At 72.3% G+C, this 56,941-nt stretch carries 48 protein-coding genes and 1 tRNA gene (2 of these 49 cut by a window edge); 21 read left to right on the top strand and 28 right to left on the bottom strand.

Annotated elements, in window-relative coordinates; translation table 11 throughout:
- Window positions 1–1,472: the 5' portion of a peptidoglycan recognition protein gene (locus tag IG64_RS06405; RefSeq protein WP_037852934.1), read on the bottom strand. The gene continues 37 nt to the left of window position 1, outside the view; 1,472 of the gene's 1,509 nt are visible here — the first part of the coding sequence; it begins with the start codon at window positions 1,470–1,472; the stop codon falls past the left edge of the window.
- 131 nt (window positions 1,473–1,603) lie between these two features.
- Here IG64_RS06405 and IG64_RS06400 point away from each other — a divergent pair, with 131 nt between their 5' ends.
- The 3 genes from IG64_RS06400 (at window position 1,604) to IG64_RS06390 (ending at window position 6,492) form a co-directional block, all read left to right on the top strand.
- Window positions 1,604–2,359: a TIGR03089 family protein gene (locus IG64_RS06400; RefSeq protein ID WP_037852932.1), complete on the top strand. Its 756-nt coding sequence runs from the start codon at window positions 1,604–1,606 to the stop codon at window positions 2,357–2,359.
- A gap of 617 nt (window positions 2,360–2,976) precedes the next feature.
- Window positions 2,977–4,737: an LCP family protein gene (locus IG64_RS06395; RefSeq protein WP_078883824.1), complete on the top strand. Its 1,761-nt coding sequence runs from the start codon at window positions 2,977–2,979 to the stop codon at window positions 4,735–4,737.
- Between the two features lie 138 nt (window positions 4,738–4,875).
- Complete coding sequence (locus IG64_RS06390) at window positions 4,876–6,492, top strand: LCP family protein (RefSeq protein ID WP_037853000.1); 1,617 nt, start codon at window positions 4,876–4,878, stop codon at window positions 6,490–6,492.
- 72 nt (window positions 6,493–6,564) lie between these two features.
- Here IG64_RS06390 and IG64_RS06385 read toward each other — a convergent pair whose 3' ends face one another.
- Window positions 6,565–7,593 (bottom strand): glycosyltransferase family 2 protein, encoded by a 1,029-nt coding sequence (locus IG64_RS06385; protein WP_037852928.1) that lies wholly within the window; start codon window positions 7,591–7,593, stop codon window positions 6,565–6,567.
- A 127-nt stretch (window positions 7,594–7,720) separates the two neighbouring features.
- Here IG64_RS06385 and IG64_RS06380 point away from each other — a divergent pair, with 127 nt between their 5' ends.
- Window positions 7,721–9,226, top strand: a complete 1,506-nt coding sequence (locus tag IG64_RS06380) for an LCP family protein (protein WP_078883823.1) — start codon at window positions 7,721–7,723, stop codon at window positions 9,224–9,226.
- Window positions 9,227–9,510: 284 nt separating this feature from the next.
- On the opposite strand, the gene IG64_RS06375 is transcribed toward IG64_RS06380, so the two are convergent.
- On the bottom strand, window positions 9,511–10,068 hold the full coding sequence (locus IG64_RS06375; protein ID WP_037852924.1) for an acyl-CoA thioesterase: 558 nt from the start codon (window positions 10,066–10,068) through the stop codon (window positions 9,511–9,513).
- A 119-nt stretch (window positions 10,069–10,187) separates the two neighbouring features.
- On the opposite strand from IG64_RS06375, the gene IG64_RS06370 reads away from it, so the two are divergent.
- Window positions 10,188–11,519, top strand: coding sequence for an LCP family protein (locus tag IG64_RS06370; RefSeq protein ID WP_078883822.1), 1,332 nt, complete (start codon window positions 10,188–10,190; stop codon window positions 11,517–11,519).
- A 149-nt stretch (window positions 11,520–11,668) separates the two neighbouring features.
- On the opposite strand, the gene IG64_RS06365 is transcribed toward IG64_RS06370, so the two are convergent.
- Both IG64_RS06365 and IG64_RS06360 read right to left on the bottom strand, forming a co-directional pair.
- Window positions 11,669–12,037: a four-helix bundle copper-binding protein gene (locus IG64_RS06365; protein ID WP_037852920.1), complete on the bottom strand. Its 369-nt coding sequence runs from the start codon at window positions 12,035–12,037 to the stop codon at window positions 11,669–11,671.
- A gap of 656 nt (window positions 12,038–12,693) precedes the next feature.
- Entirely contained in the window at window positions 12,694–13,851 is a 1,158-nt protein-coding gene (locus IG64_RS06360) for an acyl-CoA dehydrogenase (protein ID WP_037852918.1), read from the bottom strand.
- A gap of 252 nt (window positions 13,852–14,103) precedes the next feature.
- Here IG64_RS06360 and IG64_RS06355 point away from each other — a divergent pair, with 252 nt between their 5' ends.
- On the top strand, window positions 14,104–15,447 hold the full coding sequence (locus tag IG64_RS06355) for a UDP-glucose dehydrogenase family protein (RefSeq protein ID WP_037852915.1): 1,344 nt from the start codon (window positions 14,104–14,106) through the stop codon (window positions 15,445–15,447).
- A 92-nt stretch (window positions 15,448–15,539) separates the two neighbouring features.
- Here IG64_RS06355 and IG64_RS06350 read toward each other — a convergent pair whose 3' ends face one another.
- Complete coding sequence (locus IG64_RS06350) at window positions 15,540–16,046, bottom strand: CGNR zinc finger domain-containing protein (RefSeq protein ID WP_037852913.1); 507 nt, start codon at window positions 16,044–16,046, stop codon at window positions 15,540–15,542.
- Window positions 16,047–16,172: 126 nt separating this feature from the next.
- Here IG64_RS06350 and IG64_RS06345 point away from each other — a divergent pair, with 126 nt between their 5' ends.
- Complete coding sequence (locus IG64_RS06345) at window positions 16,173–16,529, top strand: VOC family protein (protein WP_037852910.1); 357 nt, start codon at window positions 16,173–16,175, stop codon at window positions 16,527–16,529.
- A 304-nt stretch (window positions 16,530–16,833) separates the two neighbouring features.
- Here IG64_RS06345 and IG64_RS06340 read toward each other — a convergent pair whose 3' ends face one another.
- Genes IG64_RS06340 through IG64_RS06330 form a run of 3 tightly spaced genes read right to left on the bottom strand, consistent with a single transcriptional unit; the run spans window position 16,834 to window position 19,681 of the window.
- Entirely contained in the window at window positions 16,834–18,012 is a 1,179-nt protein-coding gene (locus tag IG64_RS06340; RefSeq protein WP_107474177.1) for a dipeptidase, read from the bottom strand.
- 5 nt (window positions 18,013–18,017) lie between these two features.
- Complete coding sequence (gene purE, locus IG64_RS06335; RefSeq protein ID WP_199811520.1) at window positions 18,018–18,545, bottom strand: 5-(carboxyamino)imidazole ribonucleotide mutase; 528 nt, start codon at window positions 18,543–18,545, stop codon at window positions 18,018–18,020.
- Window positions 18,542–19,681, bottom strand: a complete 1,140-nt coding sequence (locus IG64_RS06330; RefSeq protein ID WP_037852905.1) for a 5-(carboxyamino)imidazole ribonucleotide synthase — start codon at window positions 19,679–19,681, stop codon at window positions 18,542–18,544. The genes purE and IG64_RS06330 overlap by 4 nt, the downstream gene beginning before the upstream one ends.
- A 209-nt stretch (window positions 19,682–19,890) precedes the next feature.
- Here IG64_RS06330 and IG64_RS06325 point away from each other — a divergent pair, with 209 nt between their 5' ends.
- The gene (locus tag IG64_RS06325; protein WP_051812423.1) at window positions 19,891–20,448 is read left to right on the top strand and encodes a GtrA family protein; all 558 of its coding nucleotides are present in this window, start codon (window positions 19,891–19,893) and stop codon (window positions 20,446–20,448) included.
- Between the two features lie 325 nt (window positions 20,449–20,773).
- Here the strand turns inward: IG64_RS06325 and IG64_RS06320 are convergent, their stop codons facing one another.
- Together IG64_RS06320 and IG64_RS06315 are read right to left on the bottom strand one after the other, a co-directional pair.
- Complete coding sequence (locus tag IG64_RS06320; protein ID WP_037852903.1) at window positions 20,774–22,045, bottom strand: ATP-binding protein; 1,272 nt, start codon at window positions 22,043–22,045, stop codon at window positions 20,774–20,776.
- Between the two features lie 49 nt (window positions 22,046–22,094).
- The gene (locus IG64_RS06315; RefSeq protein WP_018566970.1) at window positions 22,095–22,772 is read right to left on the bottom strand and encodes a response regulator transcription factor; all 678 of its coding nucleotides are present in this window, start codon (window positions 22,770–22,772) and stop codon (window positions 22,095–22,097) included.
- A 550-nt stretch (window positions 22,773–23,322) separates the two neighbouring features.
- On the opposite strand from IG64_RS06315, the gene IG64_RS06310 reads away from it, so the two are divergent.
- Complete coding sequence (locus IG64_RS06310) at window positions 23,323–24,819, top strand: oligopeptide:H+ symporter (RefSeq protein ID WP_037852901.1); 1,497 nt, start codon at window positions 23,323–23,325, stop codon at window positions 24,817–24,819.
- A gap of 416 nt (window positions 24,820–25,235) precedes the next feature.
- On the opposite strand, the gene IG64_RS06305 is transcribed toward IG64_RS06310, so the two are convergent.
- Both IG64_RS06305 and IG64_RS06300 read right to left on the bottom strand, forming a co-directional pair.
- Window positions 25,236–25,787, bottom strand: coding sequence for an ATP-binding protein (locus IG64_RS06305; protein ID WP_037852898.1), 552 nt, complete (start codon window positions 25,785–25,787; stop codon window positions 25,236–25,238).
- Window positions 25,788–26,053: 266 nt separating this feature from the next.
- Window positions 26,054–26,494, bottom strand: coding sequence for an STAS domain-containing protein (locus tag IG64_RS06300; RefSeq protein ID WP_037852897.1), 441 nt, complete (start codon window positions 26,492–26,494; stop codon window positions 26,054–26,056).
- Between the two features lie 240 nt (window positions 26,495–26,734).
- Here IG64_RS06300 and IG64_RS06295 point away from each other — a divergent pair, with 240 nt between their 5' ends.
- On the top strand, window positions 26,735–27,697 hold the full coding sequence (locus IG64_RS06295; protein ID WP_037852895.1) for an RNA polymerase sigma factor SigF: 963 nt from the start codon (window positions 26,735–26,737) through the stop codon (window positions 27,695–27,697).
- Window positions 27,698–27,737: 40 nt separating this feature from the next.
- Here the strand turns inward: IG64_RS06295 and hutI are convergent, their stop codons facing one another.
- From hutI to hutU, 4 genes are all read right to left on the bottom strand, one after another.
- A complete protein-coding gene (hutI, locus tag IG64_RS06290) occupies window positions 27,738–28,943 on the bottom strand; it encodes an imidazolonepropionase (protein ID WP_037852893.1) in 1,206 nt (401 codons plus the stop codon).
- 26 nt (window positions 28,944–28,969) lie between these two features.
- Window positions 28,970–30,319: a formimidoylglutamate deiminase gene (locus IG64_RS06285; protein ID WP_037852891.1), complete on the bottom strand. Its 1,350-nt coding sequence runs from the start codon at window positions 30,317–30,319 to the stop codon at window positions 28,970–28,972.
- A complete protein-coding gene (locus IG64_RS06280; protein WP_234438410.1) occupies window positions 30,316–31,518 on the bottom strand; it encodes an allantoate amidohydrolase in 1,203 nt (400 codons plus the stop codon). The genes IG64_RS06285 and IG64_RS06280 overlap by 4 nt, the downstream gene beginning before the upstream one ends.
- A 170-nt stretch (window positions 31,519–31,688) precedes the next feature.
- Entirely contained in the window at window positions 31,689–33,353 is a 1,665-nt protein-coding gene (gene hutU, locus IG64_RS06275; RefSeq protein ID WP_037852889.1) for a urocanate hydratase, read from the bottom strand.
- Between the two features lie 585 nt (window positions 33,354–33,938).
- Here hutU and IG64_RS06270 point away from each other — a divergent pair.
- Genes IG64_RS06270 through IG64_RS06255 form a run of 4 tightly spaced genes read left to right on the top strand, consistent with a single transcriptional unit; the run spans window position 33,939 to window position 36,316 of the window.
- Window positions 33,939–34,334, top strand: a complete 396-nt coding sequence (locus IG64_RS06270; RefSeq protein WP_037852888.1) for a hypothetical protein — start codon at window positions 33,939–33,941, stop codon at window positions 34,332–34,334.
- Window positions 34,331–35,278, top strand: coding sequence for a hypothetical protein (locus IG64_RS06265; RefSeq protein WP_037852887.1), 948 nt, complete (start codon window positions 34,331–34,333; stop codon window positions 35,276–35,278). The genes IG64_RS06270 and IG64_RS06265 overlap by 4 nt, the downstream gene beginning before the upstream one ends.
- Before the next feature lie 13 nt (window positions 35,279–35,291).
- The gene (locus IG64_RS41970; protein ID WP_037852886.1) at window positions 35,292–35,918 is read left to right on the top strand and encodes a roadblock/LC7 domain-containing protein; all 627 of its coding nucleotides are present in this window, start codon (window positions 35,292–35,294) and stop codon (window positions 35,916–35,918) included.
- A 23-nt stretch (window positions 35,919–35,941) separates the two neighbouring features.
- Entirely contained in the window at window positions 35,942–36,316 is a 375-nt protein-coding gene (locus tag IG64_RS06255) for a hypothetical protein (protein ID WP_037852885.1), read from the top strand.
- A 136-nt stretch (window positions 36,317–36,452) separates the two neighbouring features.
- Here IG64_RS06255 and IG64_RS06250 read toward each other — a convergent pair whose 3' ends face one another.
- Both IG64_RS06250 and IG64_RS06245 read right to left on the bottom strand, forming a co-directional pair.
- On the bottom strand, window positions 36,453–36,974 hold the full coding sequence (locus IG64_RS06250) for a hypothetical protein (RefSeq protein ID WP_234438409.1): 522 nt from the start codon (window positions 36,972–36,974) through the stop codon (window positions 36,453–36,455).
- 429 nt (window positions 36,975–37,403) lie between these two features.
- Window positions 37,404–38,246: a MurR/RpiR family transcriptional regulator gene (locus IG64_RS06245; protein ID WP_037852881.1), complete on the bottom strand. Its 843-nt coding sequence runs from the start codon at window positions 38,244–38,246 to the stop codon at window positions 37,404–37,406.
- 370 nt (window positions 38,247–38,616) lie between these two features.
- Between IG64_RS06245 and IG64_RS06240 the strand changes: the two genes are divergently transcribed.
- Entirely contained in the window at window positions 38,617–39,042 is a 426-nt protein-coding gene (locus IG64_RS06240; RefSeq protein WP_037852878.1) for a hypothetical protein, read from the top strand.
- A gap of 646 nt (window positions 39,043–39,688) precedes the next feature.
- Here IG64_RS06240 and IG64_RS06235 read toward each other — a convergent pair.
- Window positions 39,689–41,080, bottom strand: coding sequence for a cystathionine beta-synthase (locus IG64_RS06235; protein ID WP_037852876.1), 1,392 nt, complete (start codon window positions 41,078–41,080; stop codon window positions 39,689–39,691).
- A 159-nt stretch (window positions 41,081–41,239) separates the two neighbouring features.
- Here IG64_RS06235 and IG64_RS06230 point away from each other — a divergent pair, with 159 nt between their 5' ends.
- The 3 genes from IG64_RS06230 to IG64_RS06220 all read left to right on the top strand — a co-directional run bounded on the left by IG64_RS06230 (window position 41,240) and on the right by IG64_RS06220 (window position 44,864).
- Window positions 41,240–42,265, top strand: coding sequence for an SGNH/GDSL hydrolase family protein (locus IG64_RS06230; protein WP_199811519.1), 1,026 nt, complete (start codon window positions 41,240–41,242; stop codon window positions 42,263–42,265).
- 233 nt (window positions 42,266–42,498) lie between these two features.
- Window positions 42,499–43,719: an acetyl-CoA C-acetyltransferase gene (locus tag IG64_RS06225; RefSeq protein WP_037852874.1), complete on the top strand. Its 1,221-nt coding sequence runs from the start codon at window positions 42,499–42,501 to the stop codon at window positions 43,717–43,719.
- Window positions 43,720–44,033: 314 nt separating this feature from the next.
- Window positions 44,034–44,864, top strand: coding sequence for a hypothetical protein (locus IG64_RS06220; RefSeq protein WP_037852871.1), 831 nt, complete (start codon window positions 44,034–44,036; stop codon window positions 44,862–44,864).
- 35 nt (window positions 44,865–44,899) lie between these two features.
- On the opposite strand, the gene IG64_RS06215 is transcribed toward IG64_RS06220, so the two are convergent.
- The gene (locus IG64_RS06215) at window positions 44,900–45,211 is read right to left on the bottom strand and encodes a hypothetical protein (RefSeq protein WP_234438407.1); all 312 of its coding nucleotides are present in this window, start codon (window positions 45,209–45,211) and stop codon (window positions 44,900–44,902) included.
- A 98-nt stretch (window positions 45,212–45,309) separates the two neighbouring features.
- Between IG64_RS06215 and IG64_RS06210 the strand changes: the two genes are divergently transcribed.
- Window positions 45,310–45,537, top strand: coding sequence for a DUF4287 domain-containing protein (locus tag IG64_RS06210; protein WP_037852866.1), 228 nt, complete (start codon window positions 45,310–45,312; stop codon window positions 45,535–45,537).
- 110 nt (window positions 45,538–45,647) lie between these two features.
- Here the strand turns inward: IG64_RS06210 and IG64_RS06205 are convergent, their stop codons facing one another.
- The 3 genes from IG64_RS06205 to IG64_RS06195 all read right to left on the bottom strand — a co-directional run bounded on the left by IG64_RS06205 (window position 45,648) and on the right by IG64_RS06195 (window position 48,403).
- The gene (locus IG64_RS06205) at window positions 45,648–46,574 is read right to left on the bottom strand and encodes a Bax inhibitor-1/YccA family membrane protein (RefSeq protein WP_037852864.1); all 927 of its coding nucleotides are present in this window, start codon (window positions 46,572–46,574) and stop codon (window positions 45,648–45,650) included.
- 227 nt (window positions 46,575–46,801) lie between these two features.
- Complete coding sequence (locus tag IG64_RS06200) at window positions 46,802–47,977, bottom strand: 4-hydroxybenzoate 3-monooxygenase (protein WP_037852862.1); 1,176 nt, start codon at window positions 47,975–47,977, stop codon at window positions 46,802–46,804.
- A 343-nt stretch (window positions 47,978–48,320) separates the two neighbouring features.
- Window positions 48,321–48,403: transfer RNA gene (locus IG64_RS06195), tRNA-Leu, on the bottom strand.
- A 415-nt stretch (window positions 48,404–48,818) separates the two neighbouring features.
- Between IG64_RS06195 and IG64_RS06190 the strand changes: the two genes are divergently transcribed.
- Entirely contained in the window at window positions 48,819–49,589 is a 771-nt protein-coding gene (locus IG64_RS06190) for an ABC transporter ATP-binding protein (RefSeq protein ID WP_037852858.1), read from the top strand.
- A gap of 70 nt (window positions 49,590–49,659) precedes the next feature.
- On the top strand, window positions 49,660–52,188 hold the full coding sequence (locus IG64_RS06185; protein ID WP_037852857.1) for an ABC transporter permease: 2,529 nt from the start codon (window positions 49,660–49,662) through the stop codon (window positions 52,186–52,188).
- A gap of 66 nt (window positions 52,189–52,254) precedes the next feature.
- On the opposite strand, the gene IG64_RS06180 is transcribed toward IG64_RS06185, so the two are convergent.
- The 4 genes from IG64_RS06180 to IG64_RS06165 form a co-directional block, all read right to left on the bottom strand.
- The gene (locus IG64_RS06180) at window positions 52,255–53,565 is read right to left on the bottom strand and encodes an SAM-dependent methyltransferase (RefSeq protein WP_037852856.1); all 1,311 of its coding nucleotides are present in this window, start codon (window positions 53,563–53,565) and stop codon (window positions 52,255–52,257) included.
- Window positions 53,566–53,945: 380 nt separating this feature from the next.
- On the bottom strand, window positions 53,946–55,328 hold the full coding sequence (locus tag IG64_RS06175) for an NAD(P)/FAD-dependent oxidoreductase (protein WP_078883819.1): 1,383 nt from the start codon (window positions 55,326–55,328) through the stop codon (window positions 53,946–53,948).
- 494 nt (window positions 55,329–55,822) lie between these two features.
- Window positions 55,823–56,764 carry a Ppx/GppA phosphatase family protein gene (locus tag IG64_RS06170; RefSeq protein ID WP_037852854.1) on the bottom strand — a complete coding sequence of 314 codons (942 nt, stop codon included), beginning with the start codon at window positions 56,762–56,764 and terminating at the stop codon, window positions 55,823–55,825.
- On the bottom strand, window positions 56,761–56,941 hold the end of the coding sequence (locus IG64_RS06165) for a DUF501 domain-containing protein (protein ID WP_037852853.1). Its footprint extends 359 nt past the window's final position; the window shows 181 of its 540 coding nt (coding positions 360–540); its start codon lies off the right edge, out of view; it ends in the stop codon at window positions 56,761–56,763. Before IG64_RS06165 ends, IG64_RS06170 begins: the two co-directional genes overlap by 4 nt.

The following is a 56,941-nucleotide window of genomic DNA, read 5'->3' as shown; positions in this document are numbered from 1 at the left end:
GTGCCGAGCTTGCCGTAGAGCTTCCGTCCGGGGCAGTCGGTGGCGAAGCCGTCCCGGTGGCCGGAGATCACGTTCAGATGTACGTTCTTTCCCTTTTGATAGAGGTTGCCACCGCCGGACTTCAGGTATGTCTTTCCGCGCGGATTCATGCCGTAGAGGCCCAGCTTCCAGGCGGCGAGCTTGGCGACGGCCTTGACGGCGGCCGAGGAGGGCTTGGACTTGCTGTAGGTGCCGATGACGGCGATCCCCACGCTGTTGCTGTTGAAGCCCATCGTGTGAGCGCCCAGCACCGGCTTCGCCACGCCCCCGGCGCGGCCCTCGTAGACGGTGCCGCACTTGTCGACCAGGAAGTTGTAGCCGATGTCCCGCCAGCCCATGCTCTTGACGTGGTAGCGGTAGATGCTGCGGATGACCGAGGGGGTCTGCGAGCAGCGGTACTTGTTGCCGGTCGCGGTGTGGTGGACGAACGCCGCCTTCACCTTCTTCGTGTAGACGAACCCCCGGGAGCGCAGCGACTCGTCCGCGCCCCAGCCGCGGCGGGTGACGATGCGCGGGCGCGCGCCGATGTGCGGCTCGGCCCGCTGGGCGTCGGTCAGTTCGCCGCCGCGCAGCTCCAGCAGTTCGCGTTCGGTGCCCGCGCGGTCCAGCGCCGGGATCTCGGTGGCGCCGAGGGCGGCGAGCCCGGTGTTGGCGGCGGAGGCGGCGGTCGCCGCCTCGGTCGGCTCGCCGGTGCGCGGCTGGTCGGCCTGGGAGTCCGCCGCGGACGTGTCGCCGGGGTCGACGAGTTCCAGGCGCAGGCCCGAGGGCAGCGGGGCGGGCGGATCGGCCGGGGCGCCGGCCTCCCGGTCTCCGGTGTCCGCGCGGACGCGCACGTCGACGCCGTCGCTGTCGCCCACCCACAGCGGGGCGGTGCCGCCGCGGACGTGGCCGGCGGCGCGCTCGGCGGTGCCGGGGTCGGCGCCGTGGTCGGCGTTGTGGGTGTCGACGTCCTGCCAGTCGGACCAGGCGCCGGTGGCGGCGGAGCGGGTGCGGATCTGGACGGTGCCGTGGAGTTCGGTGCCGGGGTTGTCCCAGACGACGCCGACCAGGGAGAAGTGGCGGACGTCCGCGCGGTACAGGCCCTGTTCGGGGGCGGCGGCGAGGGCCGCGCCACGGGCCCGGCCGCGGACGCGGCCCTCGGTGCGCGGGGCGAGGGGCAGGGACTGGGTGCTGCCGGGGACGGCCGCCGGCACGGTCGCCGGAACGGAGGCCGGGGCGGCGGCCGGGGCGGCGGCCGGGGCCTGGGCGGGAACGGCGGCCGGGGCGGCGGCCGGGGCGAGGTGTGCCGCCGCCCGCGGCACCGCCGCTCCCGCCGCCGTGGCCGTCGCGGCGGCCGCGGGCAGTCCGGGCGCGAGAGCGAGGCCGGCCACGCAGGTGACACCGATCGAGGACGCAAGGAATCCGTATCGACGCATGCCCCTGATCTTGGACATAGTCAGACATATATGTCCATCTACGAACTGACGGTGCGTCGGGTGTCGTTCCCCCGAACCGGTGGCCCCACGGGCCACCGGATGCCGCCGTCCCCGGGTGCGGGCGCGCGCCGCCGCGTACGCTTGCGCGGGTGAACGCCACCGAACGCACCCCTGCCGACCTGCTGCGTTCCGCGCTCGCCGCGGACCCGGGACGCCCCCTGGTGACCTTCTACGACGACGCGACGGGCGAACGCGTCGAATTGTCCGTGGCCACCTTCGGCAATTGGGTGGCCAAGACGGCGAACCTCCTCCAGGGGGACCTCGCCGCGGGGCCCGGCGACCGGGTCGCGCTGCTGCTGCCCGCGCACTGGCAGACGGCGGTGTGGCTGCTGGCGTGCGCGTCGGTGGGCGTGATCGCGGACGCCGGCGGGGACCCGGCGGCCGCCGATGTCGTCGTCAGCGGGCCGGACACGCTGGAGGCGGCGCGTGCCTGCACGGGCGAGCGGGTCGCGCTGGCGCTGAGGCCGCTGGGCGGGCGGTTCCCGCAGCCGCCCGCGGGTTTCGCCGACTACGCCGTCGAGGTGCCGGGACAGGGCGACCGGTTCGCGCCGTTCGCGCCCGTGGACCCGGAGGCGCCCGCGCTGATCGTGGCCGGTGCGGAGTACACGGCGGCCGAGGTCGTGGAACGGGCCCGCGCGGACGCGCCCGGACTGGACCTGACGGGACCGGGTTCCCGGCTGCTGTCGGGACTGCCGTACGACACCTGGGCGGGGCTGAGCGCGGGCCTGTACGCACCGCTCGCGGCCGGTGGATCCGTCGTCCTGTGCCGGAACCTGGACCGGCTGGACGAGGCCGGCCTGGCCAAGCGCATCGAGAGCGAACGGATCACGGCGACCGCGCGGTGACCTGCGTTCCGCGGGCGCGCGCGTCCGCGTGACCGTCCGTCAGCCGTGAAGACGTGAACCACCGGACGACCGGCCCGAGTTGGGCGCCACGGATCCAAGGCCCGGAAGCCGCCCGGGGCCGGCCGGCGGAGGCGGCCGGGGAGATCTCACGGGATTGCGACGCGAAGTGCGGTAATTCCGCTGCGCGGATTGCCCTTCCGGGCCGGCCGGCGTTCCCGCTTTCCCGGCCGGAGATCCCCGGCCGGGGAATCGGCTCCGCAGCCGTACGACTACGTTCAGTGCTTTTCCGCGGGCGCGCCGGGGGCGCGACCGGCCCGGTCCGCGCCCCCGGCGTGACGCCCTCACCCGCCCCTGTCCTCACCGGAATAGCGCCGCTCAGGAACCTTGCGGGTAAAACTGCGGCCAAGGGCGAACTTTTGTCCAGGGAAATGGGCGGATTGCCCAGTTGTAGGGGCGTGGAATTCGTCACCGACGTCGCTCAGGCCTCAACAGGCCGGATAGTGTGAGCGATCCGGTGCTACCGGCCGCGAGGTCACCCTGGGGTCGTGCACTGTGAACCAGACCTGAGCGCCTGGGGGGAAGGCGCCGCGTGGCCCCGACGGAGGGTTCGGACAACCGTGGACGCGCAAGGCCGTGGGCGGGCGGACAACATCGATCCCGCAGACCAGTGGGTACTCAATCCGGCCACTGGTGAATACGAACTGCGACTGAATCCTTCCCCTCCGCAGTCGGCGGTCCCGGGCCCGCGCAGATCCTCCGCCCCCGGGGCGCAGGGCGCCGCCGCGGGCCGGCGCGGTGTCCCGGCGGGCAAGGAGCAGGCGCACGAGACGGCCCCGGCGCCCACCGTGCCCGGTCCGCGCCGCCGCCGCGGCGCACCCGCCCAGGAGCCGCAGCCGCCCGGCCGGCGGGGACGCCGCCCGGAGAAGAAGAAGTCCAGGACCAAGAAGGTCCTGATGTGGACCGGCGGCACCATGGCGTTCGTCCTGGTCGGGGTCGGCACCGCGGGTTACCTGATCTTCAAGCACCTCGAGGGCAACGTCACCACCACCGACGTGGGCAGCGCGGCCAAGGACGGCTTCAGCAAGGACGAGGCCTTCAACATCCTCGTCATCGGCACCGACAAGCGGACCGGCGCGGGCAACGAGGGCTACGGCGACAAGGGCAGCGTCGGCCACGCGGACACCAACATCCTGCTGCACGTCGCCAAGGACCGTACGAACGCGACAGCGCTGAGCATCCCCCGCGACCTGATCGTCAACATCCCCGACTGCCCGACCAAGCAGCCCGACGGCAGCACCAAGGTCATCCCGGGCTCGTCGAAGGTCCGGTTCAACGAGAGCCTCGGCCAGGACGGCCGCGACCCGGGCTGCACGATGCGCACGGTCAAGGAGATCACCGGCATCTCCCCGGACCACTTCATGATGGCCGACTTCAACGCGGTGAAGACCCTGACGTCGGCGGTGGGCGGCGTCGAGGTGTGCCTCAAGCACGCCGTCAACGACAAGGACTCGCACCTGAACCTGCCCGCCGGTTCGTCCAAGATCGAGGGCGAGCAGGCGCTGGCGTTCGTCCGCACCCGGCACAGCTTCGGCAACCACGGGGACCTGGACCGGATCAAGGTGCAGCAGCAGTTCCTCAGTTCGCTGATGCGCAAGATGGCCTCCAGCGACACCCTCACCAACCCGGTCAAGCTGTACGACCTGGCCGACGCGGCCACCAAGTCGCTGACCGTCGACACCGGCATCGGCAAGGCGAGCACGCTCAAGGACGTGGCGCTGGAGCTGAGGAAGGTGCCGACGAAGAACATCACCTTCCTGACCGTGCCGGTGCTGGACAACCCCGACGACGGCCCGGTGCACAAGACGGTCATCGTCAATCAGAGCCAGGCCCCCCAGGTCTTCGACGCCATCGGCAGCGACGTCTCCTTCACCGAGGTGAAGAAAAAGCAGCAGCAGGCGAAGGACGCGCAGGCGGCCCGGCTCAAGGGGACCCGGTCGGCCGCCGCCGAGGTGCGGGTGCGCATCCTCAACGGCGGGGCCAAGGCCGGCGCCGCACAGGAGACCCTCACCTGGCTCCAGAACCAGCAGGGCGTGCTCAAGTCGGAGAACGGCAGCAACGCGCCCGAGAAGCTGGCCAGGACCACGCTGGAGTACGCGCCCGACCAGGCCGCCCAGGCCCGTGAACTGGCCGCGCTCATGGGGCTGCCGGGATCCGCGCTGAAGCCGGGCGAGAGCGTGACCAACTCCCAGGGCCTGCCCGCGATGACGCTGACCCTGGGCAAGGACTACAAGGGCGCCGGAGTGTCACTCACCGCACCCCAGAAGGCACCCACGGTGGAGGGGCAGCACACGGCGGACAAGGTTCAGTGCGCCAGTTGAGCGCACCGTGTGACCTGACGGGCCTGTCGTACGTCTAACACGGCGTACGACAGGCCTGTTCGATGACATGAGGGCGGGGAGGATGGGGAGTTGACGCAGAGCGGTCTGCGCGGGGAGGGGCCCGCGGTCGAGGACACGATGCCTCTGGCGCAGCACGAGAAGAGCGCCGGAGGCGGACACAGCCGTCGGGGCGGAAGCGGACACGGACGGGGCAACGGCGGCCGGGGCACCGGCGGCAGAGGACCCAGACGGCGCGTGCTGCGCTGGTCGGCCACGGTGCTCGCGGTGGTCATACTGGGCACGGCCGGCGCCGGATACCTCTATTACGAGCATCTCAACGGCAACATACGCAAGGGCGAGCGCGACAGCGGCGACTCCAAGGCCCAGAAGACGAAGGCCAACGCCGACGGCCAGACGCCCGTGAACATCCTGCTGATCGGCTCCGACAGCCGCAACTCCGACGCCAACGTCGCGCTCGGCGGCAGCCGGGAGAACCGCGGCAGCCCGCCGCTGGGCGACGTGCAGATGCTGATCCACCTGGCCGCGGACCGCAAGAGCGCCGAGGTCGTGAGCATCCCGCGCGACACCCGCGTGGACATCCCCAAGTGCAGGGACCCGAAGACCGGCAAGGAGTATCCGCCGGTCAACACCATCATCAACGAGTCCCTCGCGCGCGGCGGAGCCGGCTGCACGCTGGCCACCTGGCAGAACCTCACCGGTGTGTACATCGACCACTGGATGACGATCGACTTCGCGGGCGTGGTGAAGATGGCGGACGCCATCGGCGGCGTGGACGTCTGCGTGAAGCAGAACGTGTGGGACCGCTCGACAGCCGCCGCGCACGGCGGCTCCGGTCTGAAACTGACGGCCGGTACCCACAAGGTCAAGGGCGTGCAGGCCCTCCAGTGGCTGCGCACCCGGCACGCCTGGGGCAGTGACCTGCTGCGGGCCCGGGCCCAGCACATGTACCTGAACTCGATGATCCGCACGCTCAAGAGCCAGAGCATCTTCACCGACACCGGCCGGCTGCTGAACCTGACCGAGGCGGCCACGAAGTCGCTGGGGGTGTCCGAGGAGATCGGTACCCCCAAGAAGCTGTACGACCTGAGCATGCAGCTCAAGACGGTCCCCACCGACCGCATCACGATGACGACGATGCCCAACGTCCAGGACCCGCAGAACCGCGACCACGTCGTCCCCGACGGCGCCAACGCCCAGAAGGTCTGGAAGCTGATCCGGGACGACGTGGCCTTCGACTCCCACGGCAAGCCCGAGGACGCGAAGAAGAACGCCGGCAAGAGCGGTGACAAGACCCCGCCCGCCACACAGCCGGCCCACCCGGACGGCCAGATCGGCGTCGCGGTGCAGAACGGCACCGGCACCTCCACCCTCGCCGCCGTCCCGCACCGGGCGACCGCCATCAGCCAGGAGCTGGCGCAGAAAGGCTTCGGCAAGGCGGCCGCGGACAGCTCGGTGACCCCGTCCGCGTCCGAGACGGTCGTGCGCTACCCGAGTGCCGAGCTGAAGGGCGACGCCGAGCGGGTCGCCACCGCTCTCGGCATCCCGACGACGTCGGTGGAGAAGTCGACGGACGTCTCCGGTGTCACCGTCGTCGTGGGCGCGGACTGGCGCCAGGGCAGCAGCTACCCGAAGCAGAAGGCCCCCAAGGCCGGCGACATCCCGGAGAACTCCGACGCCATCAACGGCGCTGACACCACGCAGTGCATGGACGTGTACGCGCCCTACCGGTGGTAGGAGCGGGTCCATATGCGCAGGGGCCCCTCACCGCGGCGCGGTGAGGGGCCCCTCGCATGGCGGGACGGCTGTTCAGCCGGTGGTGACGACCGCGGGCCGCCGGGAGGCGATGACTCGCTTCGCCAGGGACTTCGGGCTGGTCAGGAAGCCCCAGCCCCACGACATGTGCATGGTGGCCAGGGCCACCGGTATGCGCAGGCGTGCCGCAAGGGGCAGGCCCTTCCCGGCCGGCAGCGAACCGGCGACGATGGCCGCCAGGTAGCCGCCGGGGACGACGAGGGCCCAGGGGGTCACCGCGGCGCCCACCACGATCCCGGCGGCGATGGCGCACACGGCGGTCGGCGGGGCGAGGTAGCGCAGGTTGATGGAGCCCTCGTGATAGCGGGCGACGACGTGCCGCCAGCGGCCGTAGTCCTTGTACTGCTTGGCGAGCGCCTTCACGTTCGGCCGGGGCCGGTAGGAGACCCGCAGGTCGGGCGAGAACCAGATCAGGCCGCCCGCCTCACGGATGCGGAAGTTCAGCTCCCAGTCCTGGGCGCGGATGAACTCCTCGTTGTAGCCGCCCTGTTGCTCCAGCGCCTCGCGGCGGAACACGCCCAGGTACACCGTCTCGGCCGGGCCGGCCTGACCGCCGGTGTGGAAGGCCGCGTTGCCGACACCGATCTTCGACGTCATGGCGGCGGCGACCGCGTGCTCCCACGCGTTCTCGCCCTCGGCGTGCATGATGCCGCCCACGTTCTGCGCGCCGGTCTCCTCCAGGAGCCGCACCGCCGTGGCGATGTAGTCCGGCGAGAGCATCCCGTGGCCGTCGACGCGGACCACGATCGGGTGGCGGGAGGCCTTGATCGCGGCGTTGAGCGCGGCGGGGGTGCGGCCGGTGGGGTTCGGGACCGTGTGCACGCGCGGGTCGTCGCGGACGAGCTGGGCGGCGATCTCGTCCGTGCGGTCCGTGGACGGACCCAGGGCGATCACGACCTCCATCTCGCCGTCGTACTCCTGCGCGAGGATCGCTTCGACGGCCCCGCGCAGATGCCGCTCCTCGTTGAGGACGGGCATGATCACAGAAACGGCGGGGAACCGCACGTCGGAGTTGGCGTTCATCGGTGCTCACGTTACCGCGAACGGGGGACACCGGTGCGCGCCGCGGGGTCCGCCTGGCCGGGCAGCAGATCGTATGGGCCTACGGTGCTCACGGTGTCCACCCACGCCCTATGCGGAGGTGTCCCCCATGTCCACCACGTCGCCCCGGCCGCCCCGGCCGCCCGCTCCCCCGCGGCGCGGAGCGCGGCAGCCCGCCGCCGCACCTTCGCGGGCGGCCCGCTCGCCGTACGCGCCCCTGCCGCGCCGCAGGCCGCGCTGGGCCATGCGGGCGGCGACCACGGTCTCCGTGGTGGTCCTCGCCTCCGCCGGGATCGGGCACGCGGTGGTTTCCAGCCTGGACGCCGACATCACCCGGATCGACCCGTTCAAGGACATGAAGAACCGGCCTCCGACGGGCCACGGCATGAACGTCCTGCTGGTCGGCACCGACGGCCGCGACAAGATCAGCGAGCAGGAGCGGCAGCGCTACCGGCTCGGCGGCCAGCCCTGCCACTGCACCGACACGATGATGATCGTGCACCTCTCCCAGGACCGGGAGCGGGCCAGCGTCGTCAGCCTGCCCCGGGACTCCTACGTCGACCTGCCCGCCCACCTCGACCGGAACACCGGCAAGCAGCACCCGCCGCACCCCGTCAAGCTGAACGCGGCGTACGCGGAGGGCGGCCCGGGCCTCACGGTGCGCACGGTCGAGAGCATGACCCACCTGAAGATCGACCACTACCTCGAGGTGGACTTCACCACCTTCATGCGGACCGTGGACGTCCTCGGCGGTGTCGAGATCTGCACCGCGCTGCCGATGAAGGACACCTACACCGGCCTGGACCTGCCCGCGGGCGTCCACACGCTCACCGGCGGCCAGGCGCTGCAGTACGTCCGCTCCCGGCACGTCGACGGGGCCAGCGACTTCGGCAGGATGAAGCGCCAGCAGCTCTTCCTGGCCGCGCTGATCGACCGGGCGACCTCCTCCCGGGTGCTGCTGAACCCCATGAAGTTCCGGGACGTGACCCGGGCCGTGCTCGGCTCGGTCCGCGCCGACCAGGGCTTCCACACCGACGAGCTGCTCGACCTCGGGCGGGCGATGCGCAACTTCTCGCCGTCCTCGTCCGAGTTCACCACCGTCCCCGTCGCCCAGACGTCCTTCCCGGTCAAGGGGCTCGGCTCCACCGTGAAGTGGGACCGGGCGCAGGCGGACCGGCTCTTCCGCGCACTGCGCGACGACCGTCCGCTGGCCGTGCGCAGACCGGCCCGCACGCCGGACGGCACCGCGGCCGTGGAGGTCCCTCCGCAGCGCATCCGGGTCCAGGTGGAGAACGGCACCGGGACGGCCGGACTCGCCCGGCGGGTGGACACCGCGCTGGCCGGGGCCGGGTTCAGCACCACCAAGGCGCCCGTCGACGCGAAGGAACGCGGGGTCGAGCGGACCGTCGTGCTCTACGACCCCCGCTGGGACCGCTCGGCCCGGTCGCTCGCCGCGGCGTTGCCGGGCAGCGAGCTGCGGCCCGTGCCGGGGCAGGGCGCCACGCTGCGGGTGATCGCCGGGAGCGGCTTCCGCGAGGTGCGGAAGGTGCGCGTGCGGACCACGGTCCAGGACGCCAACGAGGTGGTGCGGGGCGACCAGGTGGCGTGCGACTGAGACGCGCGGGGCCGGGACGGAACCTGCTGGACCGGCGGGGCGCCGGGACCGGGACGGAACCTGCCAGACCGGCGAGGCGCCGGGTCAGGGCAGAGCTGCCGGGACCTCGTCCGCCGCCGAGGCGGGACGCCGGGACCTGTGACACCGGCTGGGGCCGGGAACCGGCGCGGGGCCTGCGGGGCCGGGAACCGGTGCGGGGTCTCCGGTACCGCGGCGGGGCCCGCGGAACCGGCCGCGGCGGTGCCTCGGGAACCGGCCGGGCGCGTCAGGGCCGGGGCGGTGCCTCAGTCCTCGATGCCCTCCGCCGCCCGCTGCTCCCGCAGCTCCTTGATCGCGCGACGGCGGGCCAGGCGGTGGGTGCGGCGGATCTGGGCTTCCTGGTAGCGCCGCTTGTCCCGCTCGGTCTCGGGCAGCACCGGCGGCACCGCGCGGGGCTTGCCGTCCGCGTCCACGGCGGCGAAGACGAGGTAGGCGGAGCCGACCTGGGTGGCCGGGGCGGACTCGTTCCAGCGTTCGGCCAGCACCCGGACGCCCACCTCCATGGAGGTCCGGCCGGTCCAGTTGACCTGGGCCTTCACATGGACCAGGTCCCCGACGCGGACCGGTTCGAGGAACGCCATCTCGTCCATGGAGGCGGTGACGGCGGGCCCGCCGCTGTGCCGCCCGGCCACCGCACCCGCGGCGTCGTCGACCAGCTTCATGATCACCCCGCCGTGCACCGTGCCCAGCAGGTTGGTGTCGCTGTGGGTCATGATGTGGCTGAGGGTGGTCCGGGACGCCGAGGTCGGCTTGCCCGGTATCTCCGGAGTTCCGGATTCCGCGACGGTGGCCTGATCTGTCATGGGCTCCACCTTATGCCGCGTCGTCATCCGGGGAATTTGTGTCAGCTTGGCAACAGCCGTGACCTTATTTTCCGACGGCCCTTGTAAGGCACACCCCGCGGCCCGGCACACTGGGCCACATGAATGATTGGCCCGAGGGGTGGTCCGACGACAACCGCGGACCCGGTTACGGACGCGGCAGCGCCGGCGCGCAGCCGGAGGGCGCGCGGGTGATGCGCCAGGTGCGGCGCGGCGGTCCGGCGGTTCCGCCCGGGCAGCGCGGGCGCGGCGGCCCCGGCGGCCAGGGTCCCACGGCGCCGCCGTACGGCGTCCCGCAGCAGCCGTCGTACGTCGACGGCGGTGAGGGCCCCGGCTACGACGACGGCCAGGACTACGACAGCGGCTACAACACCGGACATGTCTACGGCAGGCCGGGCGGCGGTCCCGGCGGGCCGACCGGTCCGGGCGCGGGCCGCACCCGCGGGCCGCGGCCCGCGCCGAACTGGCGCCGCCGCATCAAGTGGACCGCGATCACGCTCGTCACCCTTCTCGTGGTCACCTCGGTGGGCACCTACTTCTGGGCCGACTCCAAGCTCAACCGCGAGGTCGACCTGTCGAAGGTCATCGACCGGCCGGAGGCCGGCAAGGGCACGAACTACCTGATCGTCGGCTCGGACAGCCGCGACGGCCTCTCCGCCGCGGACAAGAAGAAGCTGCACACCGGCTCCGCCGAGGGCAAGCGCACCGACTCCATGATGATCCTGCACGTCGGGGACAACGGGGACACGCTGATCTCGCTGCCGCGTGACTCCAACGTCACGATCCCGCAGTTCCGCGGCTCGGAGTCCGGCAAGATCAAGGGGCCCCTCGGGCAGAACAAGCTCAACGCGGCCTACGCCTACGACGGCCCGACCCTGCTGGTGCGCACCATCGAGTACAACACCGGTCTGCACATCGACCACTACGTGGAGATAGGCTTCGCCGGCTTCGCCAACATCGTGGACTCGGTCGGCGGCGTCGAGATGACCATCGACAAGCCCTTCAAGGACAAGTGGTCCGGCGCCGACTTCAAGGCCGGCAAGCAGACGCTGAACGGCGAGCAGGCCCTGGCCTTCGTCCGCACCCGGCACGCCTTCGCCGCCTCCGACCTGCAGCGCACCAAGAACCAGCAGAAGTTCCTCTCCGCGCTGGCCCACGAGGTCGCCACCCCGACGACGGTCCTCAACCCGTTCAAGTTCTACCCGACGATGGGCGCGGGCCTGGACTCCCTCATCGTCGACAAGGACATGAGCCTGTGGGACCTGGCGTCCATGTTCTGGGCGATGAAGGGCGTCAGCGGCGGTGACGGCACCTCCATGAACATGCCCGTCGCCGGTTTCATCGGCGGAAACGTCCGCTGGGACGAGGCGAAGGTCAAGACCCTGGTGGACGAGCTGAAGAACGACCAGAAGGTGACCGTCTCCAGCAACTGAGCCGGACCGCCGAGCCACCTGGCACTTCCGGCCGGCCGGACGCCTGACCGGCCGGACACGCCCGGCCTGACACGTCCGGCCGGACGGCGCCGGCAGCGGGGCCCCGCGGCACATGCCCGCGGGGCCCCGTCGCCGTACCGGGGGACGGATCACATCCGCGCGCTCGCCATCGACCGGCACATCTCCGCGCAGCGGCGACACGCCTCCGCGCAGCGCATCATCGTCTGGTCGTCGGGCATGGACATGCACGCCTCGGCGCACATGTCGCAGGCCTTGGCGCACATCGCGCACATCTCGGACGACATGGGCGAGCGGCGCATCATCATGTCCGCGCACATCCGGGTCGTCTCGGAGCAGTCCATGAGCGCGCGCATGATCTGCATCTGCGCCTGGCCGCCCATCTGCATGCAGGAGCTCATGGCCTCCTCGCAGATGTTGTGGCAGGTCATGCAGGCGTCGACGCAGTCCTGCATCTCCTTGCTCATGGCGGTCATGGCTCCGGGCTGGGTGTGGGTCATGGCTTCTCCTGGAGGCCGGAGGGGCCCCGGGGCGGGCCCCGTGCCCTTCCGTCGTACGCCCGCCCACCCCGGTCCGCCATTCGACGGAGGCTCAGGTTCCGCTGCCTCCGTTCGAGTGGTGCGCCGATCGGGACGTGTGACTCCGCCCGCTGTCCGCGAGCCGTCCATCACCTGGGGCACCGTCCCGTCCGGGCCGAGCACGCCGGCAGAACGAAGATCCTCACCGGCCGGCTCGTCACCACCCGCAGGACCGGACGCACCCGGCAGCAAGAAAGGAGAAGGTCGGCGATCCGATCGCGGTCGCCTGACGTACTGAGGGAGCGCTGCCACCACGTCTTCGAAGGAGCCGGGCAGCGCGGCCGGGCTGCCATCGCGGCGATGTCGACGACCGGCGCCGACGACCCGGCAGAGGCGTCGGAGGTCGCCTGATCCGGGTACGACAGCAGCCCCCGGCGTGATGCCGGGGGCTGTGTCGTTCGTACAGGCCAGTGGCTGTTTTCGGGCCGGCACCTGCCCAGGACTCCCCCGGCACGACGCCCGGGAAAGGCCCTGATCGGGCCGCAACGGGCAGAGAGCCGAGGGTGTCCCGCCGAGGCCGTCGAGACCGCCGAAACAGCCGAGACCGCCGAAACAGCCTCTGCCCTGCGAAATCCCTGTCAGGGAAGGTTCCTTGCCATCACGATCCGCTGCACTTGGTTCGTGCCCTCGTAAATCTGGGTGATCTTCGCGTCGCGCATCATGCGCTCCACCGGGTAGTCGCGGGTGTAGCCGTAGCCGCCGAGGAGCTGGACGGCGTCCGTGGTGACCTCCATGGCGATGTCCGAGGCGAAGCACTTCGCGGCGGCGCCCTGGTAGGTGAGGTCGGCGTCACCCCGCTCGGAGGCGGCGGCGGCCTGGTAGGTCAGGGCGCGGGCGGCGGAGACCTTCATGGCCATGTCGGCGAGCATGAACTGGATGCCCTGGAAGTCGGCGATCGGCTTGCCGAACTGCTTGCGCTCCTTGACGTAGCCCTTGGCGTAGTCGAGGGCGCCCTGGGCGATGCCGAGGGCCTGGGCGGCGATGGTGATGCGGGTGTGGTCGAGGGTCTTCATCGCGGTGGCGAAGCCGGTGCCCTCGGCGCCGATCATGCGGTCGGCGGGGATGCGCACGTTGTCGAGGTAGACCTCGCGGGTCGGGGAGCCCTTGATGCCGAGCTTCTTCTCCGGGGCGCCGAAGGAGACGCCCGGGTCGGACTTCTCGACGACGAAGGCGGAGATCCCCTTGGAGCGCTTCTCCGGGTCGGTGACGGCCATCACCGTGTAGAACTCGGACACGCCCGCGTTGGTGATCCAGCGCTTGACGCCGTTGAGGACCCAGTGGTCGCCGTCGCGGACGGCCCTGGTCTTCATGCCGGCCGCATCCGAGCCGGCGTCCGGCTCGGAGAGGCAGTACGAGAACATCGCGTCGCCCTTGGCGAGCGGGCCCAGGTACTTCTTCTTCAGCTCCTCGGAGCCGGAGAGGATCACCGGGAGCGAGCCCAGCTTGTTCACGGCGGGGATCAGGGAGGAGGAGGCGCAGACGCGGGCCACCTCCTCGATGACGATGACGGTCGCGAGGGCGTCCGCGCCCCCGCCGCCGTAGCTCTCCGGCACGTGCACGGCGTGCAGGTCGTTCGCGACCAGCGCGTCGAGGGCCTCCTGCGGGAAGCGGGCCTCCTCGTCCACCTGGGCGGCGTACGGCGCGATCTTCGCCTCGGCCAGCGAGCGGACGGCGTCGCGGAGCATGTCGTGCTCCTCGGACGGGCGGTACAGGTCGAAGTCAGCCGATCCGGCCAAGGTCTCTCACGCTCCAAAGACGACCAGTGATGACAGGTGATGACGGGTGTGTCAGGTGATGACGAGCGGTGGTGCCGTGTTGCGGTGCTGCTAACTACCGTTAAGTAACTCGAATTTTAGGGGCCTGCTCACGTGAGCGGTACGTGAGCTTGGCGACAGCGGGTGACAGGTGGGACATTGCCCGGCACGGGCTACGCGCACGCCCCCGATATGCTCGGGCAGCGCATTGCCATCATCCCTCCTGGAGCATCCATGAGCCTGAAGATCACCGTGATCGGCACCGGCTATCTCGGCGCGACCCACGCCGCGGCCATGGCCGAGATGGGCTTCGAGGTGCTGGGCCTGGACGTCGTCCCGGAGAAGATCGAGATGCTGCGGCGGGGCGAGGTCCCCATGTACGAGCCCGGTCTCGAGGACCTGCTGCGCCGGCACGTGGCCGGACTGGAGGGCTCCACCGGGCGGCTGCGCTTCACCCAGGACTGGGCGGAGGTGGGTGCCTTCGGCGACGTCCACTTCCTCTGCGTGAACACCCCGCAGAAGCACGGCGAGTACGCCTGCGACATGTCCTACGTCGACTCGGCGGTCGCCTCGCTCGCCCCGCACCTGACCGGGCCCGCCCTCGTCGTCGGCAAGTCCACGGTGCCCGTCGGCTCCGCGGACCGGCTGGCCCGGACGCTCGCCGCCCTGGCGCCCGCGGGCGAGGACGCCGAGCTGGCCTGGAACCCCGAGTTCCTGCGGGAGGGCTTCGCCGTCCGCGACACGCTGCACCCGGACCGGATCGTGGTCGGCGTACGCAGCGAGCGGGCCGAGAAGCTGCTGCGGGAGGTGTACGCGGCGCCGGTCGCCGAGGGCTCCCCCTTCGTCGTCACCGACTTCCCCACCGCCGAACTGGTGAAGACCTCCGCGAACTCCTTCCTGGCCACGAAGATCTCCTTCATCAACGCCATGGCGGAGGTGTGCGAGGCCGCGGACGGCGACGTCGCCAAGCTCGCCGAGGCGATCGGCTACGACGACCGGATCGGCCGGAAGTTCCTGCGCGCCGGGATCGGCTTCGGCGGCGGCTGCCTGCCCAAGGACATCCGCGCCTTCATGGCGCGCGCCGGTGAGCTGGGCGCCGACCAGGCGCTGACGTTCCTGCGCGAGATCGACTCGATCAACATGCGCCAGCGCGGGCGGATGGTCGAGCTGACCCGGCAGGCGCTGGGCGGTGGGCCGTTCCTCGGCAAGCGGATCGCGGTGCTGGGCGCCACGTTCAAGCCCGACTCGGACGACGTACGCGACTCCCCCGCGCTCAACGTGGCCGGGCAGATCCACCTCCAGGGCGGTCAGGTGACCGTCTACGACCCCAAGGGCATGGACAACGCGCGCCGCCTCTTCCCGACGCTCGGCTACGCCGGCTCGGCGCTGGAGGCGGTGCGGGGCGCCGACGCGGTCCTGCACCTCACCGAGTGGCAGGAGTTCCGCGAGCTGGACCCGGCGGAGCTGGGCGAGGCCGCGGCGGCCCGGCTGGTCCTCGACGGGCGCAACGCGCTCGACGGGGAGCTGTGGCGGCGTGCCGGGTGGACGTACCGGGCGATGGGACGCCCGACGGCGTAGCGCGGCGGGCCCGTACGGGCGACGCCGGTTCGGCCGAGGCTCAGTCGGCCGAACCGGCGTCTTCCCGCATTCTTGCACCACCGGGCCGGTGATCAGGGCTCCCTGGCGCGGTACCGGCGCATCTTCGCGCGCGCCCCGCACACCTGCATCGAGCACCAGCGGCGACGGCCGGCCGGGCTGCGGTCGTAGTACGCCCAGTGGCAGGTTCCTGCCTCGCAGGCCTTCAGGCGGGTCCAGGTGCCCGCGACCAGCGCCTCGGCGACGGCGGCGGCGACCCGGGAGAGCAGCGGCCCGCCGTCGGCGGGGGCGAGGGCGGCGCTGCCGTCCCGGTCGTCGACGGCGACCAGCAGCGGGGCCCGCGCCAGCAGGGCGCCCAGCGGCGTCACCGGGCGGTGCGGGGGGTGGCCTGCGTGCGCGAGGAGCGCCGCCCGCAGGGACTCCCGCAGCTCACGCGCCTGCGGCAGTTCCGCCTCGCCGATCCCGAGGCGGGCGCGGCCGTCCGCCGTGTCGAGCGAGTCGGCGGCCGCCTCGATGTCCAGAGTGTTGACCAGGGACTCGACCAGCGCCAGGCCGCCGGGTGCGGGCGATCTGTCACTCATGTCAGCGACGGTACCTCGCGGGACGATTGCGGCGTTACCCGCGACCGGGAAGCATGCGGTAACGGTTACTGGTTACCCGCCTCTACGGGTAACCACAGGGGTGACCCCGAACACTGGGAGGAAGTCATGGCTCTCGCCGAGCTGGGTGTCGTCGTACTGGACTGTCCCGACCCGCGCGCGCTCGCCGGTTTCTACGCCGAGGTACTGGGCGGGACCGTCGAGGGCGAGGGCGACTGGGTGGACCTGAAGGTGCCGGGCGGTGTGGCGCTCGCCTTCCAGAAGGCACCCGGGTTCGTGCCGCCGAAGTGGCCCTCCGCCGACGCCTCGCAGCAGTTCCACCTGGACCTGGACGTCGAGGACCTGGACGCGGCCGAGAAGGGCGTCCTCGCGCTCGGCGCCAAGCCGCTGGCCAACCAGGGCGCCAAGAATTTCCGGGTCTACGCCGACCCGGCCGGGCACCCGTTCTGCCTCTGCTCCGACTGACCGGCTCCGGTCGGCCGCTGTGGTGGCAGGGGGCTGTCTGAGGATCTCCCCTTGTTCTGGGAGCCGCGGACAAAAGCGGGTGCCGGTCAGCGGGCGGTGTCCGGTGCGTGCGCTCACAAGGCGCCGGAAGGTCCTGGTGGCTGAGCTGCCAGGACCTTCCGGCAACGCGGCGCCGGCGCGTGCCGGGCGCCGCCCGCCGGGGCCCGCTCCTGTCCGGAGCTCCTGCGGTCGCGCCGCCCCTCTCTCACGCGTCACCGGTGCCGCGAAGCAGTGCCGCCCAGGCACCGCTTCCCGGTACCTCTCCTCAGCCGTCCAGTTCCGCGATCGTCGCGTTCGACGGTGCCCGACCGGCCTGGAGGTCGCGGGCCACGTCCTCGGCCGCGCCCAGCACGCGCACCGCGTTCTGCCAGGTCAGCTTGGCCAGGTCGGTCTTCGACCAGCCCCGGTCGAGCAGCTCGGCGACCAGACGGGGGTAGCCGGAGACGTCGTCCAGGCCGTCCGGGGTGAAGGCCGTGCCGTCGTAGTCGCCGCCGATGCCGAGGTGGTCGACACCGGCCACCTCGCGCATGTGGTCGAGGTGGTCGGCCACCGTGGCCACGGTGGCGACAGGGCGCGGGTTCGACTCCTCGAAGGCCCGGTGGACCTTCATGCCCTCCTCGGTGGTGTCGAGGTGGTGCAGGCCGTGCGCGCGCATGTTCTCGTCCGCGGCGGCCGTCCAGTCGACGGCGGCCTGGAGCACGAACTTCGGCACGAACGTCACCATGGCCATGCCGCCGTTGGCGGGCAGGCGTTCGAGCACGTCGTCCGGGATGTTGCGCGGGTGGTCGCAGACCGCCCGGGCGGAGGAGTGCGAGAAGATCACCGGGGCCGCCGAGGTGTCCAGCGCGTGCCGCATGGTGGTCGCGGCCACGTGGGACAGGTCGACCAGCATGCCCAGGCGGTTCATCTCGCGGACCACCTCGCGGCCGAACGCCGACAGGCCGCCCACGCCGGGCTCGTCCGTCGCCGAGTCCGCCCACGCCACGTTGTCGTTGTGGGTGAGCGTCATGTAGCGCACGCCCAGCGCGTACAGGCTCCTGAGCGTGCCCAGGGAGTCCGCGATCGAATGGCCGCCCTCGGCGCCCATCAGGGAGGCGATACGGCCCTGCCCGCGGGCCGCCTCCATGTCGGCGGCGGTCAGGGCCGGGGCCAGGTCCGCCGGGTAGCGGGCGATCAGCTGCCGTACGCAGTCGATCTGCTCCAGCGTCGCCGGTACGGCGTCGGGCAGGTCCGAGCGGACGTACACCGACCAGTACTGCGCGCCGACGCCGCCGGCGCGCAGGCGGGGGATGTCGGTGTGCAGGTGGGCGTCCTGGCGGCCGGCGATGTCGCGGGCGCCGAGGTCGTAGCGGACCTGTTCGCGCAGCGCCCAGGGCAGGTCGTTGTGGCCGTCGACGACCGGGAACTCGCGCAGGAGCTCCCGGGCCTCCTCCGGTCGGCTCACCGTGCTCACTTCCCCGTGCCGAAGCCGAAGCCGGCCGAGCCCTCGACCTTGGCGCGCAGCCGCTTGCCCTTCTCGGTGGCCTGGTCGTTGAGGTCCTGCTGGAACTCGCGCATCCGGGCCAGCAGGTCCTCGTCGTGCGCGGCGAGGATGCGCGCCGCGAGCAGGCCCGCGTTGCGCGCGCCGCCGACCGACACCGTGGCGACCGGCACCCCGGCCGGCATCTGCACGATCGACAGCAGCGAGTCCATGCCGTCCAGGTACTTCAGCGGCACCGGCACGCCGATCACCGGCAGCGGGGTCACGGAGGCGAGCATGCCGGGCAGGTGGGCGGCGCCGCCCGCGCCCGCGATGATCGCCTTGAGCCCGCGTTCGGCGGCCTGCTCGCCGTAGGAGATCATCTCGCGCGGCATCCGGTGCGCGGAGACGACGTCGACCTCGTAGGCGATCTCGAACTCGTCGAGCGCCTTCGCGGCGGCCTCCATGACGGGCCAGTCGGAGTCCGACCCCATGACGATGCCAACAACTGGGCTCATTCGGTGATCGTGCCTCTCAGGTAGCCGGCTGCGTGACGGGCGCGCTCCAGCACGTCGTCCAGGTCCTCGCCGTAGGTGTTGACGTGTCCGACCTTCCGGCCGGGCTTCACGTCCTTGCCGTACATGTGGATCTTGAGCTGCGGGTCGCGGGCCATGCAGTGCAGGTACGCCGAGTACATGTCCGGGTAGTCGCCGCCGAGGACGTTGACCATGACCGTCCACGGCGCGCGCGGGCGCGGGTCGCCCAGCGGCAGGTCCAGGACCGCGCGGACGTGGTTGGCGAACTGCGAGGTGACCGCGCCGTCCATCGACCAGTGGCCGGAGTTGTGCGGGCGCATCGCCAGCTCGTTGACGAGGATGCGGCCGTCGCGGGTCTGGAACAGCTCGACGGCGAGGTGGCCGACGACGCCCAGCTCCTTGGCGATGCGCAGGGCCATCTCCTCGGCCCGCAGCGCCAGGTCCTCGTCCAGGCCGGGTGCCGGGGCGATCACGGTGTCGCAGACGCCGCCGACCTGCCGGGACTCCACCACCGGGTAGGCCACGGCCTGGCCGTGCGGTGAGCGCACGACGTTGGCGGCCAGCTCGCGGACGAAGTCGACCTTCTCCTCGGCGAGGACCGGAACGCCGGCGCGGAAGGGGTCGGCGGCCTCCTCGACGGAGTCCACCACCCACACGCCCTTGCCGTCGTACCCGCCGCGGACGGTCTTGAGGACGACGGGGAAGCCGTCCCCTTCGGCCGCGAAGGCCGCCACGTCGGCCGGATCGGTCACGATCCGGTGCCGGGGGCAGGGCACGCCGAGCGCGTCGAGCCGCGCGCGCATCACCCCCTTGTCCTGGGCGTGCACCAGCGCGTCGGGCCCGGGCCGGACGGGGATGCCGTCCGCCTCCAGGGCGCGCAGGTGTTCGGTGGGTACGTGTTCGTGATCGAAGGTGATCACGTCGCAGCCCCGCGCGAAGGCACGCAGCGTCTCCAGATCGCGGTAGTCGCCGATGACGACATCGCTCACGACCTGGGCCGCCGAGTCCTGGGGGGTGTCACTGAGAAGCTTGAACCTGATGCCCAGCGGGATGCCCGCCTCGTGTGTCATACGAGCGAGCTGGCCACCGCCGACCATGCCGACTACCGGGAACGTCACGCCCCTAGGGTATCGGCCGCGCCGCAGCGGCCGGATTCCGCGCCCGACGACGGCCCGCGCGGGCCGTCGTCCACCAGCCGGCCCGGCACGTTCCGCGCCGGCGGCGCGACCCGTTTCTCCGCCCTGGCCCGGTGCGCGGGCGGCACCCGCCCGCGCTGGATAGCATGGGCGGGCTGACGACACCGACCCGGACGGGGGCCTGCACGACCATGGGACGTGGTTCCTCGGGGCACCGATCGGCGCCACCGGCGCCCCCGAACCCGCTGCTGGGGCGCGTCGGACGGCTGTGGCGGGAGGTCGCCAAGTTCGGCGCGGTGGGCGGGGCGGGGCTGCTGGTCAACCTGCTCGTGTTCAACCTGGTGCGGCACACGACCGGCCTCCAGGTGGTGCGGGCGAGTGTCATCGCCACCATCGTGTCGATCGTCTTCAACTACATCGGCTTCCGCTACTTCACCTACCGGGACCGCGACAAGGGCGGGCGCACCAAGGAACTGACCCTGTTCCTGCTGTTCAGCGCGATCGGCCTGGTGATCGAGAACGGCGTCCTCTACCTGGCCACGTACGGCTTCGGCTGGGACAGCCCGCTGCAGAGCAACGTCTTCAAGTTCCTCGGCATCGGCATCGCGACCCTGTTCCGCTTCTGGTCGTACCGCTCGTGGGTCTTCCGCGCCCTGCCGGCGGCCGGTGAGGCGGCCCCGCGCACGAGCCGGACGCAGGCGGGTCACCGGGCGGAGACGAAGAAGACCCGCACCGACGCCTTCCGCTGAGCCCGACCGCCGCCCTCCGCTGAGCCCGACCGCCGCCCTCCGCTGAGCCCGACCGCCGCCTTCCGCTGAGTCCGACCGCCTCGACACGGCCGACGGCAGGCCGCGCGGGCCGCCGCCGCGCCGGGCGCCGCCGCCGCTCCGGGGGCGCGTCAGGTCCCTGGCGTCACCTGCCCGTCGCCGCCCGGAGGGCGGCCCCGCGGCGTCCGGTGCGTGCTCCCGGCGTGCCGGGCGGAAGTCGACGTACTGGGGCGTACTCGGGCTCCCTCCGGTGCGGCGAGAGGGCGTGCCAGGCCTCGCGGGGCAGCCGGGAACGTGACGACAGGGCCTAGCGCACCGTCGGCTCGTCCTCCGCCGACCTCTTCGGCGGGGGCGTGCGGGAGAGGAACAGGCCGAAGACCGGGGGCTGGGCCTGGAGCAGTTCGAGGCGGCCGCCGTCGGCCTCGGCCAGGTCACGGGCGACGGCGAGACCGATGCCGGTGGAGTTGCGGCCGCTGATGGTGCGCTCGAAGATGCGGGCGCCCAGGTCGGCGGGGACGCCGGGGCCCTCGTCGGTGACCTCGACGACCGCCTGGTTGCCGGTCACGCGGGTGCGCAGCGCCACCGTGCCGCCGCCGTGCATGAGGGAGTTCTCGATCAGTGCCGCCAGCACCTGCGCGACCGCGCCCGGCGTGCCCACGGCCCGCAGGTGCCGTTTGCCGGAGCTGACGATCGCCCGGCCCGCGCTGCGGTAGGCGGGACGCCACTCGGCGATCTGCTGCTGGATGACCTCGTCCAGGTCGAAGGAGACGGCGGAGCCGGTGCGCGGGTCGCGGGAGTTCGTCAGCAGCCGCTCCACCACGTCCGTCAGCCGCTCGACCTGGGTCAGCGCGACGTTCGCCTCCTCCTTCACCGTGTCCGGGTCGTCGGTGAGGGTGATCTCCTCCAGCCGCATGGACAGCGCGGTCAGCGGGGTGCGCAGCTGGTGGGAGGCGTCGGCGGCCAGGCGCCGCTCGGCGGTCAGCATCCGGGCGATGCGTTCGGCGGAGCCGTCCAGCACATCGGCCACCCGGTCCAGCTCGGGGACGCCGTAGCGCTTGTGCCGGGGCCGCGGATCACCGGAGCCGAGCCGCTCCGCGGTCTCCGCGAGGTCGGTCAGCGGGGAGGCGAGCCGGTTGGCCTGGCGGATGGCGAGCAGCACCGCGGCCACCACCGCGAGCAGCGCCACCAGCCCGATGATCAGCAGTGTCCGGCCGACCTCGCGGGTGACGGAGGAACGCGGCTCCTCCATCCGCACGGTCTCGCCCTGCTCGCCCGTGGCGGTGGAGTGGATGACGTCACCGGAGGGCTTGGTCCCGACCTCGATCGGCGGGTGCCCGGGGAGGCCGATCACCGCGTACTGGCCCGCGGCCACCTGTTCGGCCAGGATCCCGGCGTTGACGGTCTCGTCCCCGAGCAGTCTGCTGTCGACGATGCTGGCCAGCCGCAGCGCCTCGGAGTCGACCCGCTCCTGCGCGCTGTTGCTGATCGTGCGGGTCTCCACGATCACCAGGGAGACGCCGAAGACGGCGATCACGACGAGCACCACGGCGAGCGTGGACTGGATCAGTCGGCGGCGCATGACCTCTTACCTGACGGTGCCCGGACCCGGGGGGACCCGCACGGCGGACTCAGCTCTTCTCGAAGCGGAAGCCCACGCCCCGCACGGTGGCGATGTAGCGGGGGTTGGCCGCGTCGTCGCCGAGCTTCTTGCGCAGCCAGGAGATGTGCATGTCGAGGGTCTTGGTCGACGACCACCAGGTGGTGTCCCAGACCTCGCGCATCAGCTGGTCGCGGGTGACGACCCGGCCCGCGTCCCGCACCAGCACCCGCAGCAGGTCGAACTCCTTGGCGGTGAGCTGGAGTTCCTCGTCACCCATCCAGGCGCGGTGCGACTCCACGTCGATGCGCACGCCGTGGGTGGCGGGCGGCTGCTGCGGCTCGGCGGCGCCGCGGCGCAGCAGGGCCCGGACCCGGGCGAGGAGTTCGGCGAGCCGGAACGGCTTGGTGACGTAGTCGTCGGCGCCCGCGTCCAGGCCGACGACCGTGTCGACCTCGTCGGCGCGCGCGGTCAGGATCAGGATGGGCACGGTGTGGCCCTCGGCGCGCAGCCGGCGGGCGACCTCCAGGCCGTCCATGCCGGGCAGACCGAGGTCCAGCACGACCAGGTCGACACCGCCCTGCATTCCGGCGTCGAGCGCGGTGGGTCCGTCCTCACGCACCTCGACCTCGTAACCTTCCCGGCGCAGTGCGCGGGCCAGCGGCTCCGAGATGGACGCGTCGTCCTCGGCGAGCAGTACACGGGTCATGGGGTGATGGTAGTCCGCCCGTGGCGCGCGCTGGGGTGGCCCGCGGTGTGATCGACGTCCGGTGCTCTTACCTTCCGGGGCTATGGTCGCGGCCGCCCCCGCGTCATGGTCACGGACCTTTCACCTCGTCCGTGCCAGGCCGCTGACCTGGGACGCCATCCTTGGAAAAACTTCCAAGAGGACCCGCGCGGTTCCCTCATCGCCTGTGATCCCTGTCTCAAGTCCTTCCATATCCGGCACTGTCCTGCCGTATGGTGAGTTGAACGCCTGTAGCACGCAGCGGACCTTTGGCGCTCGTTCGACGCTGAGGGTCCCTTTTGCGTGCGGGCCGGTTCTCCCCGGCCTCGAAAGGAACGACCTAGGGCCGGGCCTCACCGGACGCATCGTCGCGTCGCGAGGCGTGGATCCCGGTGGCCGCCGTCCCTCTCCCCGCGATCCGGGGCGAACTCCCCCGGGCGTGGGGTGGACGACAGGCCTGCCGGTGCCGGCCAGCCCCCCACCGGGCGCGTACCGGCTCGCCGCGACGCGTCCCGACCAGCAAGGAACGACCATGGCGTCCAGCCTGACGAAGGACTCGGTCCGCCCGGGAACCCCCGGTTCCGAGAAAACCTTCCTCGGCCACCCCCGCGGCCTGGCCACTCTCTTCATGACCGAGATGTGGGAGCGTTTCTCCTACTACGGCATGAAGGCCCTGCTCCCGCTGTACCTGGTGGCACCGGGCGGCCTGCACATGAACGCGGCCACCGCGACCGCGATCTACTCGGTCTACCTGTCCCTGGTGTACCTGCTCGCGATGCCGGGCGGCTGGGTCGCCGACCGGATCCTCGGCCCCCGCAGGACCGTCGCGGTGGCCGGCGCCGTCATCATGCTGGGACACGTGACCCTGGCGCTGCCCTTCAGCGGCACCTTCTTCGCCGGACTCGGTCTCGTCGCCATCGGTTCGGGCCTGCTGAAGTCCAACATCTCCACGATGGTCGGCCACCTCTACAAGGGCGCCGACGACCCGCGCCGCGACGGTGGTTTCACGCTCTTCTACATCGGCATCAACCTGGGCGCCTTCTTCGCCCCGCTGTCGATCGGCACCATCGGCGAGAAGGTCAACTGGCACTTCGGCTTCGCGCTCGCCGCGCTCGGCATGGCGCTGGGCCTGGCCCAGTTCCTGCTCGGCTCACGCCACCTCAGCTCCCGCTCGGACATCGTCCCCACGCCGATGACCGCCGAGGAGAAGAGGTCCACGCTGACCAAGGCAGCCGTGTGGGCGGCCGTCGCGGTCGTCTTCTACGCGATCGTCGGCTTCTCGGGGGTCTACACCCTGAACTGGCTGATGGTCCCGCTCACGCTCGCCGGCGTGATCATCCCCGTCCTGGTCATCGCCCGCATCAAGCGGGACAAGGAACTGGACCGGGCCGAGCAGTCGAAGATGAGCGCGTACATCTGGTTCTTCGTCGCCGCGGCCGTCTTCTGGATGATCTACGACCAGGGCGGCTCGACCGTGTCGCTGTTCGCCGAGAAGTCGGCCGAGAACAGCGTCCTCGGCTGGCAGTTCCCGGTCTCCTGGTACCAGTCGGTCAACCCGGTCATGATCATGGCGCTGGCGCCGGTCTTCGCCTGGGCGTGGCTGGCGCTGGCCCGGCGGGGCAAGGAGCCGAGCACCGCGGTCAAGTTCTCCATGGGCCTCGTGCTGATCGGCGCGTCCTTCTTCCTCTTCCTCGCCCCGCTGGGCATCGCCGACGGCGGGCACAAGGCGGCGGCGCTGTGGCTGGTGGCGATCTACTTCGTCCAGACCGTCGGTGAGCTGACCCTCTCCCCGGTCGGCCTGTCGGTCACCACCAAGATGGCGCCCGCCAAGTACGCCTCGCAGATGATGGGCGTCTGGTTCCTGGCCGTCAGCGCCGGTGACGCCACGACCGGTCTGCTCTCCATCGCCAACGTCAACCTCGACAAGACGGGCATCGTCGCGCTGGAGGCCGCCCTCGCGGTCGTCGCCGGATTCGCGGTGTGGATGTACCGCAAGCGGGTCAAGGAACTCATGGGCGACGTGCGCTGACACCGGCCCGCCTGGTTCACCGAGAGCCGCCGCATCCGCAGGGGTGCGGCGGCTCTCGCGGTTTCCGCGGTCGGTGTACGCGTGGGGGTACGCGTGCGGAGGTCCGCGTACGCGGGGTTCGCGTGCGGGGGTTGCCGTACACGGGACCGGGGGTGCCGCAGCGGCGGGGCGAGAGCGGGGGCGGAGGGGCGGCGGCGGCCCCAGGGCGTGCCGGGTGACCGGGCGATGGCAGGCGGGGTCGTACGGCGGTCGGGGGCGGGGCACCACGGACGGCGCGCGGCCCCGGGTGCAGGCCCCGCGCGAACCCCCGGGGGGTTCGCGCGGGCGGGTGGCCGACGAGGACGGCCGGGGCGAGGGCACGGTCCCCGGCCGGCGCCGCCGCGTCCGCCACGCAGCGGCCAGGTCCCGTCCTGGACCTACGCCGGTGCGCCCAGCTCCGCCCACACCTTCTTGCCCGCCGTGCCCGGGACGCGGATCACGCCCCAGTCCAGGCACAGGCGCTGGACGATGAACATGCCGTGGCCGCCGGGGCGGCCGGCACGGTGCGGGGTGCGCGGCGCGGGCTGGCCCGAGCCGCGGTCCGACACCTCGATGTGGATCACCTTGTTGTCGCAGGTGATCTCCAGCCGTTCCGGACCCTCGGCGTGCAGGCAGGCGTTGGTGACCAGTTCGGAGACGACGAGGAGCACGTCCTCGGCGGCGGCGCGCCGGTCGGCGGTCGCGGCGGGCAGCCACCCCCACGCGTACAGCGCCTGACGGGCGAAGTCACGGGCCAGCGGTACGACGCCGCTCGCGCCGTCGAAGCTCAGTCTGCGGACCTGGCGGCCCCCCGACGGGGTCGCCGGCACGGCCGTCGCACCCCCTGCTGCGGAGGCGTCGTCGGCCGGCACGTCCCCCTCGGACGCCCCGGAAGCGCCGCTGGGCTCCGGGCCACGGTCGCCCGGCGAACAAGGCCGGGTGGTGCTCATCAGCGCTTCACCTCACCGATTCACCAGTTCACGATTCAAAAGTCACCACGTTCGTACAGGGCCGGTACGCCACCGGTCGATCCGTTCCAGGATGCTCCTGCCCGACCGACCCCCCGGAACACCACCTGTTTTGCGGCGCCCGGCGCCGATCCGGCCCGGCCGGCCGTCCGGACGGGTTCCGGGCGGCGTCCAGCGAAGCCGCGCGGAAGGAGCCGGAAGGAGCAAGGAGCACGGAAGGGGACACGCTGACGGCACCGCCGTCGGTTTCAGCCGGTTCCGCCGACCGGTCCGGCCGCGTCGGCCCCGCCGGCCGCGTCCGTCCCGGCGACCGGGCCGGTGTCGTCGGCCAGGGCATCCTCCAGCGTGTCGTGCACGGTGAAGACCGCGTCCGCCCCTGTGATCTCGAACACCCGCGCCACCACCGGCAGCATCCCCGCCAGGTGCACACCTCCCCCGGCCGCCTCCGCCTTCAGGCGCGCCCCCAGCAGCACGTTCAGCCCGGTGGAGTCGCAGAACTCCAGCCGGGAGCAGTCCACCACCAGGCGCGAGCGACCCTTGTCGACGCACTCCTCGAGCGGCTCACGCAGCAGGTCCGCCGTGTGGTGGTCCAGTTCGCCCGCCGGTGTCACCACGGCGCTGGAGCCCTCTTGCCGCACTTCCACCAGAAGCCGGCCCGACTGTGCACTGCCGACCGTCCCGCGGTCCATGCCGTCTCTCACTCCCGGAGTCTTGGCTGCTGACTGACGCCCTCGAACACTACGCCTTCCCTGACCGCTCCGACACCCGAACAACCGCACACAAACGGACATATGTCCACAGAACGCACTTGCGGTCGTGTCGGGAAAGCGGGTAGGGCTAGTAGGGACACGTACACCGACACGGCCGGCTTTGGAGGCGCCGCACACCGCAGTGCACGAACTGGCTTCGGCAGCCATATGCCGAGAACGATGGAGGACATCATGTCACCCCGGCTCGACGCCTCGCATACCCAGACGGCGACGTCGACACTCCCTCCGGACCGCCTCGATCCCATCGACCCTGACGACGGCGTACGCGCCGGGCGGAGCGGCCTCGCCGCCGCACCGGCAGGAGAGCCGCCCGCCGCACTGGCCGGGCTCCCTGACATCCCCCCGTACGACGAAGTGGCCCCGGACGACGCACGGGCCCTGTCCAAGACCCTCTTCGAGCGGCTGGAGTCCCTCGAGGAAGGCACGCACGCGTACGCGTACGTCCGCAACACCCTCGTCGAACTCAACCTGGCGCTGGTCAAGTTCGCCGCCTCCCGCTTCCGCTCCCGCAGCGAGCCGATGGAGGACATCATCCAGGTCGGCACCATCGGCCTGATCAAGGCGATCGACCGCTTCGAACTCTCCCGCGGCGTCGAGTTCCCCACCTTCGCGATGCCCACCATCATCGGTGAGATCAAGCGTTTCTTCCGGGACACCTCGTGGTCCGTGCGCGTGCCGCGCCGGCTGCAGGAGCTGCGGCTCGACCTGGCCAAGGCCGGTGACGAACTGGCCCAGCGCCTGGACCGCGCCCCCACGGTGGCGGAGCTGGCCCACCACCTCGGGCTGACCGAGGACGAGGTGGTGGAGGGCATGGCCGCGTCCAACGCCTACACCGCCTCGTCGCTGGACGCGCAGCCGGACGACGACGACTCCGAGGGAACCCTCGCCGACCGCATCGGCTACGAGGACCACGGGATCGAGGGCATCGAGTACGTCGAGTCGCTGAAGCCGCTGATCGCCGAACTGCCCGCGCGGGACCGGAAGATCCTCTCGCTGCGGTTCGTCGCCAACATGACCCAGTCGGAGATCGGCGACGAGCTGGGCATCTCCCAGATGCACGTCTCACGGCTGCTGTCGCGGACGCTGGTACGGCTGCGCAAGGCGCTGACGGTCGAGGAGTGACCGCCGGTCCGGCCCCCCGGGCGGGGGGCCGGTTCCCTGCTCAGACCTCGCGCACGCCGCGCCGCCACACCTGGCTCACCAGGGGCACGCCCGGACGGTAGGCCAGGTGGACGTGGCTCGGGGCGTCCAGGACGAGCAGGTCGGCGCGGGCACCGGGCGCGAGGCGGCCGACGTCGGTGCGGCGCAGGGCCGCCGCCCCGCCCGCCGTCGCCGACCACACCGCCTCGTCCGGCGTCATGCCCATGTCCCGTACGGCGAGCGCGATGCAGAACGGCACCGACGAGGTGTACGACGAGCCCGGGTTGCAGTCGGTGGACAGGGCGACCGTGGCCCCCGCGTCCAGCAGACGGCGGGCGTCGGGCCACTGGGCGCGGGTGGAGAACTCGGCGCCGGGCAGCAGCGTGGCGACGGTGTCGCTGTGCGCCAGGGCGTCGACGTCCGCGTCCGTCAGGTGGGTGCAGTGGTCGGCGCTGGCCGCGTCCAGCTCCACGGCGAGCTGCACACCGGGGCCGTAGGACAGCTGGTTGGCGTGGATGCGCGGGTGCAGTCCCTTCGCCCGGCCGGCGGTGAGGATCGCACGGGCCTGGTCGCCGTCGAAGGCGCCCTTCTCGCAGAAGACGTCGATCCAGCGGGCGTGCGGCGCGCAGGCCTCCAGCATCTCGCCGGTGACCAGTTCCACGTAGGCCGCCGGGTCCTCGGCGTAGTCCGGCGGGACGATGTGGGCGCCGAGGTAGGTGACCTCGTCGGTGTGCGCGGCGGCGATGCGCAGGGCGCGGGACTCGTCGGCGACGGTCAGACCGTAGCCGGACTTCGTCTCGAACGTGGTCGTGCCCTGCCGCAGGGCCTCGGCGAGATGACGGGTGAGGTTGGCCTCCAGTTCCCCGTCGCCGGCGGCTCGGGTGGCGGCGACCGTGGTGCGGATGCCGCCGGCGCTGTAGGCCCGGCCGGACATCCGGGCGTTGAACTCCTCGGTGCGGTCGCCCGCGAAGACCAGGTGGGAGTGGGAGTCCACGAAGCCCGGCAGCACCGCCCGGCCGCCCGCGTCGACCCGGTTGTCAGTGGCGGGTGCTTTGCTTGATTCACCGGTCCACGCGATGCGGTCGCCCTCGATGACGACGGCCGCGTCCCGGACCAGGCCGAGGGGGGACGGCGTGTCACCGAGGGAGGGGTCGTTGGTGACCAGTGTGGCGATGTTGGTGATGACGGTGCTGGTGCCGGTGCTGCTGCCGGCGTTCCTGCTGCTCATGGTGTCCTCGGGGATGACGGTGGGGTTCAGCCGCGCAGGGCTTCGACCGCGGCGGCCAGCTCTGACGGCACGTCGGGGACCAGGGCGTGCGCCCCGTCGCGTACGACATGGCGCCCGCCCACGACCGTATGGCGCACGTCCGCCGCGCTCGCGGCGAATACGGCCGTCTCGGCGCCCAGCCGCGGCAGCGGCCCCGCTGTCCTGACCGAGTCCAGCGCGATCGTCGTGAAGTCGGCGAGGGCGCCTGCGGTGAGGCTGCCCGCGTCCTCCCAGCCGAGGGCTGCGTGACCGTCCCCGGTGGCTGCGCGCAGCAGGGCGGCGGCCGTCCAGTGGCCGCGGGTGCGGCTGCGCAGGCGCTCGTTCAGCTCCATCGCGCGGGCCTCTTCGAACAGGTCGATGACGGCGTGGCTGTCGGAGCCGAGGCTGAGCGGGGAGCCGGCGCGCTGGAGGGCGGGCGCCGGGCCGATGCCGTCGGCGAGGTCCCGTTCGGTGGTCGGGCACATGCAGGTGCCGGTGCCGGTGGTGCCGAGCAGGGCGATGTCGTCCTCGGTGAGGTGGGTGTTGTGCACGCCGGTGGTGCGCGGGCCGAGGACGCCGTGGTCGGCCAGCAGCCGGGTGGGGGTGCACCCGTGGGCGTGCAGGCAGGCGTCGTTCTCCGCGGTCTGCTCGGAGAGGTGGACGTGGAGCGGGGCCCGCCGCTCCCCGGCCCAGCGCGCCACCGTGGCCAGTTCCCGCGCGGGCACCGCCCGCACCGAGTGGACGGCGGCACCGATCCGCGCGTGATCCCGTTCCTTGAGAACTGAACAGCGTTCGGCCCAGGCCTCGGCCGTCCCGTCGGAGAAGCGGGCCTGGTGCCCGTCGGGCGGCTGCCCGAAGCCGGCGGAGAGATAGCAGGTGTCGAGGAGGGTGATGCGGATGCCGGCTTCGGCGGCGGCCTCGACCAGGGCCTCGCCCATCGCGTTCGGGTCGGCGTAGCGGGCGCCGCCCGGGGCGTGGTGGACGTAGTGGAACTCGCCGACGGCGGTGATCCCCGCGAGCGCCATCTCGGCGTACACCGCGCGGGCCAGGGCCCGGTAGGTGTCCGGGGTGAGCCGGTCGGCGGTGGCGTACATGACCTCGCGCCAGGTCCAGAAGGTGCCGGAGCCGACCTGGACGGTGCCGCGCAGGGCCCGGTGGAAGGCGTGGCTGTGCGCGTTGGCCAGGCCGGGGAGCGTGAGGCCGCGCAGGGGTTCGGCGCCCGGCGGCGGGGCGGCGACCCCCGTGCGGACGGCCGCGATGCGGCCGTCGCGCACGTCGAGCGCCACGTCCGGCTCGACGTGCGTGCCGAGCCAGGCGTGCTCCAGCCAGTACGTCCGTGTCCGCTCGGTGGTGGTCACGTGCAGGCCAGTCCTTCCAGTACGTCGGCGAGGGCGCGCACCCCGGCCACGCAGTCGTCCTCGGCGGCGAACTCGGCCGGGGAGTGCGAGACACCGGTGGGGTTGCGCACGAACAGCATGGCGGTCGGGATGCTCGCGGACAGGATTCCGGCGTCGTGTCCGGCCCCCGTGCCGAGGACGGGCACCTTCAGGCCGGTGCGGTGGCCCAGGATGCGGGCGAGTTCGTCGCGCAGGGCGTGGTCGAACTCGACGACGGGCGTGAAGGACTCGCGGACCACGTCGAGGTCGATGCCGTGCGCCGCCGCGTACGCGCGGGCCGCCTTCTCCACACCGGTGACCACCGTGTCCAGGGTGGCCTGGTCGGCGGCGCGGGAGTCGAGCCAGCCGCGCACCAGGGACGGGATCGCGTTGACGCCGTTCGGCTCCACGGAGATCTTGCCGAAGGTGGCCACCGCACCGGCTAGTTCCGCCTCGCGGCGGGCGGCGAGCACCGTCTCGGCGTAGGACAGCATCGGGTCGCGCCGGTCGGCCAGCCGGGTGGTGCCGGCGTGGTTGGCCTCGCCGCGGAAGTCGAACCGCCACCGCCCGTGCGGCCAGATCGCGCTGGCCACGCCGACCGGGTCGCCGGTCAGGTCCAGGGATCGGCCCTGTTCGACGTGGAGTTCGACGAAGGCGCCGATGCGGGAGAGGCGTTCCGGGTCCGGGCCGATGGCGTCCGGGTCGTAGCCGGCGGCCTCCATGGCGCGGGGCAGGGTGGTCCCGTCGCCGTCGGTGAGCCGGTGCGCCTGCTCGACGGTGAGCTGCCCCGCGGTCAGCCGCGAGCCGACACAGGCGAGCCCGAACCGGGCACCCTCCTCGTCGCCGAAGTTGACGAGGGCCAGCGGCTTGCCGAACCGGGCTCCCCGGCGGCGCAGTTCGTCGAGCGCGGCGAACGCCGACACGACGCCGAGGGGCCCGTCGAAGGCCCCGCCGTCGGGTACGGAGTCCAGGTGCGACCCGGCCACGACGGCGTCCCCGGCGGCCGGGTCACCGAGCCAGGCCCACTGGTTCCCGTTGCGGTCCACCTCGTAGGCCAGTCCGCGCGCACGGGCCTGCTCCTCGAACCAGGCCCGGCACTCGGTGTCGGCCCCGGTCCAGGCGAAGCGCCGGTAGCCGCCGGATCCTGCGTGCCGTCCGATGGGGGCGAGGTCGCGCCACATCTCGTGGAAGGAGGCGCCCGCGCGCCCTCCGCGCCGTGCGGAGTCGTTCCGCGCCGCGCCGGGGGCCCCCACCGGGCCGGCGGGGAGGGCGGGCGCGGCCGGACCCGCGCCCGGGGGCCGGGTGCCGTGTCCCGCCGGCCGGTCGCCCTCGCGCCCGCCGTCCCGCACGGTCACGCGCCCTCACCCTCACGCATCGGCACGCGCACGCCGCGCTCGTCGGCGACGGAGTCGGCGATGTCGTACCCGGCGTCCACGTGCCGGATGACGCCCATGCCGGGGTCGTTGGTGAGGACGCGGCGGATCTTCTCCCCCGCGAGCTTCGTGCCGTCGGCGACCGTCACCTGGCCGGCGTGGATCGAGCGGCCCATGCCGACACCGCCGCCGTGGTGGATGGACACCCAGGAGGCGCCGGAGGCCACGTTGACCATGGCGTTCAGCAGCGGCCAGTCGGCGATGGCGTCGGAGCCGTCGAGCATGGCCTCGGTCTCGCGGTACGGGGAGGCGACGGAGCCGCAGTCGAGGTGGTCGCGGCCGATGACGATCGGCGCGGCCAGCTCACCGCTCGCGACCATGTCGTTGAAGCGCTCGCCGGCCTTGTCGCGCTCGCCGTAGCCGAGCCAGCAGATACGGGCGGGCAGGCCCTGGAAGTGGACGCGTTCGCCGGCCATCTTGATCCACCGGGCCAGGGACTCGTTCTCCGGGAAGAGGTCCAGGATCGCCTTGTCGGTCTTGGCGATGTCGGCGGGGTCGCCGGACAGGGCGGCCCAGCGGAAGGGGCCCTTGCCCTCGCAGAACAGCGGGCGGATGTAGGCGGGGACGAAGCCGGGGAATGCGAACGCCCGCTCGTACCCGGCCAGTTGGGCCTCACCGCGGATGGAGTTGCCGTAGTCGAAGACCTCGGCCCCGGCGTCCTGGAAGCCGACCATGGCCTCGACGTGCCTGGCCATCGACTCGCGGGCGCGGGTGGTGAAGCCGGCCGGGTCCTTGGCGGCGGCGTCGGCCATGTCCTCGAAGGCGACGCCGACGGGCAGGTAGGCCAGCGGGTCGTGGGCACTGGTCTGGTCGGTGACGATGTCGATGGGCGCGCTCATGGCGAGGAGCTGCGGGACCAGTTCGGCGGCGTTGCCGAGGACGCCGATGGACAGCGGCCTGCGCTGGTCGCGGGCCTCGGTGGCGAGCTGGAGGGCGTGCTCCAGGCTGTCGGCCCGTACGTCGAGGTAGCGGTGCTCGATGCGGCGGTCGATGGCGCGCGGGTCGCAGTCGATGCAGATGGCGACGCCGTCGTTCATCGTCACGGCGAGCGGCTGGGCGCCGCCCATGCCGCCGAGGCCGGCGGTGAGGGTGATGGTCCCGGCGAGCGTGCCGCCGAACTTCTTGGCGGCGACGGCGGCGAAGGTCTCGTAGGTGCCCTGGAGGATGCCCTGGGTACCGATGTAGATCCAGGAGCCGGCGGTCATCTGCCCGTACATGGTCAGGCCGAGGGCCTCCAGGCGGCGGAACTCCTCCCAGTTGGCCCAGTCGCCGACGAGGTTGGAGTTGGCGATCAGGACGCGCGGGGCCCACTCGTGGGTCTGCATGACGCCGACCGGGCGGCCGGACTGCACGAGCATGGTCTCGTCGGCCTTGAGGGTCTTCATGGTGCGGACCATGGCGTCGAAGGAGCGCCAGTCGCGGGCGGCCTTGCCGGTGCCGCCGTAGACGACGAGCTTGTCGGGGTGCTCGGCGACCTCGGGGTCGAGGTTGTTCTGCAGCATCCGCAGGGCGGCCTCCTGCTGCCATCCCAGGGCGCTCAGTTCCGTGCCGCGCGGTGCTCGAACGGGGCGGGGTCCTGACATGGTCTGCCTCCTGGCGGTTGCTCCCGAGGGATTGTTACGGCTTCTATTCACATCCTGAACCGTTGAATAGAACTAGTCAATACGTCGACGGGGCGACACGGAGGCGCCCTGCGGGAATCGGACGGGGCGCGGCGCGAGGGGGCGCGGGGCGGGCGAGGAGGGGAGGCGTGGGGTGTGAACGGGCGGCCCGGGGCACGGGGCCGGGTCGCGCTCGATGGAGGCGGCGTTCGGCAAGGACCCGGCCAGGTCCGGTCGTGGGGGCGGCGGGCAGGGGCTGGGCGTACTGCCGGGGAATGGCGTGCCACCGTCGGGCGGCGTACTGCCGGGGAATCGCGTGCCACCGTCGGACGGCGTACTGCCGGGGAATCGCGTGCCGCCGTCGGACGGTGCACTGCCGCAGGGGCGTGCTGGCGCGTGTGGGGGCGTACTGCCGCGTGAGGGAGGCGTGTTGCCGGGGTCAGCCGACCCACGTTAGTTCCTCGGGCGCATGTTCCACTGGAAAATGCCGTAACCCCCACCGCCCCCGCACACCCTGCGTAGCGTCTGCCTCACTCAGCCGAAACCCCAGGCGGGAGGGGAACGACCGTGCCCGGAATCGACGAGTGCCTGCTGGAAGCCATGCGGTTGCCCGGAGCGCGGGGCGCCGCGCTGGTCGACTGGACGAGCGGGCTGGCCCTGGGCGCCGTCGGGGAGCCCCCGGGCGGCGACCACGAGACCACCGCGGCGGAAGCCGCGGAACTGGCCCGGCTGGCCGCGGAACACGGCGCGTTCGCCGCCGCCGACGACCCCGAGGGAGGTGACCGCCCGCCGGTCGAGGACCTGATCGTCAGCAACCGCGACAGCTACCACCTGCTGCGCTTCGTGGACACCACCTTCGACAGCAGCGTGTTCCTGCACCTGTGGCTGACCCGAGCGGAGGGCAACCTCGCCCTCGCCCGCATACGCCTGGGCGAGATGGCGGAGCGGCTGGTGCTGGGATGACCGTGGTCGACACTCCTCCCCCGCTGCCGGTGCGGGACAGGGCGGACAGCGAGCGGGCCTGGGGCGGCGTCTCACCGATGCTGACCCGCCTGGCGGCCGAGCGGGCCACCGGCCTCCTCGTCCGTGAACGCGGCACGCTCCACCTCGACGAGGGCCGCGTGGCACACGCCGAGAGCCCGCTGGCCCCCGGACTGGACATACTCCTCACCACCCACGGCACGCTGCGCCCCGAGGTCTGGCGGGACGCCGTCTCCCGGGCCGGCGGCCCGCCGGGCGCGGCGCAGGTCCTGCTGGCCGACGGCCGCCTCACCGAGGGCGCCCTGCACCTGTGCCACCTCGGCACGCTCTACGACGCCGCCTACTTCGTCCTCGCCCCGAGCAGCACCCCGGGCCGCTTCCGTTACGGACCCGCCCACCGGCCCGGCACCGTCCCGACGGTCCCGGTCGACGCCCTGGAGCGCGCAACCCTGCGCAGGCGCGCGCTGCTGGACCGCATCTGGCCCGACGCGCGCCCGGACAGCGCCCTCCTGCTGCGGACCTCCGCCACCGCCGCACCGTGGCTGACCTCCCGTCAGCGGGCCCTGCTGGACCTGGTCGACGGCACCCGCACCGCCGCCGACCTGGCCCGGGACCTGGGGCGGCAGGCGTTCCACACCCTGGTGGACGTGCGGCGTCTGGCCGCCGCGGGCCTCCTCGCACCACAGCCGCGGCCCGACCCACCACCCGGTCCGCCCGGCCCGGGCCCGTCCGCGGCGCCACTGCCCGCCTTCCCCGGCCCCCCGGACACCCGGCTCACGGACACCGGACCGGGGGACACCGGGCCCATGGTCGCCGAGCCGTCGCCCGCCGGTCCCGCTGACCCCTGGCTCACACAGCCGGCACCCGGCACCGACCCCCACATCACGCTGCTGAAGAGGCTCAGGGATGCGCTGGAGGCCCTTTGAGAGGAGACACCGGATGGCAGCCGATCCCGAGATCCTGGAGGAACTGCGGCGGCTGAGGGCGCGCGTCCCCCAGCTCACCGGTGCGCTGGCGGCGAGCGTCGACGGGCTGGTCCTGGCCCACGACACCCCGGATGCGGAACCGGAGGGCCTGGCGGCCCTGACCGCGACCGCGCTGGGTGTGGCCGTCCGCATGGCGGACGTGACCGGCCGGGGCGGACTGCGTGAACTGCTGGTACGGGGCGTGCACGGCTACGTCGCCACCTACGCGGCGGGACGCGGCGCCGTGCTGACGCTGCTCGCCGAGGACCGCGTCAACGTCGGCCGCCTCCATCTGGAGGGCCGCCGGGCCGGGACCCGTATCGGCGAACTGGTCGACGCCGGGGCGGCGGCGGCCGTCCCCGGCAGGACCCCGGCCAGGCCGGCGAAACCGCCCGCGCGCCCCGCACCCCTGCGGACCAGGACCCCGCGCACGCCCCGCCCCACCCCGGCTGCCACGACCACCGAACCCGCCGAACCGGCCTCACCCACCGCGGGCGCCGCGCCAGGCGCCGAACCGGGCGCCGCCCCCGGCGGTCCCGGCACCCCAGGCACCCCGCCGGGCAGTCACGCGCCCGCCGGCACCGCCACCACCGAAAGCTGACGAAGGAAAAAGGAGAGACGGCCATGGCCAACACCGAGACCTGCCTGAAGGAAGCGCTCGCCTCCATCGAGGGCGCCACCGGCGTCGCGCTCGTCGACTACACCACCGGTATGGCGCTGGGCACGATGGGCGGCAGCAAGACCTTCGACCTGAACGTCGCCGCCGCCGGCAACACCGATGTCGTACGGGCCAAGATGCGCACCATGGAGCACCTCGGCCTCAAGGGGCAGATCGAGGACATCCTGATCACCCTGTCCGACCAGTACCACGTGATCCGCCTGATCAGCGGACGGGGCGGCAACGGGCTCTTCCTCTACCTCGTACTGGACGCGAAGCGGGCCAACCTGGCGATGGCCCGCCACCAGCTCAAGCGCATCGAGGAGGACCTGGAGGTCTGAGCCGCCGCACAGCGGCCCCGAGCCGCACGGCAGACCCGAGCCGCACGACTCAGAGTCGCCCCCGGCCCCGGGCCGCACGGCCGCCGGTGCCGAGAGGCCGTATCGGACGGGGCCCTGCCGGCCGGGCGAGGCCGTACTAGACGAGCGCCGCGGTGCGGCGGCGGGTTCCTCCGGGGGCCGCGTCGCCCGCCGCGATGCCCGTGCTGCGGTAGGCCCTGACCGCCTTGCCCGCCGGGCGCCCGCCGTCCCGGCCGAGCCAGTCCACCCGCACCCACAGCAGCGCGTCCCCCGCCCGTTCGCGGCGTCCGAGCCAGGCGGCCTTGAGCCGCAGCCCGGCCCCGGCGCCCGCCAGGAGCATGCCGCCGGCCGCCGGGAGGGCGAAGGAACTGCCCAGGGCGGCCGCGAACGCCAGCAGCAGCCACCAGCGGTGCCCCCGGCGCCAGGCCCGGACGCTGACCGCGCGGTCCTGGAGCACGTCGTGCCGTCCGGCGCGGGAGGCACCCTGGGCGAGCGCGAGGTAGCGGCGGCGGCGCGCGCAGGCCACGACGGCCGCGGCCACCAGGAACAGCGCGGCCCCCGACAGCACCCCGATCCGCCGCCCGGTCAGCCCCGGCGGCAGCGCTCCGGCCCCCGCCGCGACCACCCCCAGCCACCACATCGGTGCGGCCCCGGCCCGGACGACGACGGCCACCCGGGCCAGCCCCCGTCCGCCACGGTCTCCACGCTCTCCTCGGCCTCCACGGTCCCCGCGCGTTCCGCGTGCCACCTGCTGCCTCCTTCTCTCCCCGGCACCCTCCGGTCGGTCCGGGCGGGAGGCTAGCGAGCGTTCGTGAGACGAGTCTGAGAGCACCGAGCCCGCGACCACCGGACCGGGAGCACCGAGCCCGCGCACACCGAACCCGAGAGATCCGAGCCCACGCGTACCGATCCCGGGAGGACCGAGCCGCGCCCACCGGGTCGGAGAACCCCGGATCCGGGGGCACCGAGCCCCCGCGCGCACCGAGGGCCGGGCGCGGCACCGCCGACGCCGCCCCGTCCACCGCCCGGCCCACCGCTCCATTCACCGACCGGCCCGCCCCCGGTCCGTTCAGTCCTCGAACAGTCCGCGGGCCGCCGCCTTCGCGTCGAACTCCTCCAGCCGTGCCTGCGCGTCGGGCAGGTCGTCGCACATGGCCTCCAGGAGCACCCGGCCCAGCAGCATCGGCGCGCAGGCGGTGTCGAAGGCGAGCCCGGTACCGACGGCCGCGGGCAGCAGCAGGTCGGAGTGGCGGGCGACCGGGGCGAACGCCGAGTCGGCGACGGTGACGACGGCCAGACCGGCCTGCCGGGCGTAGGCGAGGGTCTCCACCACCTCACGCGGGTGGCGCGGCAGCGCGAAGCACAGCAGCGCCGACGCCCCGGCCCGTACGGCGCCGTCGATGCGGTCCTGGATCATCGTGCCGCCCTCGTCGAGCAGCCGTACGTCCGGGTGCACCTTGGCGGCGAAGTACGCGAAGCCGTACGCCTGGGAGGCCGCGGCCCGCAGGCCCAGGACCGGCAGCGGGCGCGAGGCGGCCAGGAGGCGGCCCGCCTCCTGCACCGGCCCCGGGTCGGCCAGGGCCTCGGCCAGGTGGCGGAGGTTCTCGATCTCCGCCTCGACGGCCTGCTGGTACTCGTTGGCCGAGGCGGGGCGGTCCACCGGTTCGGCGGGCGCCACCTCGCGCAGGTGCCGGCGCAGCGCCGGGTAGCCGTCGAAGCCGAGGGCGACCGCGAAGCGGGTGACCGACGGCTGGCTGACCCCGGCGAGTTCGGCCAGCTCGACGCTGGACAGGAACGGCACCTCCGCGGCGCGCCGGACCATGCTGTGCGCGATGCGCCGCTGGGTCGGCGTGAGCCGGTGCCCCTCGAAGAGCGCCTGCAGCCGTGCGGCAGGGCTGTCGGTCACGCTCATGACGTGCTCCCCCTCCAGAAGTCGTCGACGCCCCGGGAGAGTACTCCCCGACCAGTTGGTATTCAGACACCAAGAACTCTGCATGAAGTCATACAGGCCGGGCAAGGGAACCACCAAGTACCACCAAGTGTCGCCCGGCCGGCACGGTGGGTGACCGGGTGCGTGCTAATCGTGGACGGACGCGGTGCGCGCGACCCCTGCGACCGCGGACCGGCCCCGACCCGGGGCCGTTGCGACGGCCACCGCCGTCGGCGTGCCCGCCGCAGCCGCAGTCCGGGTGACGCCGACGGCGGCCGGCCCCAGGCGAGCAGGGGGGCTAGCCCCAGTGCGCGGGGCCGCCGCTCTCCCTAGCCTGGTCGGCATGACCGGAATGGACACGCGGGACACCGATCTGAAGAAGGAACTCAACGCCACCCTGCAGGCCCGCGGGGAACTGGGCGCCGAGTACGAGTCCGCGCTGGTCGACTCGTTCCTGGAGAAGGTCGACCAGCGCATCGACGGCGCCGTGGAGCGCCGCCTGCGGCGTCACCTCGCCGAGCAGCAGATGACGGCGACCCGCGGCGCCCGCTCGCCCCGGGCCACCGACTCCTTCGGCGAGCGTTTCGGCTTCGGCATCGTCTCCCTGGTGCTGGCCGTGCCGCTCTCCGCCATCGGTGCCGGCACCGCCCACCTGCCCGGCCTGATCGTGGCCTGGGCCGGGATCGTCGGCGTCAACGCCGTCCAGGCCGCCCGGACCAACCCGGGCCTCTTCGGCCGGCGCCGCCGCCCCTCCGGGAACGACGACTGGGACGACTGACACGAGGCAGGAACGGCCGGCGGCCGGCACCGGGCAGGCAGTCACGGCGGGCGGCCGGCACCAGGCAGTCAGGCACGACAGGCAGCCGGCACCGGGCAGGTAGGCGCGGCAGGCGACTGACACCGAGGCAGGCGGCCACGGCGGGCGGCCGGCACCAGGCAAGCAAACACGACAGGCAGCCGGCACCAGGCAAGCACGATGCGCGGCCGGCCCGTGCGGCGCCGCCGGAGAAGGTGCGCGGGCCCGCCACAGGAGACAGGAGAGGTGCGCGGGGACCGCCGCACCCCCAGCACTGGGGGGCGGGACGACGGCGGTCCCCGCGGGGGACGCGGGCCGGGTCAGGCCGGGCCCTGCGTCCGGGCGTCCATGGAGGTCCGGGAGCCGCTCCGGTTGTCCTTGACGCCGTATCGGGTCGCCGGCCCGGAGGAAGTGCCTTCCCGGAGCGTGCCGTGACGCCCGGGCGGTGGCCCCGCCTCCCTGCCGACGACCACCACTGTGCCGGACGCGTGTTAAGCGGGTGCTGCGGGCACGTGACACGCGCGTAGCGCTTGCGCGACCGCCCCTCGGCCGCAGGTCACCGCGCGTTCCCCCGGGCCGGGCCGCCCCCGTTCACCGGGCGTCCGCTCCTGCTCGCACCGGGCGTCTGCTACTGCTTGCCGCCCTTGGCGAGGAAGGCCAGCAGGTCCTGACGGCTGACCACACCGGTCGGCTTGCCCTCCACCAGGACGATCGCCGCGTCCGCGGTGCCGAGCACCGTCATCAGGTCGGCGACCGGCTCGCCCGAGCCGACCTGGGGCAGCGGGGCGCACAGGTGCTTCTCCAGCGGGTCCTCCAGCGAGGCCCGCTTGGTGAACAGGGCGTCCAGCAGCTCGCGTTCGACGACGGAGCCGACCACCTCGGCGGCCATGACGTCGGGGTGACCGGCGCCCGGCTTCACGATGGGCATCTGCGAGACGCCGTACTCGCGCAGCACCTCGATGGCCTGACCGACCGTCTCATCGGGGTGCATGTGGACCAGAGAGGGGATGGAACCGCCCTCCTTGTCGCTGAGCACGTCGCCGACGCGGGCGCTCGGGCCCTCGTCCTCCAGGAAGCCGTAGTCGGCCATCCACTCGTCGTTGAAGATCTTCGAGAGGTACCCGCGTCCGCTGTCCGGCAGCAGCACCACGACGACGTCGTCCGGGCCGAGCCGCCCGGCCACCTCGAGCGCCGCGACGACCGCCATGCCGCAGGAGCCGCCGACCAGCAGGCCCTCCTCCTTGGCCAGGCGGCGGGTCATCTGGAAGGAGTCCTTGTCGGAGACGGCGACGATCTCGTCGGCCACGTCCCGGTCGTAGGCGGTGGGCCAGAAGTCCTCGCCCACGCCCTCGACGAGGTACGGCCGCCCGGAGCCGCCGGAGTACACCGAGCCCTCGGGGTCGGCGCCGACGACCTTGACCCGGCCGTCGCTGACGTCCTTGAGGTAGCGGCCGGTGCCGGAGATGGTGCCGCCGGTGCCGACGCCCGCCACGAAGTGGGTGATCCTGCCCTCGGTCTGCTCCCACAGCTCGGGGCCGGTGGAGTGATAGTGCGAGAGCGGGTTGTTCGGGTTGGAGTACTGGTCGGGCTTCCAGGCGCCGGGGGTCTCACGCACGAGGCGGTCGGAGACGTTGTAGTAGGAGTCCGGGTGCTCGGGCGCCACGGCCGTCGGGCACACCACGACCTCCGCCCCGTAGGCGCGCAGCACGTTGATCTTGTCGGTGGAGACCTTGTCCGGGCAGACGAAGATGCACTTGTAGCCCTTCTGCTGGGCCACGATGGCCAGGCCGACCCCGGTGTTCCCGCTGGTCGGCTCGACGATGGTGCCGCCCGGCCGCAGCTCGCCGCTCTTCTCGGCCGCCTCGATCATGCGCAGGGCGATGCGGTCCTTCACGGAGCCGCCCGGGTTGAAGTACTCGACCTTGGCCAGGACGGTCGCCTTGATGCCCTTGGTGACGCTGTTGAGCCGTACCAGCGGGGTGTTGCCGACGAGGCTGATCATCGAGTCGTGGAATCGCACCGTTGTCTCCGGTCGCTGCAAAAGGTGTGGTCGTGGTGGTTCCGCCAGCCTAAAGGCTGGGACTCCGCCCGGGGCGGCTGTTCACTCCCTGTCGAGATTGGGCGACGGTCGGTACGGGGCAAGGACTGAGTGGACGGCTATGCGGGAGGTGGCGGCGGCATGACGAGCATGTCGAGGGCGCGGGTGGCCCGGCGGATCGCGGCCGGCGCCGCGTACGGGGGCGGCGGGCTGGGGCTGGTCGGGGCCGCCGCCGTGGGACTGCTGGTGGCCGAGGTGCAGATGGCCAGGCGCCATGTGGGCAACGGCGCGGACAACCACGTACCGGTCGCCTCCGGTCTGTACGGCCAGGGCTACGACACCCCCGGCGCACCGCCGCTGCGGCTGACCATGCTCGGTGACTCCACGGCCGCGGGGCAGGGCGTCCACCGGGCCGGGCAGACCCCGGGCGCGCTGCTGGCGTCCGGGCTGGCAGCGGTGGCCGAGCGTCCGGTGCGGCTGCGCAACGTCGCGGTGCCCGGCGCCCGCTCCGACGACCTGGACCGCCAGGTGGCCCTGGTGCTGGCCGACCCGGACCAGGTGCCGGACGTCTGCGTGATCATGATCGGCGCGAACGACGTCACCCACCGGATGCCGCCGACGCGTTCGGTGCGCCATCTGTCGGCGGCGGTACGGCGGCTGCGCACGGCCGGGGCGGAAGTGGTGGTCGGCACCTGCCCCGACCTGGGCACGATCGAGCCGGTGCAGCAGCCGCTGCGCTACCTGGCCCGGCGCGCCTCACGGCAACTGGCGGCGGCGCAGACGATCGGGGTGGTGGAGCAGGGCGGCCGTACCGTGTCGCTGGGCGATCTGCTGGGCCCGGAGTTCGCGGCCAACCCGCGCGAGCTGTTCGGCCCCGACAACTACCACCCGTCCGCCGAGGGGTACGCCACGGCGGCGATGGCGGTGCTGCCGACGGTGTGCGCGGCGCTCGGCCTGTGGCCGGCGGAGGAGGAACGGCCGGACGTGTCGCGGCGCGAGGGCTTCCTGCCGGTGGCGCGGGCGGCGGCGGAGGCGGCGTCCGAGGCGGGTACGGAGGTCGCGGCCGCGATGCCGACCGGCCCGCGCGGCCCCTGGGCCCTGCTCAAACGGCGCCGGCGCCGGCGGGTCCCGGAACCCGGCCCGGCCCAGGTCACCCCCTCGGCGTGAACGAGCCACCGCGGCCCGGCGGCCCAGCGGCGCGGCGGCCCAGCGGCGCGGCGGCCCAGCGGCGCGGCGGCGCGGCGGCGCGGCGGCACCTCGCCGATCGTCCACCCCACAGCAAAGCAAGCGCTTAGAAAACTGCGGTCAGGGTCACACCGCGATCCCCGTGACCAGGACCATACGTACGGGTAACTTCCCATCCAGCCCTGCCCGCCCTCTCCCCCTCCCGTGGAGCCGTGATGCCCGAAGCCGTCATCGTCTCGACCGCCCGCTCGCCCATCGGCCGCGCCTTCAAGGGCTCCCTCAAGGACCTGCGCCCGGACGACCTCACCGCCACGATCATCCAGGCCGCGCTCGCCAAGGTCCCCGAGCTGGACCCGCGGGACATCGACGACCTGATGCTCGGCTGCGGTCTGCCCGGCGGCGAGCAGGGCAACAACCTCGGCCGGATCGTCGCCGTGCAGATGGGCATGGACCACCTGCCCGGCTGCACGATCACCCGGTACTGCTCCTCCTCGCTGCAGACCTCCCGCATGGCACTGCACGCCATCAAGGCGGGCGAGGGCGACGTCTTCATCTCGGCCGGTGTCGAGATGGTCTCCCGCTTCACCAAGGGCAACTCCGACAGCCTGCCGGACACGCACAACCCGTTCTTCGCCGAGGCGGAGGCCCGTACCGCCGCCGTCGCCGAGCAGGAGGGCACGACCTGGCACGACCCGCGCGAGGACGGCCTGGTCCCGGACGCCTACATCGCGATGGGCCAGACCGCCGAGAACCTGGCCCGGCTCAAGGGCGTCACCCGCCAGGACATGGACGAGTTCGGCGTCCGCTCGCAGAACCTGGCCGAGCAGGCCATCAAGAACGGCTTCTGGGAGCGGGAGATCACGCCGGTGACGCTGCCCGACGGCACGGTCGTCGGCAAGGACGACGGCCCGCGCGCCGGCGTGACCATGGAGGGCGTGGCCGGGCTCAAGCCGGTCTTCCGCCCCGACGGCCTGGTCACCGCTGGCAACTGCTGTCCGCTCAACGACGGCGCCGCCGCGCTCGTCATCATGTCCGACACGAAGGCCCGCGAGCTGGGCCTGACCCCGCTCGCCCGGATCGTCTCCACCGGCGTCTCCGGCCTGTCCCCGGAGATCATGGGCCTCGGCCCGGTCGAGGCCAGCAGGCAGGCGCTGCAGCGGGCCGGTCTGACCATCGGCGACATCGACCTGGTGGAGATCAACGAGGCGTTCGCCGCCCAGGTGATCCCCTCCTACCGCGACCTCGGCATCGACCTCGACAAGCTCAACGTCAACGGCGGCGCCATCGCGGTCGGCCACCCGTTCGGCATGACCGGCGCGCGGATCACCGGCACGCTGATCAACTCCCTGCAGTGGCACGACAAGCAGTTCGGCCTGGAGACGATGTGCGTCGGCGGTGGCCAGGGCATGGCGATGGTCGTCGAGCGCCTCAGCTGACCCTCCCGCCCCACCGACACCGCCACTTGATGCACCGTCAGTGGCCGCCATAGCACCCACCGTGAAGGAACGGCCCGGAATCCGGAAAACTCCCGGATTCCGGGCCGTTCTGTGATCCAATCTCCCCCAGAGTGTGACCTATCTCCCTCGGGGAGGAGATCTCCGCAGGTCAGCGATGGCCCCACAGGCGGCTCAAGCGTCCCGCGCGCCACATTCCTGTCCGTTTCGTGACGTTACGCACTGACAGCTTGATAGTCCACCCTTCAAGCTGATGTAGGAAGTCGGGGGTCGACCATGAACCCGGGAGTACGTCAGTGAGCGCCATGCCCATCGCCCTGCTGGTCACCACGGCCGCCACCGGCGCCGTGGGCGTCGCCGTCCTGCGCACCCTCTTCGCCCTGCGCCGCCAGGTCACGGCCCTGCAGAACCAGCTCGCCGAGAACCACGCCGTCACCGCACGCGCCCTGCTGCCCGCCGCCCGCGGGCACGCGGACACCGAGCAGATACGCACCGCCGTGGTCCAGGCGCTCGCGGAGGAGCGGGAGCGGGAACTGGCCGAGGCGCGCGCCTTCTGGGCCGCCCAGGAGGCCCGGGACGCCGCCGACACCCCTTCCCTGCTCGGACTGCCCGACAGCGAGCTGTTCCTGCCGCGCCAGGCGGACCTGGCCGGTCTGGAGGAGTACCTGGAGCCGGTGACCGAGTCCGGCGCGGAGGCCGACGAGTTCTCCGGTCTGGCCGGCAAGGACCCGGCCGCGGGCACCGCGGGCGACTCCCCGGAGCTGGCCGCGGCCCGCCGCCGCCACCCCTCGCACCCGGACTTCACCCCGCACCCCTCCCCGGTCGTGGGCGACCACGAGCGCACCGTCGCCACGCTGGAGGAGCTGGCCGACGCGCGGGTGGCGCTGGCCGACGTCCGCCCGGGCCCGCTGGGCACCCTCGACGTGTACGTCTTCGCCGACGGTACGACGCTGTGCATGACCCCGGGCCACCGCGAGACCGCGGAGCGGCTGGCCGCGGCGCTGCAGGCGGGCGAGTCCCCGGTGCTGCTGGGCGGCTCGGGCGTGTCGGGCGCCTACACCCTGACCTTCGCCTGCGGCGAGGAGAACGTGTACATCCTGGCGGACCGGATCATCGCCTCGCTCTGACCGGCGGACCCGGTGTGTCCTCATCGCGCGGGCGGTCACACGCCCGCGCGTTTCTGTGCCTCCTCCACCAGCCGTACCGCCTCCTCGACCTCGGCCTCGCTGGTGAGCAGGAGCGCCAGATCGTGTCCGGCGACGGTCACCTGGTCCGCCGCCGCGAACATCCCGGCGTCGGGCATCTCGCGCGGCTCGGCCCCGGGATCCTCCAGCAGTTGCGCCCGCCGGGCGAACTCCCTGGCCAGCCCCAGCGCCTCGGCGGCGCCCGCGCGCTGGAGCCGGCTCTGCGGAGCCGCCCTCAGACGGTCGGCGAAGTGATCCACTGCCCGGGTCAGAGATGTCGTGTCCACCACGCCGCGAGACTACGCGCCGCACCCGGACTGTTGCCAACGCGCCGCCGCTCGGGCACGGTGTCGTGAAGGACCGGCTTCGAAAGCGTCCGGAGGCGCCGATGTCCCAAGTCTTCTCCGAAGAGACCCACCGCAATCTGCTCGCCCGCATCCCCCAGTGCACCGGTCGTGAGGTCTCCGACTGGCTGCGCACCGTCGAAGAAGGCCCCGCCCTCTGCTTCGAGGAGCGGCTCAGCTGGCTCCGCCAGGAACACAACCTCGCGTACGGCCACGCGAAGGCGATCATCCACGAGTACGACCTGAGAAGGGCCGCGCGCAAACTGCTCTGACGGGCGCGACGGGTGAACGCGCAGGCGGTGCGCCCGTACACGCGCAAGGGCCCCGGCCGAAGCCGGGGCCCTTGCGCGTACCGTCTCCCCGCGGCGCGGCGGGTGAGGGGCTAGTCGTTGCTGTTGAGGATCGCGATGAGCCGCAGGAACTCCATGTAGATCCACACCAGCGTCAGCGTGAGGCCGAAGGCCGCGAGCCAGGCCTCCTCGCGCGGGGCGCCGTAGGCGACCCCGTCCTCGACCTGCTTGAAGTCCAGGGCGAGGAAGCAGGCGCCGAGCAGGACGCCGATGACGCCGAAGACGACACCGAGGGCGCCGCTGCGGAAGCCGAGGCCGTCACCGCCGCCGAACACCGCGAACAGGGTGTTGACCACCATCAGCAGCACGAAGCCGAGTGCGGCGGCCATCACGAAGCCGTAGAACCGGCGGTTGACGCGGATCCAGCCCGCCTTGTAGGCGACCAGGACGGCGGCGAAGACCGCCATCGTGCCGATCACGGCCTGCATGGCGGCGCCGCTGGCGATGCGGTTGTCGACGACGCTGGAGACCACGCCGAGGAACACGCCCTCGAAGGCCGCGTAGCTCAGGATCAGCGCGGGCGAGGCCTTGCGCTTGAAGGACTGGACGAAGCCCAGCACCATCGCGATCAGGGCGGCGCCGACCCCGAGGCCGTAGGAACGGCTGATGTGCGCGTCGTCGACCGGCAGCAGCGCCCAGGCGAGCGCGGCCGTGACGACCAGCACGCCGAGGGTGGACGCCGTGCGGGTGACGACGTCGTCCATCGTCATGCGGCCGGCGGCGGACGGGGCCTGCGGCGGCGCGCCGTACTGCACGTCCTGCTGGGCGTAGGGGTTCTGAGCGTAAGGGTTCTGCGCGTAGGGGTTGCCGCCCTGCGGGGCGTACGGAGCGCCCTGCGGGTACGGACCGCCCTGCGTGCCGACTGCGGGGCCCCCGGCCTGCGGCGCGGTGTTGAAGCCCGCGTAGCCGTTGTCGCGGCTGAACCCCCGTCGCGAGAAGACCGGGTTTCTGCTCCTCATCTCACTCCTCCATGGCCGCACGTCGCGGCCTTGGCTCAAGAGTAATGGAACGGCAAAGGATCGACCCTACTACCTGGGAAGGATCTTTCCCCCGTTGTGCTGCGGAACACGCTACGCGGCCGGGTGATTCCCGGCGACGGCCGGGGCCATTCATGACCGGCCCGCGACCTGTCCGGAACCAGCCGGAGACCTCCGGGCCCGGACGGCGGACCCGGCGGCGGCCGTAATCAGCCGAGAGGAAAGCCGGTGTAGCCCTCGGCGAGGTCCGCCCCGGCCGCGCGGCAGGAGGCGATCCGCTCCAGCCGTGCCAGTTGCAGGCGCTCCTCGAAGGCGGTGGCCTCCGGCCGGCGGTGCAGCATGGCCGTCATGTCGCAGCTGAACCGCTCGGCCTGCCAGACCCGCCGCAGGCAGGTCGGCGAGTAGGCGTCCAGCAGCTCGGCGGAGCCGGTCTCCCGCTCGTGCGTCAGCGCCCGCGCGAAGGTGACGACGTCGCCGACGGCGAGGTTCAGCCCCTTCGCGCCGGTCGGCGGGACGATGTGGGCGGCGTCCCCGGCGAGGAAGAGCCGGCCGTGCCGCATGGGCTCGTGGACGTAGGACCGCATGGGGGTCACCGACTTCTGGGTGACCGGTCCGCGGGCCAGCCGCCAGCCGTCACGGGTCTCGAAGCGGCGCTCCAGCTCGTCCCAGATCTCCTCGTCCGGCCAGGCCTGCGCGTCGGTGCCCGCGGGCACCTGGAGGTAGAGGCGGGAGACGGAGGGGGACCGCATGGACAGCAGGGCGAAACCGCGCTCGTGGCGGGCGTAGACGAGTTCGTCGTGGGAGGGGGCGACGTCGGCGAGGACGCCGAGCCAGCCGAAGGGGTACGTCCGCTCGAACACCTGGGAGAGCGCGGCGGGCACGGCCCTGCGCGCCACCCCCCAGTGGCCGTCGCAGCCGACGACGTAGTCGCACTCCAGGACGTCCTCGCGTCCTTCGTGCCGGAAGCGGACCACGGGACGGTCGCTCTGCGCGCCCTCCACGGCCAGCGCCTCCGCCTCGAACAGCAGCGGGCCGCCCTCGGCGAGCTGGAGGGCTACGAGGTCCTTGCAGACCTCCGTCTGGGCGTACACCATCACCGACCGGCCGCCGGTCAGGCCGGGGAAGTCGACGCGGTGGCGGCGCCCGGCGAACCGCAGCTCGATGCCGTCGTGCCGCAGCCCCTCACGGTCCATCCGCTCCCCCGCCCCGGCCGCGCGCAGCACGTCCGCGGTGCCCTGCTCCAGGATCCCGGCACGCTGGCGCTGCTCGACGTAGGCGCGGTCACGGCTCTCCAGGACGACCGAGTCGATCCCGGCGCCGTGGAGCAGCCGGGCCAGAAGCAGGCCGGCGGGACCGGCTCCGATGATGCCGACGGTGGTGCGCATCGGGCCTTCCTCTCGGCTCGTTCGCGAGGTGAAATTTCCTTCACGAAGCTGGCCCAGAGTTTCCGCCCGGACCCACTCGATGTCAACGGCCGCAGACGCGATCGGGCGGCGGGGGCGCGGCCCCCTGCGGAAGGAGAAAGGAAGGAAGGGGGGCGAAGAAGGGCGAAGGGGGGAACCAGGGGGCGCGGAGGCGTTCCCGCGCGCCGGAGCCGAGGCGTCCGCCGGAGCCGGCACCTCCGCGAGGGCCGCCGAGCCCGTCGGCCCTGACGGCACCGACGGAACCGGCACGGAGAAAACGGCACCTTGGAGACATCATGTGCGCAAGGCGCGATTGAGGAGATTGTGCCCGGAACCGGACTTGAACCGGTACGCCCGCGAGGGGCAGCGAGGTTTAAGCTCGCCGTGTCTGCATTCCACCATCCGGGCAGGCCATGGGCTCCGCGCTGAGATCCCGAGCCTATCGGGAGGCGTCCTTCGGACACCGGGCAGGCGGACCGATGTTGTCTTATTTTATTGACGTCTGAGGGTGCATCAGCACACGGAAGAGGCCATCGGCACTTGCCAACAGCCTTGCGGTCGACGGGCGGCCTTGTATGCGGAATGACGGAATTTCACCGTACGAACAAGGACGCTCCACCTGTTCCTGACCTCCCTCTTCGCGAGTGGGAGCGCCCGCGGCGTTCTCAGGGGCCGGTGTCATCCCCAGGTATGACACGGACGCCCGCGGTCCGACCGCAGTCGCCCCCAGGAACCGGAACAGCGGCTGACTTCACGGACGGGATCGGCGGGGACGATGGAGAACGTCCCGAGAACACCGTCGTCCCGACAGGAGCACCCACCCGTGACCACCTCTTCCATCGCCGGACGCGCCACCGCCGTGGCCGCGCGCGCCACGGATCTGTCGAAGATCTACGGACAGGGCGAGACCCAGGTGGTCGCCCTCGACCGGGTCTCCGTCGACTTCGCGCAGGCCGAGTTCACCGCGATCATGGGCCCTTCCGGGTCCGGCAAGTCCACGCTGATGCACTGCGTGGCCGGCCTGGACACCTTCTCCTCCGGTTCGGTGCGCATCGGCGACACCGAACTGGGCTCCCTGAAGGACAAGCAGCTCACCAAGTTGCGCCGGGACAAGATCGGGTTCATCTTCCAGGCGTTCAACCTGCTGCCGACGCTGACGGCCCTGGAGAACATCACGCTGCCGATGGACATCGCGGGCCGCAGGCCGGACAAGCAGTGGCTCGACTCGGTCATCGACATGGTGGGTCTGTCCGGGCGCCTGGGCCACCGGCCCTCGCAGCTCTCCGGCGGCCAGCAGCAGCGGGTCGCCGTCGCGCGGGCGCTGGCCTCCAAGCCGGACATCATCTTCGGTGACGAGCCCACCGGGAACCTCGACTCGCGCTCGGGTGCCGAGGTGCTGGGCTTCCTGCGCAACTCGGTGCGCCAGCTGGGCCAGACGGTGGTGATGGTGACCCACGACCCGGTGGCGGCGGCGTACGCGGACCGGGTGGTGTTCCTCGCGGACGGCAGGATCGTGGACGAGGTGTACGGGCCGACGGCGGACGCCGTCCTGGACCGCATGAAGCAGTTCGACGCCAAGGGCCGCACCAGCTGACACGGCGCCCGGCGCCGGCCGCCCCCGCCGCACCCACCCCCCACCTCGTACACCTGGACTGAGACAACCCATGTTCCGAACCGCCTTGCGCAACGTCCTCGCGCACAAGGCCCGGCTCCTCATGACCGTGCTCGCCGTGATGCTCGGCGTCGCCTTCGTGTCGGGGACCCTGGTCTTCACCAACACCATCTCCGACGCCTTCCAGAACAGCTCCGCCAAGGGCTTCGGCCACGTCGACGTGGCCGTCGAGGCCAAGCACCAGGACAGCAGGGGCGACCGGGTCGGCACGACGCCCGACCTCACCCAGGCGGTGCTGGAGAAGAGCGCCCGGGTGCCCGGCGCGGCCTCGGCGCTCGGCGTGGTCAAGGGCTTCACCGCCATCGCCGACAAGGACGGCAAGCTGATCGGCAGCGGCTTCCAGTCCGAGGGGGGCAACTACTGGGGCGCGAAGGACCCCCGGTACCCGCTGGCCTCCGGCACCGCCCCGCACGGCGAGGACCAGGTGCTCATCGACTCCGAGACCGCCCGCCGGGCCGGCTACGAGGTCGGCGACACCGTGCGCATCTCCGTCGACGGCCCCGTCCTGACCCCCACCGTCAGCGGCGTCTTCACCACCGACGACGGCAACGTCACCGCGGGCGGCAGCCTCGCCCTGTTCGACACGGCCACCGCCCAGAAGCTGTTCGGCAAGCCGGGCACGTACGACGAGATCGACGTGAAGGCGAAGCAGGGCGTCAGCCAGACGGCGCTGAAGGCCCAGCTGGACGCGGCGCTGCCCAAGGGCAGGACGGAGACCACCACCGCCCGCAAGCTCGCCGACGACCAGGCGGAGATGATCTCCTCGTCGATGAGCAGCATGAAGCAGGGCCTGCTGGTCTTCGCCGGTATCGCGCTCTTCGTCGGCACCTTCATCATCGCCAACACCTTCACCATGCTGGTCGCCCAGCGCACCAAGGAGCTGGCGCTGATGCGCGCGGTGGGCGCCTCCCGCCGCCAGGTCACCCGGTCCGTGCTGATCGAGGCGTTCGTGGTGGGCGCGGTGGCCGCCGTGACCGGTCTGCTGGCCGGTATCGGCATCGGCGCCGGGCTGAAGTCGCTGCTGGGGTCGTTCGGCGCGACCGTGCCCGACGGACCGCTGGTCGTCACGCCCGGCACGGTCGTCGCGGCCCTCGCCGTCGGCATCCTCGTGACCATGCTGGCCGCCTGGCTGCCCGGCCGCCGCGCCGCGAAGATCCCGCCGGTGGCGGCGATGAGCAGCCTGCACGCCCAGGCCACCACCAAGTCGCTGGTGCTGCGCAACACCCTCGGTGCCCTGTTCACCGCGGCCGGCGTCGCGGTGGTCCTCGCGGCGACCACGATGGACTCCGACTCGGCCCAGGCCCCCATGGGGCTCGGCGCCGTGCTGCTGATCATCGGCGTGTTCATCCTGACCCCGCTGCTGTCCCGTCCGCTGATCGCCGCCGCGGCGCCCGTGCTGCGCCTGTTCGGGGTCTCCGGCAAGCTGGCCCGGCAGAACTCGGTGCGCAACCCGCGCCGCACGGCGGCCACCGCGTCCGCGCTGATGATCGGGCTGACCCTGATCACCGGCATGACGGTGATGGCGGGCAGTCTCCAGCACGCGATCGACAAGATGGCGTCGTCCGCGATCCGCGCCGACTACGTGGTGTCGATGGCCAACGGCAACGGCCTCTCCCCGGACGTCGACAAGAAGCTGAGCGGCACGGCCGGCGTCACCGCCACCAGCCCGCTGCGCAACGCGCCCTCCCGCATCGGCGGCGAGACCGAGTACCTGACCGGCGTCAACGGCGCCGCCATCGGCAAGCTGACGGAGCTGAAGGTGCGGGACGGTTCCTTCACGGTCGGCGGCAGCCGGGTCGTGGTCGACGACAAGACCGCGAAGGACCACCACTGGACGGCGGGCTCCGGCTTCACCGTCCACTACGAGGACGGCAAGCAGCAGAAGCTCACGGTCGCCGGGGTCTACGAGGGCAACGACATGATCCAGGGCATCATGCTCGACAACGCCGTGCTCGCCCCGCACCAGAGCGACGCGACCGACATGCAGGTCATGGTCAAGACCGCCGACGGCACCTCCGACGCCGCCAAGGACAAGCTGGTCAAGGCGCTCGGTTCCAACCCGGCGATCCAGGTCCAGAGCAAGAAGGACATCTCCAACGGCATCGCCAAGGCCTTCACACTGATGCTGAACATGCTCTACGGCCTGCTCGCGATGGCGGTGATCGTGGCGGTCCTCGGCGTCATCAACACCCTGGCGATGTCGGTCTTCGAACGCTCGCAGGAGATCGGGATGCTCCGCGCGATCGGCCTGGACCGCAGGGGCATCAAGCGGATGGTCCGCCTGGAGTCCCTGGTGATCGCCCTGTTCGGCGGGGTCCTCGGGATCGGCCTGGGCGTCTTCTTCGGCTGGGCGGCCGGTGAGCTGATCGGCAGCAAGATGGCGACGTACGAACTGATCCTGCCCTGGGGGCGGATGGCCGTCTTCCTGCTGCTGGCGGCGGCGGTCGGCGTCCTCGCGGCCCTGTGGCCGGCCCGCCGCGCGGCCCGTCTGAACATGCTGCAGGCCATCAAGTCGGAGTGATCCGGCGCGCACAGACACCGAGGGGCCCGTTCCGGGTGGAACGGGCCCCTCGGCGTGTCGCGGGGGCTACGGCGCGTCCGGCGCCCCCCACGTGCGGGCCCGCAGCGGCATCCCCGAGTCACCGGATTCGGGGGTCTTCACCACGAGCACCTGGTTGACGCCGATGCGGTTGCGTTCGAAGGCGAGCGCGGAGGCCGCCATGTACAGCCGCCAGACACGGGCGCGGCCGGGGCTGGTGAGCCGTACGGCGCGGTCCCAGTCCGCCTCCAGGTTGGCGACCCAGCGGCGCAGGGTGAGCGCGTAGTGCTCGCGGATCGCCTCCACGTCGCGCACCTCGAACCCGGCGCGCTCCAGCTGGGTGACCGTGGTGCCGATCGGGGCGAGTTCGCCGTCCGGGAAGACGTAGGCGTCGATGAACTCGTCCACCCGGTAGGCCGACTCGTCGCGCTGGGGACGGCGGCCGATCTGGTGGTTCAGGAGCCGCCCGCCGGGTTTGAGGAGGGCGTACAGGTCGGTGGTGTACTCCAGGTAGCGGGCGGCGCCGACGTGCTCGGCCATCCCGATGGAGGAGATGGCGTCGTACGGCCCGTCGGACACGTCCCGGTAGTCCTGGACGCGGATCTCCACCCGGTCGGTCAGGCCTTCGTCGGCCACCCGCTTCCTCGCGTACGCCGCCTGCTCCTGGGAGAGGGTGACGCCGACGACGCTCACGCCGTGCTCGCGGGCCGCGTGGATGGCCATGGAGCCCCAGCCGCAGCCCACGTCCAGCAGGCGCTGACCGGGCTTCAGGTCCAGCTTGCGGCTGACGAGTTCGAGCTTGTCGCGCTGCGCCTCCTCCAGGGTGGCGCCGGGCTCGGGGGCCGGCCAGTAGGCACAGGAGTACACCATGGACGGGCCGAGGACGATCTCGTAGAAGTCGTTGCCGACGTCGTAGTGGTGGCTGATGGCCTGCTTGTCGCTGCGCCTGGTGTGCAGGTGGCCGGGGCGGCGGACCTCCTCGGGAGGCGGGGCGGGCGGCAGCGGGAGGCCGGCCATCTTCACCAGGCCCGCCGCCGCGGAGCGCACCGACGGGTCGCGCAGCGCCTGGGTGAGACCGCGGGCGTCCTCACCGCGCTCCCAGATCAGACCGGAGAGCAGGCCGAGGGCGGTGTAGAGGTCTCCCTCCACGGTCAGGTCGCCGGAGACCCAGGCGCGGGCCAGGCCCAACTCCCCGGGCTTGAAGAGCAACCGGCGCAGCGCGCGGCGGTTGCGTACGACGAGGACGGGCGCTGCGGGCGGTCCCGCCTCCGTACCGTCCCAGGCGCGGATGCGCACCGGGAGCGGTGTTCCCAGCACCTGTTCGAGCAGTCTCGTGAGCCGCAGCGCGGCGTCGGGCATGGTGCACACCTCCGTGACGGCGAACGCCGGATGTCATCCACCACGTAAACACCACGAGGGCCACCGCGCAGTCCCGCAAGCGGGTTACGACTGGGCAAAGCAGATGCAGCAGCCACGTATTTCGGTGTGCCGAGTCCGGCATCCGGAGCGCGGCGCCCGCGCGCGGCACCCCGGGCAGGGCTTCCCCCGCACGGCGCCCGGCGCATGCGTCCGGGCCGCGCGCGTCCGGGAACGCCGAAGGGGCCGCCCGCACCACGGATGGCGGGCGGCCCCTTCGGGGAGCGCGGCTCAGGAGCGGGACCCGGGGGTACGAGGTGGGACTCGGCACCCCGGACGGGTGACTCGCAGAGGACGGCTCAGGGGACTGCGTCGGCCCGGCGTCAGGACGCCTTGGCCTTCTCCTCGGTCTTCGGCGCGGCGGCGACCGGGGCGGGCTTGGCGGCCTCGTAGAACTCCTCGCGGGGGTTCTCCATGGCGCCCAGTGAGACGACCTCGCGCTTGAGGAACATGCCGAGGGTCCAGTCCGCGAAGACACGGATCTTGCGGTTCCAGGTCGGCATGGCCATGCCGTGGTAGCCGCGGTGCATGTACCAGGCGAGACGGCCCTTGAGCTTGATCTTCATCTTGCCCATGACGATCATCGCGACGCCCTTGTGCAGGCCGAGACCCGCGACCGCGCCCTTGTTCGCGTGGCTGTACTCCTTCTGCGGGAAGCCCCGCATGCCGGAGACCACGTTGTCGCCGAGGACCCTGGCCTGGCGCAGCGCGTGCTGGGCGTTCGGCGGGCACCAGGCGTTCTCGTTGCCCGCCTTGCGGCCGACGAGGTCCGGGACCTGGGCGTTGTCGCCCGCGGCCCAGATGTAGTCGGTGCCCTGCACCTGGAGGGTCGGCGCGCAGTCGACGTGACCGCGCGGGCCGAGGGGCAGGCCGAAGCGGGAGAGCACCGGGTTGGGCTTGACGCCGGCCGTCCACACGATGGTGTTGGAGTCGACCTCCAGGCCGTTCTTCAGCACGACGTGGCCGTCGACGCAGGAGTCCATGGACGTGGAGAGGTAGATCTCCACACCGCGGCTCTCCAGGTGCTCCTTGCCGTACTGGCCGAGCTTGGGGCCGACCTCGGGGAGGATCTTGTCCGCGGCGTCGACCAGGATGAAGCGCATGTCCTCGCGGGACACGTTGTTGTAGTACTTGGCCGCGTCCCGGGCCATGTCCTCGACCTCACCGATGGTCTCCGCGCCGGCGAAGCCACCGCCGACGAAGACGAAGGTGAGCGCCTTGCGGCGGATCTCCTCGTCGGTGGTCGAGTCGGCCTTGTCGAGCTGCTCGAGGACGTGGTTGCGCAGGCCGATGGACTCCTCGATGCCCTTCATGCCGATGCCCTGCTCGGCGAGGCCGGGGATCGGGAAGGTGCGGGAGACCGCGCCCATGGCGATGACCAGGTAGTCGAAGGGCAGCTCGTACGCCTCGCCGACCAGCGGGGCGATCGTGGCGACCTTGCGGTCCTGGTCGATGGTGGTGACCCGGCCGGTGAGGACCTCCGCCTTGGGGAGCACGCGTCGCAGCGGGACGACGACGTGACGCGGGGAGATGCTGCCGGCGGCGGCTTCGGGGAGGAAGGGCTGGTAGGTCATGTACGACCGGGGGTCGACGACCGTGACGGTCGCCTCTCCGTAGCGCATCTTCTTGAGAATGCGCCGAGCTGCGTACAGGCCTACGTACCCACCGCCTACTACGAGGATCCTGGGACGCTCCGTGGTGCTCATGGCATCGAGTATCCACCCGTCGGCGGGGGGTACCTCGTGCGCCCCTTCACAAGGTTCGCAAGTGCCTGTGCTAAACTGCGCGGCCCGCGTGACCTAGATCATGGCGGCGCGAGGGAACCAGGATCCGGTTCGAACCGTTGTCAAGGGCGCGTGAGCTGCCGCTCCGGCCCGTCGGCGGCCCGGCGAAGCGACCTCCCGCCGACCGCCCACCGCTCCCCCGGGGTGCTCCCCTGAGCACCCTCACCTCCCCGCTGAGCCCCCCTGGGGACCGCCCGCACCCCTCCGGTGAGGGTGCGCGGGGCAATTCCTTGTGAAGAACTTCACGAAGTTTTCCGACAAGGTGTCACCGCAGGGGCCGCCGGGCCCTTCCCCGCCGCTCGTACGCCGTCCGGCCTGCTCGGCCGGAGCCGCCGACAGGCGGGCGAAGGGGGTGCGGGCAGGGGGTGGTGAGGGGCTTCGCCACCGGCCGCGCGAGGGCTCGCCCCGCCGGCCGGCTACGCCACCGACCAGGCGATCCCGTCCAGGATGTCGTGCTCGCTGACCACGACCTCCTGTGCTCCGACGCGTTCCATCACGGCGAGCAGCACCAGGGCGCCCGCGCCGATGACGTCGACCCGGCCGGGGTGCATCGACGGGATCGTCGCGCGCTCGGCGTGCGTGGAGTGCAGCAGGGACGTGGTGATCTCACGGACCCGGTCACGGGAGACGCGGGAGTGGTGGATGCGCGTCGAGTCGTACTCGGGCAGTTCCTGCGCGATGGCCGACACGGTCGTCACCGACCCGGCCAGACCCACCAGCGTGTGCGCCTCGCGCAGCGGCACCGTCTCCTCGGCGAGGTCGAGGGCCGCCTCGACGTCGGCCCTTATCGCCGCGATCTGCTCCTCGGTGGGCGGGTCGCTCACCGCGCCCTCGCGGACCAGGTGACGCTCGGTCATCCGGACGCAGCCCACGTCCACCGAGCGCGCCGCCCGCACGTGCTCGTCGCCCACGACGAACTCCGTGGAGCCGCCGCCGATGTCCACCACCAGGAACGGCTTGGCGAGGTCGTCACGCCCCGTCAGTTCCTTCGTCGCACCCGTGAAGGAGAACTCGGCCTCCTGGTCGCCCGAGATCACCTCCGGCTCGACCCCGAGGATGTCCACCACGCCGCGCACGAACTCGTCCCGGTTCTCCGCGTCCCGGGAGGCGGAGGTCGCCACGAAGCGCAGCCGCTCGGCGCCGTACTCCTTGATGACCTGCGCGTACTCGCGACAGGCCGCGAACGTGCGCTCCAGCGCGTCGGGCGCGAGCCGGCCGGTGCGGTCGACGCCCTGGCCGAGCCGCACGATCGTCATGCGCCGGTCCAGGTCGACCAGTTCGCCCGTTTCCGGATTCGCGTCCGCGACGAGCAGACGGATGGAGTTCGTACCGCAGTCGATGGCCGCGACCCGCGTCACCGGTCACCCTCCTCGTGGTCCTCGGACACCGTCACGCACGGTCCCTTGCGCCACCACTCGGGCAGCATCGCGATGGCCTCGTCGCCCAGCGGGTTCACCCCCGGGCCGGCGGCCAGCGAGTGCGCCACCAGGACGTGCAGGCACTTGACCCGGTCCGGCATGCCGCCCGCGCTCGGA

The sequence above is a fragment of the Streptomyces sp. NRRL S-340 genome (assembly GCF_000720185.1).
Lineage (GTDB): Bacteria > Actinomycetota > Actinomycetes > Streptomycetales > Streptomycetaceae > Streptomyces.
Note: the sequence above shows the minus strand (reverse complement) of the source record. Positions and strands in the feature narration are given on the sequence as shown.

Coding starts and splice junctions, on each gene's coding strand:
- IG64_RS06310 (WP_037852901.1), top strand. CDS start 23,323: ATGGCGTCCAGCCTGACGAAGGACTCGGTCCGCCCGGGAACCCCCGGT.
- IG64_RS06350 (WP_037852913.1), bottom strand. CDS start 16,046: ATGAGTGACAGATCGCCCGCACCCGGCGGCCTGGCGCTGGTCGAGTCC.
- IG64_RS06230 (WP_199811519.1), top strand. CDS start 41,240: ATGACGAGCATGTCGAGGGCGCGGGTGGCCCGGCGGATCGCGGCCGGC.
- IG64_RS06295 (WP_037852895.1), top strand. CDS start 26,735: ATGGAGGACATCATGTCACCCCGGCTCGACGCCTCGCATACCCAGACG.
- hutU (WP_037852889.1), bottom strand. CDS start 33,353: ATGTCAGGACCCCGCCCCGTTCGAGCACCGCGCGGCACGGAACTGAGC.
- IG64_RS06185 (WP_037852857.1), top strand. CDS start 49,660: ATGTTCCGAACCGCCTTGCGCAACGTCCTCGCGCACAAGGCCCGGCTC.
- IG64_RS06345 (WP_037852910.1), top strand. CDS start 16,173: ATGGCTCTCGCCGAGCTGGGTGTCGTCGTACTGGACTGTCCCGACCCG.
- IG64_RS06175 (WP_078883819.1), bottom strand. CDS start 55,328: ATGAGCACCACGGAGCGTCCCAGGATCCTCGTAGTAGGCGGTGGGTAC.
- IG64_RS41970 (WP_037852886.1), top strand. CDS start 35,292: ATGGCAGCCGATCCCGAGATCCTGGAGGAACTGCGGCGGCTGAGGGCG.
- IG64_RS06355 (WP_037852915.1), top strand. CDS start 14,104: ATGAGCCTGAAGATCACCGTGATCGGCACCGGCTATCTCGGCGCGACC.
- IG64_RS06325 (WP_051812423.1), top strand. CDS start 19,891: ATGGGACGTGGTTCCTCGGGGCACCGATCGGCGCCACCGGCGCCCCCG.
- purE (WP_199811520.1), bottom strand. CDS start 18,545: ATGAGCCCAGTTGTTGGCATCGTCATGGGGTCGGACTCCGACTGGCCC.
- IG64_RS06370 (WP_078883822.1), top strand. CDS start 10,188: ATGAATGATTGGCCCGAGGGGTGGTCCGACGACAACCGCGGACCCGGT.
- IG64_RS06245 (WP_037852881.1), bottom strand. CDS start 38,246: ATGAGCGTGACCGACAGCCCTGCCGCACGGCTGCAGGCGCTCTTCGAG.
- IG64_RS06210 (WP_037852866.1), top strand. CDS start 45,310: ATGTCCCAAGTCTTCTCCGAAGAGACCCACCGCAATCTGCTCGCCCGC.
- IG64_RS06225 (WP_037852874.1), top strand. CDS start 42,499: ATGCCCGAAGCCGTCATCGTCTCGACCGCCCGCTCGCCCATCGGCCGC.
- IG64_RS06205 (WP_037852864.1), bottom strand. CDS start 46,574: ATGAGGAGCAGAAACCCGGTCTTCTCGCGACGGGGGTTCAGCCGCGAC.
- IG64_RS06180 (WP_037852856.1), bottom strand. CDS start 53,565: ATGCCCGACGCCGCGCTGCGGCTCACGAGACTGCTCGAACAGGTGCTG.
- IG64_RS06320 (WP_037852903.1), bottom strand. CDS start 22,045: ATGCGCCGCCGACTGATCCAGTCCACGCTCGCCGTGGTGCTCGTCGTG.
- IG64_RS06305 (WP_037852898.1), bottom strand. CDS start 25,787: ATGAGCACCACCCGGCCTTGTTCGCCGGGCGACCGTGGCCCGGAGCCC.
- IG64_RS06255 (WP_037852885.1), top strand. CDS start 35,942: ATGGCCAACACCGAGACCTGCCTGAAGGAAGCGCTCGCCTCCATCGAG.
- IG64_RS06265 (WP_037852887.1), top strand. CDS start 34,331: ATGACCGTGGTCGACACTCCTCCCCCGCTGCCGGTGCGGGACAGGGCG.
- IG64_RS06240 (WP_037852878.1), top strand. CDS start 38,617: ATGGACACGCGGGACACCGATCTGAAGAAGGAACTCAACGCCACCCTG.
- hutI (WP_037852893.1), bottom strand. CDS start 28,943: ATGAGCAGCAGGAACGCCGGCAGCAGCACCGGCACCAGCACCGTCATC.
- IG64_RS06280 (WP_234438410.1), bottom strand. CDS start 31,518: ATGTGGCGCGACCTCGCCCCCATCGGACGGCACGCAGGATCCGGCGGC.
- IG64_RS06200 (WP_037852862.1), bottom strand. CDS start 47,977: ATGCGCACCACCGTCGGCATCATCGGAGCCGGTCCCGCCGGCCTGCTT.
- IG64_RS06375 (WP_037852924.1), bottom strand. CDS start 10,068: ATGACAGATCAGGCCACCGTCGCGGAATCCGGAACTCCGGAGATACCG.
- IG64_RS06300 (WP_037852897.1), bottom strand. CDS start 26,494: ATGGACCGCGGGACGGTCGGCAGTGCACAGTCGGGCCGGCTTCTGGTG.
- IG64_RS06385 (WP_037852928.1), bottom strand. CDS start 7,593: ATGAACGCCAACTCCGACGTGCGGTTCCCCGCCGTTTCTGTGATCATG.
- IG64_RS06250 (WP_234438409.1), bottom strand. CDS start 36,974: ATGTGGTGGCTGGGGGTGGTCGCGGCGGGGGCCGGAGCGCTGCCGCCG.
- IG64_RS06390 (WP_037853000.1), top strand. CDS start 4,876: ATGCCTCTGGCGCAGCACGAGAAGAGCGCCGGAGGCGGACACAGCCGT.
- IG64_RS06380 (WP_078883823.1), top strand. CDS start 7,721: ATGTCCACCACGTCGCCCCGGCCGCCCCGGCCGCCCGCTCCCCCGCGG.
- IG64_RS06315 (WP_018566970.1), bottom strand. CDS start 22,772: ATGACCCGTGTACTGCTCGCCGAGGACGACGCGTCCATCTCGGAGCCG.
- IG64_RS06365 (WP_037852920.1), bottom strand. CDS start 12,037: ATGACCCACACCCAGCCCGGAGCCATGACCGCCATGAGCAAGGAGATG.